Here is a 55,653-nt window from a genome sequence, read left to right on the forward strand (position 1 = left end):
AGACCAGTTTTGTAGCACGGGTGGAGAAGGGGGGGAAGCCCTGAAAGCGGTGCTGGTGAGAAGCGCTATGAAATCGAAACCTACTTGCGGATCGACGATCATGATTACCCGCCGTGATTGGGATTTTGGCTATTTGCGCAACAAAAAGGCCGGGGCAACCCCCGGCGGGCCCGGCGCCCCCGGACGGACGGCCGGGAGGGCGGCGGCAGCCGGCGGGCGCGGGCGGCCGGACGCTCCCGCCGGGCGCCGCCCGCCGCCGGGCCGGGGGCGCCGCGGGTGCCGGACGGCCGGGGTGCGGCCGGTGCCGGGCTCGCGGCGAGGGGCCGGTGCGATGTGCCGGACCCCCCTGAACCCGCCGCGGCTATTCGCCGCCGCATTGCGACCGGACTCGGCGGCCGCCCTCGCCGGCTCGGAGAAACCAAAGGCGAAGCCGGTGGGCGAGTACGGTGACGCATTGCCGCGCGGTGCGCCGCGCGGCGGCGGTGATCTTCCCCCCACCCGGGGCGCCGGCTTCGCCGGCGACCGCCCGTCCGGCCGCCGCCGGGGCGCCGAGGCCCTGTCCCGGCCGGGCCCCGGGCCGTCGGGCGCCGGGTGCCGGCCCGGCGCCCCGTCGGCGGCGGGGCCGGTCGCCGAATTTCCCGGACCGGTCCGGGAATGGTTTTCCGGCCGGGACCATCGTCCTTTCACGAATATGCCGAAGGCCCTCGGGCCAAGGGTCCGAGGGCCTATTCCGGCGGGCGTCCGGTGACGCTCGGTTTATGCCTTGGTCACGTCCTCGACCTCGTCGTCGTCCTCGCGTCCGGGTGTTTTCATGTTGAATTTCACGATGATGAACCGGAAGAGCGCGTAGTACACGACGGCGAAGCAGAGCCCGATCGGGATGATCAGCCAGGGCTTGGTGGCCAGGCTCCAGTTGATCGCGTAGTCGATCAGGCCGGCCGAGAAGCTGAACCCGTCGTGCACCCCGAGCGCCCAGGTGATCGCCATCGAGGCGCCGGTCAGCAGCGCGTGCACCGCGTACAGCGCGGGCGCGACATAGGCGAAGGAGTACTCGATCGGTTCGGTGACGCCGGTCACGAAGGACGTCAGGCCGACCGAGAGCATCAGCCCGTAGATCTCCTTGCGGCGGTGCGGCTTGGCCGCGTGCGCCATCGCCAGCGCCGCCGCCGGCAGGGCGAACATCATGATCGGGAAGAAACCGGAGGTGAACTGGCCCGCCGTCGGGTCACCGGCCAGGAAGCGCGGGATGTCGCCGTGCACGACCATGCCGTCGGGCTTGGTGAAGTCGCCGAACTGGAACCAGACGAAGGTGTTCAGCAACTGGTGCATGCCGATCAGCAGCAGTACGCGGTTGGCCACGCCGAAGATGCCGGCGCCGCCCGCGTCCAGGTCGGCCAGCCACTGGCTCACGTCGTTGAAGGCGCGGCCGATCGGCGGCCAGGCCCAGACCGCCAGCACCGCCAGCAGCATGCCGACCACGGCGGTGATCATCGGGACGAGCCGGCGGCCGTTGAAGAAGCCGAGCCAGTCGACCAGCCGGGTGCGGTGGTAGCGCACCCAGAGCCACGCCGACAGCAGGCCGATCAGGATGCCGCCCAGGACGCCCGGGTTCTGGTAGGTCGCGGCGGCCGACTTGGCCGAGGTGAAGTCCACGCACTGGTTGCCGACCAGGACGGTCGGCAGCTTGCAGTCCTCCGGGAAGGCGTGCAGCACGGCGTAGAAGACCAGGAAGCCCACCACGGCCGCCAGCGCCGTGGAGCCGTCCGCCTTCTTGGCCATGCCGATCGCGACCCCGATGCAGAACAGCAGCGGCAGGCCGAGCGAGGAGTCCAGCAGAGCGCCGCCGGCCGCCGCGAACACCTTGGCGACGTCGTCCCAGCCGAGGCCGTCCTTCCCGAACACGTCGGGCTGTCCGAGCCGGTTGAGGATGCCCGCCGCCGGCAGCACGGCGACCGGCAGCTGGAGCGAGCGGCCCATCTTCTGGAGTCCGCCGTAGAAGGTGTGCCACCACGTGGTCCGCGGGGCTGTGGCGCCTGCCGAACTCATCCTTCGCCCTCCGAGAGCAGTTGCCGAGCGCTGGCCCCCTGGGGGACCCTCGGACGGGGCTCAGGAACACCCGGGGCGCTTCCTGCGTTCATCGGAGTACACATATATTGGTGTAGACCACTTTGGGAGGCAGGCCGCGCGCACCGGGGCAGAGGCCCCGCTGATCGTCATCCTCGGACGAAGATCCAGACCGTGCGCGCCGGAATGGGCCAAAAGTGGACTAACGTGGCAGATCGGTCCAACTCGGGTGATGCTGGTCGCGCTGCGGCGCAGCGCGACGGCAGCTGAACCCGCGTCAGCACCGACAGCGACGACCCCGGCCGGCGGCCGGGGCACCCCGCACAGCGCAGGACGGCACCCGGCAGAGCAGCCGACGGGCCGAGACAGAGGGAGAAATCAGATGGCCAGCAAGGCTGAGAAGATCGTCGCCGGTCTGGGCGGCATCGACAACATCGAAGAGGTCGAAGGCTGCATCACCCGCCTGCGTACCGAGGTGAAGGACGCCTCCCTCGTCGACGAGGCCGCGCTGAAGGCCGCCGGCGCCCACGGCGTCGTCAAGATGGGCACCGCGATCCAGGTCGTCATCGGCACCGACGCCGACCCGATCGCCGCCGACATCGAGGACATGATGTGAGCTGAGCCCACCAGGCTCGGCACCACCAGGCTCGGCACCACCCGGCCCGCCGCCCCCCGTGGGCGGCGGGCCGGCGCCGTCCGGCGCACCGGGCACAACCGTTCGGGCACCCCGCCACGGGCCCGCCGGGCACCGCCGACGACCCGTCCGACCCTGCCGGAACCATCCGACCGGACCGACTACGCTCGGTGCCTATGTCACGCATCGACGGCCGCACCCCCGACCAGCTCCGCCCCATCACCATCGAGCGGGGCTGGAGCAAGCACGCCGAAGGCTCCGTCCTCATCTCCTACGGCGACACCAAGGTGCTGTGCACCGCCAGCGTCACCGAAGGCGTCCCGCGCTGGCGCAAGGGCAGCGGCGAGGGCTGGGTCACCGCCGAGTACTCCATGCTCCCGCGCGCCACCAACACCCGCGGCGACCGCGAGGCCGTCAAGGGCCGCATCGGCGGACGCACCCACGAGATCAGCCGCCTCATCGGCCGCTCGCTGCGCGCCGTCATCGACCACCGCGCCCTCGCCGAGAACACCATCGTCCTCGACTGCGACGTCCTCCAGGCCGACGGCGGCACCCGCACCGCCGCCATCACCGGCGCCTACGTCGCCCTCGCGGACGCCGTCTCCTGGGCCCGCGAGAAGAAGATCCTCCGCGCCAAGGGCCAGCCCCTCACCGGCGGCGTCAGCGCCGTCAGCGTCGGCATCATCGACGGCGTCCCGACGCTCGACCTCCGCTACGAGGAGGACGTCCGCGCCGAGACCGACATGAACATCGTCTGCACCTCCGACGGCCGCTTCGTCGAGGTCCAGGGCACCGCCGAGGGCGCCCCCTTCGACCGCGCCCTGCTCGACCAGCTCCTGGACCTCGGCACCCTCGGCTGCGCCGAGCTGGACGAGATCCAGCGCAAGGCCCTGGAGGGCTGAGCCCGCCACCGGTGCCCGAAGGGGCTCCGGCGCGTGGCCGAACCGCGACACCAGCGCTGTACAGGCCGGGCCCGGAGCCCTTACGGTTCCCGCAGCACCCCGTTGTGGGAACCGCGCACCCCCGGGGGCGCGTCATTCCGTTCCGGAACCCGCGCACCCAGGAGGACCGGATGCCCCAGAGCATCGCCCGCCCCGCCACCCTCGCCGTGGCCGGCCTGATCGCCATCCTCCCGCTCAGCGCCGTCAGTTGCTCGGCCGCCCAGAAGGCGCTCGACTGCGGCAACACGGCGGTCCGCATCACCGGGGACATCAGCGACGTCACCACCGCCTTCAACAACGCCAGCAACGACTCGGCCGCCGCCGGCCAGGCCCTGCAGAAGCTCAAGAACGACCTCGACGACCTCGGCAAGAACTCCAAGAACACCGACGTCGCCAAGGCCATCACCGACCTCAACACCCAGGTCGGCAAGGTCCAGCAGGCCATCAACGACAAGCAGGCCCCCGACCTGAAGCCGCTCGGCGACGCCGCCGGCAACCTCACCCAGGTCTGCACCGGCTGACGTCCGGTTAGGGTGGGTTCATGTCCACCCGTCTGATTCTCGCCACCCGCAACCGGAACAAGGTCGCCGAGCTCCGCGCCATCCTCGGCGAGGCCGGCCTCGACGTCGAACTGGTCGGCGCCGATGCCTACCCGGAGATCCCGGACGTCCGCGAGACCGGCGTCACCTTCGCCGAGAACTCGCTGCTCAAGGCACACGCCCTCGCGCAGGCCACCGGCCTGCCCGCGGTCGCCGACGACTCCGGCCTCTGCGTCGACGTCCTCGGCGGCGCCCCCGGCATCTTCTCCGCCCGCTGGGCCGGCAAGCACGGCGACGACCGCGCCAACCTGGACCTGCTGCTGGCCCAGCTCGGCGACATCGCCCCGGAGCACCGCGGCGCCCACTTCTTCTGCGCCGCCGCCCTGGCCCTGCCGGACGGCACCGAGCGCGTCGTCGAGGGCCGCCTCCTCGGCACCCTGCGGACGGCCCCGGCCGGCGAGGGCGGCTTCGGCTACGACCCGATCCTGGAGCCCCTGGGCGAGACCCGCACCTGCGCCGAACTGACGGCGGCGGAGAAGAACGCCATCAGCCACCGCGGCAAGGCCTTCCGCGCCCTGGCCCCGGTCCTGAAGGACCTGCTGGGCTGAGAAGCCGCGGGAACGACGACGGCCCTCTCGCCTTCGATTCGAAGGGGAGAGGGCCGTTTCGCTGGGTACGCCCGGTGGGACTCGAACCCACGACACTACGGACCTAAACCGTATCTCTCTAGCCAGCTGGAGTACGGGCGCATGCCAGGTCCAGCCTACCGGCTCCCCGTCCAGCAGGCCGCACCTTTTCCGGCGGTGGGTCCTCCTACGCGGCGGCAGCCTCCGGCGGCGTGTTCCGGTTCCTGTTCCGGCCGCAGTAGGTCGGCGTGATGGAGTGACAGTTGGGGCAGAGCAGGCGGAGGTTGTCCCGCCTGTTGTCGAGCCAGTCGCCGTTGATGTGGTCGACCTCCGGGGTCATGGGGTGTCCGAGCCAGGTCGGCGGGGCGCCGCACATCTCGCAGACGTCGGGGTGCCCGATGTGCACGAGCATCGCCCGCAGGCGGTCGCCCGGAACTCGCTGACTCCCCGGCGGGCGTCGGACGAGCAGGTCCGCGGGCGTGCGTCGCGGTCCGGTCCTCCGGCCCTTGTTGTGGGCCCGACCGGTGAAGTGGGAGGTGTCGAGGCGGTGGAACGCGATGCTCTCCCGCAGCAGCGTCCGGGAGCTGCCGCAGTCGACCATCCCCAGGGCGAGGATCACGCCGCGGAGGCTGCGGTGTTCTGCCACGGCGTGTTCCAGCGCGCCCTTGGCGACGGCCCCGACCCTGTCGCGGCCGTCGCCCCTGAAGGTGAAGTGGGTGGTGTCGATGCCGAATTCGACCAAGCGCCGCTTCAGGTACGAGTAGAGGCTGTCGTACGGAGTGACGCCGAGGTGGGCCATCATCGCGTTGATGCTGTCGCTGTGGGCCGCGGCTTCGGCCAGGATTTCGCGCGGGTAGCGGCGGCGCCCGTAGTCGGGGCGGCCCTCGTTGAAGTGCGTGGTGTCGATCCCGTAGTGCCGCAGCCGCTTGCTGAGGTAGCTGTGGGTGCCGCCCGCCATCGGCACGCCGAGCCTGCGCATCATGTCGTTCACGCTGGTCGACTCGGCGGCGAGTGAGGCCAGCAGCTCACGGGTGTACTTGACCGGCATGGTCGTCCCCCTTCGGGCCTGTGTGCGCCCGTCCCCCGTGGGGGCGAACGAGTGGGGGGCGGGGTGGTTACGGGGTCACCACCAGTACGTCGGGTAGGTGCGGCGGGTGAGGCGGGCGGCGGCGAGGCCGGTGGCGGTGAGCAGCAGGGTGGCGAGGAGCAGGAGGGGGAGGAAGCGGGTCGGGTCGGGGGCGGTGAGGGTGACGATGACGGCGGTGGCGGCCGCGGGGGAGTGGGGGGTGCGGGCGAGGGTCATGGCGCCGAGGGCGAGGCCGCCGGCGAGGGCGGCGGACCAGTAGGCGGGGGTGGTGGCGGCGAGGACGGCGTAGCCGGTGAGGGCGGAGACGAGTTGGCCGCCGATGACGCTGCGGGGTTGGGCGAGGGGGAGGGCGGGGGCGCCGGCGATGAGGGCCATGGAGGCGGCGAGCGGGGGGATGAGGAGGGGTTGGCGGGTGAGGGTGCCGAGGGCGGCGAGGGTGAGCAGGGCGGTGACGGCGGTGGCGGTGGAGGTGAGGACGGCGGTGGGGGCGGGTCGGGCGGGGGCTTGGCTGGAAAGGGTCATGGCGAAGGCATTTCCTAACGCTTGAGACGGCAGGCAAGCGTTAGTCTGCAGGGCTTGGCTAACCGGTGGCAAGTGGCGTTACCGTTAGGCATGGGCATGGTGGAGCGTGGCGCGGTGGACGAGATGCCGGTCGGCGGTGAGCATCTCGCGCTGGATCTGGTGAACAGCACCTTCGTGCGGGGTGGTCTGCGCGGGCACCTGGTGGACGTTCTGGTGGAGCCGTCGGACCTGGCGGTCTGGGTGGACCGGCACGCCGTCGAGCTGGATCTGGCGAGCGTCCCGGCCGGGTCGCCGGGGCCGGCGGAGCTGGCGGCGTTCCTGGAGCTGCGCGGGGCCCTGCGGGCGGTGCTGACGGCGGTGGTGGCGGGTGAGCCGGCGGGGGCGGCGGAGGTGGCGGTGGTGAACGCGGCGGTGCGGGCGGCGCCGGGGTGGGTGGAGCTGGGGCCGGGGGCGGCCGCCCGGGGGGTGCACCGGACGGCAGCGGGGGAGCGTGGGGCGGTGCTGCTGGGGCGGGTGGCGCAGGCGGCGGTGGAGTTGCTGACGGGGGATCGGCGGGAGCTGGTGCGGGCCTGTCCGGCGCCGGGCTGCATCCTGTTCTTCCTGCAGCGGCACGCGCGTCGGGCGTGGTGTTCGACGGCCTGTGGGACGCGGGTCCGGGTGGCCCGGCACAGTCGTCGGCATGCGGACGGCTGACCGACGGGTATCGGCCGTTCGACCGGTGTTGTTGGGGATTTGATTACCAATTGGTACAGACCTATTGACCTTTGTGGTTCAGACCACATAGCTTCAGCGCCAATCTGCATTCCCCCACGTGCGTGCTCCCCCACAGGCATGCGCCGACACTCTCTCCCGGAGGACCGAGTGTTGATCCGAAGCACGGCCGAGCGGCGTCCCACCGCTGCCCGGCATTCCAAGAACCCGGCCGCCCGGGCGGGCATGGCCTCGCTGGCGGCCGCCGGCCTGGCCGGCCTGCTGATGGCGACGCTGGGTGCGGCGCCCTCGCAGGCGTCCGCCACCGTCGACAACGCGGCCTGTCGGCCGGACGGCATGTACCAGACGCCCGGGGTGGACGTCCCGTACTGCAGCGTCTACGACACCGAGGGCCGCGAGAAGATGGGCGCGGACCACCAGCGCCGCGTCATCGGCTACTTCACCGGCTGGCGTACCGGCAAGGACGGGACCCCGCCCTACCTGGTGAGCGACATCCCCTGGGACAAGGTCACCCACCTGAACTACGCGTTCGGGCACGTCGGCAGCGACAACAAGATCTCGGTCGGCACCGACAACGACAAGAACGAGGCGACCGGGATCTCCTTCCCGGGCGTGCCCGGCGCCGAGCTGGACCCGTCGCTGCCCTACAAGGGCCACTTCAACCTGCTGACGAAGTTCAAGAAGCAGCACCCGAACGTCAAGACCATGATCTCGGTGGGCGGCTGGACCGAGACCGGCGGGTACTTCGGCGACGACGGCAAGCGCGTCAACTCCGGCGGCTTCTACTCGTTGACGGTCAACCCGGACGGCAGCGTCAACCAGGCGGGCATCGACGCCTTCGCCAACTCCTCGGTCGACTTCATCAAGAAGTACGGCTTCAACGGCGTCGACGTCGACTACGAGTACCCGACCTCGATGAAGGACGCGGGCAACCCGCTGGACTGGCAGCTCGCCAACGGCAAGCGGGCCTCGCTGGCCAAGGGCTACGCGGCGCTGATGAAGACGCTGCGCGAGAAGCTGGACCGGGCCGGCGCCGCCGACGGCAAGCACTACCTGCTCTCGGTCGCGGCCCCGTCGTCCGGTTACCTGCTGCGCGGCATGGAGACCTTCCAGATCGCGCAGTACCTGGACTACGTCAACATCATGTCGTACGACCTGCACGGCGCCTGGAACAAGTACGTCGGCCCGAACGCCTCGCTGTTCGACGACGGCAAGGACGGCGAGCTGGCGGCGGCCAACGTGTACGGCACCGGCCAGTACGGCGGCATCGGCTACCTGAACGCCGACTGGTCGTACCACTACTTCCGCGGCTCGATGCCGGGCGGCCGGATCAACGTCGGCCTGCCGTACTACACCCGCGGGTTCAAGAACGTCACCGGCGGGACCAACGGCCTCTGGGGCACCGCGTCCGCGACCACCTGCCCGGTGGGCGCCGGGCTGACCTCGTGCGGTGACGGCGCGGTCGGCATCGACAACATCTGGAACGACAAGGACGACGCTGGCAAGGAGTCCCCGGCGGGCTCGAACCCGATGTGGCACGCGAAGAACCTGGAGAAGGGCATCGTGCCCGACTACCTCTCCAAGTACGGCGTGACCGACACCGCCCTGCAGGGCACCTACACCCGCAACTACAGCTCCACCCTGGTGGCGCCGTGGCTGTGGAACGACACCAAGAAGGTGTTCCTCTCCACCGAGGACGAGCAGTCGGTGGCCGCCAAGGCGGACTACATCGTCAACCAGGGCGCCGGCGGCGCGATGATCTGGGAGCTCGCGGGCGACTACAGGTGGGACGCGGCGGCCAACGGAGGCAAGGGCCAGTACGTGCCCGGCTCGACGCTGACCTCGCTGATGTACGACAAGTTCAAGGCGGCCTCGCCGTACAACGCGACCCGCTCGACGATCGCGCTGCCGCAGCAGACCCTGCCGGTCGACGTGTCGTTCACCAACTTCGCGCTGGGCGACTCGAACTACCCGATCAACCCGAAGATCCACATCGTCAACAACTCGACGCTGACCCTGCCGGGCGGGACCGAGTTCCAGTTCGACTACAGCAACTCGGCCCCGGGCAACGCCAAGGACCAGTCCGGGTTCGGGCTGACCGTCATCAAGCAGGACAACCCCGGTCCGGGCAACGTGGGCGGCCTCAAGGGCACCTACAACCGCGTCTCGGTGAAGCTGCCGGGCTGGCAGTCGCTGGCGCCGGGCGCTTCGGTGGACCTGGACTTCGTCTACTACCTGCCGGTCTCGACGCCGTCGAACTGGACGGTCAACGTCGCCGGCACGCTGTACGGCCTGAAGGGCGACCTGACCCGCGGCAGCACGGGCGGCGGCACCGCGACGCCGACCGCGACGCCGACGGTCACCCCGACCGTGACGCCCACGGTCACGCCGACCGTGACGCCCACCGTGACCCCGACGGTCACGCCCACGGTGACGCCGACCGTCACGCCGACCGTGACGCCCACGGTGACCCCGACCGCGACCCCGACCTCGGGTGCCTGCACGGGCGCGCCGGGCTGGGACGCGGGCACCACCTACGCGTCCACCACCAAGGTGTCCTGGAAGGGGCACTACTACCAGAACAAGTGGTGGACCAAGGGCGACGACCCCAGTGCCAGTGGCTCGTGGGGTGTCTGGAGCGACCTCGGGGCCTGCTGATCGGTCGATCCGATGAGCGTGGCTCGCTGAGGTGAGAGACGCGGTGGCGGTGCACCCGGTCGGGGGGTGCGCCGCCACCGCTTCGTTTCCGCCCCCGAGGGGGCGGCCGTCAGGCCGCCTCGACCTTGAGGTCGCGCAGCAGCTTGGCGACGTGGCCGGTGGCCTTGACGTTGTACAGGGCGTGCTCGACCTTGCCGTGCTCGTCGACGATCACGGTCGAGCGGATCACACCGGTGACGGTCTTGCCGTACAGCTTCTTCTCGCCGAACGCGCCGTAGGCCTCCAGCACCTCCTTCTCCGGGTCGGAGAGCAGGGTGACCTTGAGGTCCTCGGCCTCGCGGAACTTGCCCAGCTTCTCCGGCTTGTCCGGCGAGATGCCGATGACGTCGTACCCGGCGCCCGCGAAGACCTCCAGGTTGTCGGTGAAGTCGCAGGCCTGCTTCGTGCAGCCGGGGGTGAGCGCGGCGGGGTAGAAGTAGACGATCACCTTCCGGCCGAGGTGGCCGGCGAGGGACACCTGGTTGCCGTCGGCGTCGGACAGGCTGAAGGCGGGTGCGGTGTCGCCGGGCTGGAGACGCTCACTCACGGGGGACTCTCCTGGTGCGTGGACGGGTGGTCGTACCACGGTCAACTTACCTCCGATGGTGGGTGGGGCCGCGCGGGCCGGGGCGGCAGCTGACAAACTGGGTCAGTCGCACAGGACAACATCAGTGAATTGGGGTGGCCCGAGTGGGCGAGGCGAGCACGAAGGACAAGTCGGCGCGGACGACGGCTCAGATCGAGGCGGACATCACCCGCACCCGCACCCAGCTGGCCGCGACCCTGGACGAGCTCGCCATGCGCGTCCACCCGAGCACCATCACGGCCCAGGTCAAGGCGAAGGCCGTGGCCTCCGTGGAGGAGAAGGCCGGCCGGGTGTACGTGGCGGCCAGCGGGCTGGTCGAGCAGGCCAGGGCGCAGTTCGTGGACGAGAAGGGGCAGCCGCGCAAGGAGCGGATCGTGCCCGCCGCGCTGGTCGGCGTGGGCCTGGTGCTGCTGGTCGCCTCGGCCCGCAAGCGCCGCAAGGGCTGAGGGGCGGGGTCCTGCCGGGCCGGGTGCCACCGCACCCGGCCCGCCGGATGCCGGTCCGGGGTCACGCGGGGCGCCGCGGAGCGGTACCTTCGGGGTCGTGAGTACGAACGACGAACCGACCCAGCGGACCACCTCCCCCGAGCAGGACCCGCCGCGCCACGACCGGCTGGGCGAGAAGCTGCCGATCAAGATGCTGCACGACCGCGTCCTGGTGAAGACCGAGGGCAGTGAGGGCGAGCGCCGCTCGACCGGCGGCATCCTCATCCCGGCCACCGCGGAGCTCAGCAAGCGGTGCACCTGGGCCGAGGCCGTCGCGGTGGGCCAGAGCGTCCGCTCGGTGGAGCCCGGTGACCGCGTGCTGTACGACCCGGAGGACAAGCTGGAGGTCGAGGTCCGCGGCGCCACCTACGTGCTGCTGCGCGAGCGTGACCTGCACGCGGTGGCCGCGATGCGCTTCGGCGACGCGGAGGGCTCGACCGGGCTGTACCTCTGAGGACCCGGGCCGGGCACCCCGTGAGGGCTTTCCGGGCGGGTCGGCGCGCCGAGGGCGCGGCGGCCCGCAACGCCGTGTCCGGGCGGTTGTCGGGGGCCGGCAGTAGGGTCCGGGCATGAGCAGCGGTGTGCCTTCGGGCGGAGTGCCTTCGATCGGTGACGACCAGCGCCGGGCCCGGGTCGGGCGGCGGCACCTGCTGGCGCGGGCCGAGCGGGCGGCGCGGGTGGAGGAGGTGGCGGACGCGGTCGTCGGGCTGCACGCCACGGACGCGGCGACGGTCTACCTGTCGGCCTGCGCGCGGCTGGCGGAGCCCTCGGCGGCGGAGGTCGAGCGGGCGCTGTACGAGGACGTCTCGCTGGTGAAGCTGCTGTCGATGCGGCGCACCCTCTTCGCGGTGACGGAGGAGTTCGCCCCGTACGTCAGCTCCGCGGCGGCGCGGGCGATCGCGGTCAAGGAGCGGGCCACGCTGGTGAAGCACCTGCGGGAGTTCGCCGAGGGGTGGGACGAGCCGCGGCTGGCCGCGACGGAGCGGGCCGTGCTGGCGGCGCTGGCCGTGCGGGGCGAGGCGACGACGTCCGAACTCGCCGAGGACGTGCCGGCGTTGCGCGAGACGATGCTGATGGCGCAGGGCAAGCCGTACGAGGCCCGGCAGAGCGTGGGCAGCCGGCTGCTGCGGCTGCTGGCCTCGGACGGGCACGTGCGGCGCTCCCGGCCGCGCGGTTCGTGGCTGAGCAGCAGCTATCCGTGGGCGCCGGTGCCGCAGTGGCCGGACGTGCCGGTGGGGGAGGCGAAGGCCGAGGTGGTCCGGCGCTGGCTGGCGGCGTACGGTCCGGCGACGGTCGAGGACGTGAAGTGGTGGACGGGCTGGACGCTGGGGGACACCCGCAGGGCGCTGGGGGACGTCGGCGCGGTGGAGGTGGTGCTGGCCGGCGCGGTGGCGGGCCTGGTGCTGCCGGGGGACGACGGGCCGGTGGCGGAGCCGGAGCCGTGGGCGGCGCTGCTGCCGGCGCTGGATCCGACGGTGATGGGCTGGCGCGGGCGGGAGTGGTACCTGCGGCCTGAGGACGTGCCGGCGCTGTTCGACCGGGCGGGCAACGCCGGGCCGACGCTCTGGTGGTGCGGCCGGGTGGTCGGCGGCTGGGCGCAGCGCCCGGACGGTGAGCTGGTGTGGCGGTTCCTGGCGGATGCCGGGGCCGAGGCGCGGGCGGCGGTCGAGGTGGAGGCGGCGCGGTTGGCGGGCTGGTTGGGCCAGGTGCGGGTGACGCCGCGGTTCCGGACGCCGCTGGAGCGGGAGCTGGTGTCCTGAGGTCCTGAGAGGTCCTGAGGTCCTGGGGGCGCCGATAGAGGGCTCTGGGCTCCGGGCGCTACGGGGCCTGTCCGGCGGGGTGTCCGTCGGCCGGTGCGGGGGGCTGGGCGGTGGCCGGGCGGGTCGGCGGGGTGCTGGTGTCGCCGGCCGGGGGCGGGGTGCTCGGGGGCGCGGTCGGGGTGTGCGTCGGCCGCGGCGGCGCGGTGGGTCGGTTGGTGGGCGCGGGCGGCTGTTCCGGGGTGCCGGTCGGGGCGGGGGCCTCGGGGCTGGGCGCCGGCACCGTCTCGGTGGGCCGGCTGCTGGGGCTGGGCGGGGCGGGGGCGGACGGCGTCGGGGTGTGCGTCGGCGTGGTGGTGGCGGTGGCCGTGGCGCTGGGCGACGGCGACGGGGTGGGTGAGCCGCTGCCGGTCGGCCCGCCGGTCTGGGTGGTGCCGCGGCCGGTCTGGAGGTCGAAGCGCTGGACGTCGGTGCCGTCGAGGGCGTCGGCCATGTAGGCCGTCCAGATCCGGGTGGGGAAGGCGCCGCCGTTGATCCGTTCGTAGCCGGCGGTGCCGGACAGCGGCTCCTTGGCGTGGGTCTTCGGGTTCTCCCGGAACAGGCCGACGGTGGTGGCGAGTTCGGGGGTGAAGCCGGCGAACCAGGCGGAGAGGTTGGAGTCGGTGGTGCCGGTCTTGCCGGCGGCGGGGCGGCCGAGGTCGAGGGCGGCGGCGCCGGTGCCGCGGGTGCTGACGACGTCGCGCAGGACGTCGGTGACGGCGTCGGCGGCGCCCCGGTCGAGGGCGCTGGTGGGGACGTGTTCAGGCATCTTGGGGACGTCGATGGCGCCGCCGGAGTTGACGCGTTCGAGTTTGCCGACCGACCAGGGGGCGTACGTCTGGCCGTGGTTGGCGAGGCCGGCGTAGGCGCCGGCCAGGTTGAGGGCGCTGGGGGTGGCGGTGCCGAGCGTCATCGAGGTGTTGGCCGGGTCCATGCCGGGGACGTTGTCGGGGATGCCGAGCCGGACGGCCGTGTCGCGGACGTGGGCGAGTCCGGCGTCGACGCCCTCCTGGGCGTACACCGAGTTGACGGACTTCACCATGGCGTAGCGCAGGGTGATGCTGCCGTAGTCGATGCCGTCCTCGTTGGGCGGGGCGTACGGGGTGGGGCCGCCGGTGACGGGGCGTTCGCTGGTGCCGTCGTAGCGGGTCTCGGTGGTGATCGGGCGGCCGTCGCCGCTGCTGCGGCCGGAGGTGAGGCCGGCGGCGAGGTCGAAGGCCTTGAAGGTGGAGCCGATCTGGTTGTCCTGGCGCAGGACGTCGTTGTAGGGCTGCTTGGCGTAGTCGGGGCCGCCGTAGACGGCGACGACCCGGCCGGTGGTGGGTTCGACGGAGGCGCCGGCGACCCGGACGTCGGTGTCGGTGGCGGGCCGGGCCACGGGGTCGAGTTCGGCGGTGAGTTCCTGCTGGACGGCCTGGACGAAGGCGTCCTGGCGGGGCTTGTCGAAGGTGGTGGTGATGCGCCAGCCGCCGGACTTGAGGGTGGCGGCGTCGATGATGCCGGCGGAGACGAGGTAGTCGTCGGCGACGCCGACCAGGTAGCCGGACTGGCCCTTGAGCCCGGTGGCGGGCTGGGGGTCGATCGGGTCGGGGAAGGTGGTGGCGGCGCGGTCGGCCGGGCTGAGGAAGCCGAGTTGGACCATGCCGTCGAGGGTGTAGTTCCAGCGGGCGACGGCCTTCTCGCGGTTGGCGGGGGTGGCGGTCTTGACGTCGTAGGCGCTGGGGGCCTGGAGCAGCGCGGCGAGGTAGGCGCCCTGGGGGAGGGTGAGGCGGGAGACGTCGGTGCCGTAGTAGGCGTGGGCGGCGCTCTGGATGCCGTAGGCGCCCCGGCCGAAGTAGCTGCTGTTGAGGTACCCGGTGAGGATCTGGTCCTTGCTGCGCTGCTGGTCGACCTTGAGCGCGATGAAGAGTTCGCGGCCCTTGCGCTCGATGGTCTGGTCCTGCGTCAGGTAGTAGTTCTTGACGTACTGCTGGGTGATGGTGGAGCCGCCCTGGGTGCCGCGTCCGGTGAGGGTGTTCCAGCCGGCCCGGACCATGCCCTTCAGGTCGATGCCGCCGTTGCGGTAGAAGGTGCGGTCCTCGGCGGAGACGACGGCGTGCCGGGTGTCGAGCGGGATCTGGTCGATCGTGACGTCGGTGCGGTTCACGGCGCCGGTGCGGGCGATCTCGGTGGTGCCGTCGGCGTAGAGGTAGATGTTGTTCTGGGCGACGGCGTGGGCGTTGGCGTCGGGCACGGGGACGATGAGGTAGAGCACGGCGAAGGAGCCGACGGCGAGCAGCAGGGTCGCGGTGAGCGCGCCGAGGGTGACCCGCCAGGTGGGCAGGAGCCGGCGCCACAGCGGCTTGGCGCGGCGGGCTTCGCGGCGGGCGGCCCGTCTGGCGCTGCGCCGGGTGCTGTGGTCTGCCCTCAAGGTCATGCCGCGATTATGTGCTATTTGACCCGTGATCAGGCGTTGGAATAACCGGGTGCGCGGGAAGATCGCCGGAGGTACGGTGAAAGGTGCGAACCACATAGCGCACCCAGTTCGGGCAGCTCCGCCCGCCTGACCCGGCACTCCCCCGGGTGGGGTCGGCCGGGGCCGGTCCGCGTGCGCCGGTGTCCCCGGGGACATCTACCCGCTCCTATTTGTCGACAAGGAGATAATATGTCGAACGCTCTTCCCGCCGAGTCGCGGTTCCGACACCCTCCCGATCCCGATCCCGATCCCCGTGGTGCTCCACATCACGCGGGCGCCGCCAGCGGTCCGGGCGCCGCGGTGGCGCTCTACCTCGCCATCGCCCGCGGAGCCTTCCGCCGCTACGCCACCTACCGGGCCGCCACCCTGGCCGGGGCCTTCACCAACACCGTCTTCGGCTTCATCCTCGCCTACACCTTCGTCGCCCTCTGGCAGGCCCGGCCCGGCCTCGGCGGCTACGACCAGAGCGCCGCCGTCACCTACATCTGGGTCAGCCAGGCGCTGCTGGTCACCGTCGCGGTCTGGGGCGGCGGCTTCCAGGACGACGTCCAGGACCGGTTCCGCAGCGGCGACATCGCCATCGACCTCTACCGCCCGGTGGACTTCCAGGGCTGGTGGCTGGCCACCGACCTCGGCCGGGCCGGCTACCACCTGCTCGCCCGCGGCACCCTGCCGATGCTGGCGGGGGCGCTGGTCTTCCGGGTCCGGCTGCCCGAACACCCGCTGACCTGGCTGTACTTCCTGCTGTCGGTGCTGCTCGCGGTGGTGGTCAGCTTCGGGCTGCGCTTCCTCGTCTCGCTCACCGGCTTCTGGCTGCACGACTCGGAGGGGGTGCGCTCGGTGATGCTGGTGGTGTCGATGTTCTTCTCCGGGATGCTGCTGCCGCTGGCCCTCTTCCCCGGCCTGCTCGGCGAGATCGCGCCGGTGCTGCCGTGGGCCGCGCTGATCCAGGTGCCGACCGACGTCTTCCTGGAGCGCTCGACCGGGGCCGCGCTGCTCGGTGCGCTCGGCTTCCAACTCGTCTGGGGCCTCGGGCTGGTCCTCCTCGGCCGGGGCGTCCAACTGCTCGCGACCCGCAAGGTGGTGGTCCAGGGTGGCTGAGCCGGCCCTCGCCCGCGCCGCGGCCCCGCCCGCCGGAGGCGACCCGCTCCCGAACGACCCGCTCTCCACCGGTCCGCTCCCGACCGAGCGGGGCCTGCTCGCCCGGACCCGCTGGGCGCTGCGCGCCTGGTGGCTCACCGCCGCGATGTGGACCAGGGCGACGATGTCCTACCGGGCGTCCTTCGTGCTGATGCTCGTCGCCAACCTGGTGATCACCTTCCTCGACTTCGTCGTGGTGATCCTGATGTTCCGGCACACGGACCGGCTCGGCGGCTGGACGCTGCCCGAGCTCGGCTTCCTCTACGGCACCTCGGGCTTCGCGCTCGGCATGGCCAACCTGCTGGTCGGCAGCGTCGACGGACTGGGCCAGCGGATCCGGGCGGGCACGCTGGACACCATGCTGATCCGGCCCGCCCCGGCGCTGGCCCAGGTCTGCGCCGAGCGCTTCTCGCTGCGCCGGATCGGCCGGCCGGTGCAGGCGGTCGGGGTGCTGGGCTGGTCGCTGGCCGCCCTGGACGTCGACTGGACCTGGGACCGGGTGCTGCTCGTCCCGTCCCTGCTGGTCTGCGGCACGGCGATCTTCGCCGCGGTGTTCGTGGGCTTCGCCACCCTCCAGTTCTGGTGGGGCGAGGCCAAGGAGATCCAGAACGCCTTCACCTACGGCGGCGCCACCGTGCTGCACTACCCGCCGACCGTCTTCGCCAAGGAGCTGGTGGCGGGCACCGTGTTCGGCGTCCCGCTGGCATTCGTCAACTGGCTGCCCGCGCTGCGGATCCTCGACCGGCCCGACCCGCTCGGCCTGCCGACCGCCTTCCAGTACGCCTCGCCGATCGCCGCCGTCCTCGCACTGGTGGCGGCCGGGCTGGCCTGGCGCGCCGGGCTGCGGGCCTACCGCGGCACCGGCAGCTGACCCGGCCCCGAACCCCCTTCGAAAGCAGGACTCCCATGGCACTGATCGAACTCGACGACGTCCGCCGGACCTTCACCGTCCGCGCCAAGGCCGGCCGGCTGAAGCGCGAGAAGCGCGAGGTCCGCGCGGTGGACGGGCTGAGCTTCACGGTGGAGGCCGGCGAATGCGTCGGCTACATCGGCCCGAACGGCGCGGGCAAGTCCACCACCATCAAGATGCTCACCGGCATCCTGGTGCCCTCCGGCGGCCGGCTGCGCGTCGCCGGCGTCGACCCGGCCCGGGAGCGCGTCGCGCTGGCCCGCCGGATCGGCGTCGTCTTCGGGCAGCGCACCACGCTCTGGTGGGACCTCCCGCTCCGGGACTCCTACGAGCTGGCCCGCCGGATCTACCGCATCCCCGAGCACCGATATCGGGCCAACCTCCGACGCTGCGTCGAACTGCTCGACCTCGGCGCCCTGCTGGACACCCCGGTGCGCCAGCTCTCGCTCGGCCAGCGGATGCGCGGGGACCTGGCGGCGGCGCTGCTGCACGACCCGCAGGTGCTCTACCTGGACGAGCCCACCATCGGGCTGGACGTGGTGAGCAAGGGCCGGGTGCGCGACTTCCTGCGCGAGGTCAACCGCGACGAGGGCACCACCGTGCTGCTCACCACCCACGACCTCACCGACATCGAGCAGCTCTGCGGCCGGGTCATGGTGATCGACCACGGCCGGGTCGTCTACGACGGCGGCCTGGAGGGGCTGCACGCGGCGGGCGACAGCGAGCGGACCCTGGTCGTCGACCTCGCCGAGGCGCGGCCGCCGATCGAGGTGCCCGGCGCCCGGGTGGTGAAGGTCGACGGGCCGCGGCAGTGGCTGGCCTTCCCGGCCCAGCAGAGCGCCGCCCCGATCGTCGCCGCGGTCGCCGACCGGTACCCGATGGTCGACCTGTCGGTCCGCGAGCCGGCCATCGAGGACGTGATCGCCCGGATGTACGCGGAGGTCGCGATCGGCTGACCGGCCCCGGCGCGGCGGGCGTGCGTCCGGTCCGGTGGCCGGGCCGGGCGCACGGCGTTCCCACGGCGGGGGCGCGTCTTTGTGGGGCGCGCCCGCCGCATGCGCCGGCAACGGGCAGACTGGCGGGGTGAGTGACGATGCCTTCAGCGGGACCGGGCCCGGGGTCCGGTTCACCGCGGCCGACGAGGAGAAGAGACGCGGCGTCCGCCGGATGAAGACCATCGCGACCGGCCTGCTGGCCTTCGCGACCCTGGTATTCGCCCTGGCCACCTGGGCGAAGGCGGCCGGTGCCGGCGCCTGGGCGGGCTACCTGGCCGCCGCCGCCGAGGCGGGCATGGTCGGCGCGCTCGCCGACTGGTTCGCGGTGACCGCGCTCTTCCGCCGTCCGTTCGGCCTGCCGATCCCGCACACCGCGATCATCCCGACCAAGAAGGACGCCTTCGGCAAGTCGCTCGGCGACTTCGTCGGCGACAACTTCCTCTCCGGCCAGGTGGTGCGCGGCCGGCTCGCCGCGCTCGGCATCGCCCGCCGGCTGGGGGAGTGGCTGGCCGCGCCCGGCAGCGCCGAGCGGGTCACCAAGGAGGCGTCTGCCGCGCTGCGCGGCGTCCTCGCGGTGCTGCGCGACGACGACGTCCAGGCGGTCGTCGGCGAGGCGGTGACCAGGCGGGCCGCCGCCACCTCGGTCGCCGAGCCGATGGGCCGGATGCTCGGCAGGGTGGTCGCCGACGGCGGCCACCACGGCGTGGTCGACCTGATCGCCGTCCGGGTGCACGACTGGCTGACCGAGAACCACGAGGAGGTGGTCCAGCGGGTCACCCAGAAGACCCCGGGCTGGACGCCGAGGTTCCTCGACCACCAGGTCGGCGAGCGGGTCTACAAGGAGCTGATGCGGTTCGTCACCGACATCCGGGACGACCCGCACCACGCCGCGCGCGGCGCCGTCGACAACTTCCTCGCCGACTTCGCCACCGAACTGCAGAGCGACCGGGAGACCATCGCCCGGGTCGAGCGGGCCAAGGCCGACCTGCTGGTCCGCCCCGAGGTGCAGGAGCTCATCGCCTCCACCTGGGCCGCCGTCCGCGCCCTGGTGCTGACCGCGGCGGAGGACGAGGACAGCGAGCTGCGCCGGCGCATCCGTGACGGCGTGCGCGACTTCGGCGCGCGCCTGGCGACCGAGCCGAAGCTCCAGGCCAAGGTGGACGGCTGGCTCCAGGACGCCGCCCAGTACCTCGTCGACACCTACCGTGCGGAGATCACCTCGCTGATCTCCGAGACCGTGGCCGGCTGGGACGCGGACGACGCGTCCCGCAAGATCGAGGCCAACGTCGGCCGTGACCTGCAGTTCATCCGGATCAACGGGACCGTGGTCGGAGCGCTGGCGGGACTGCTCATCCACACCGTGGCGGTTGCCCTCGGGGGGTGAGCCACCTGTGCTTATCCTTGCGGACACAGCTTGATACGCGCGTAGAGAAGAAGGGCACCACCGTGGTCCAGCCGGACGGAAGTCGGATCGGAAACCCCACCGCGAACCGGGGCATCGAGGCGTTCATCGCCGGGATGCCCAAGGCGGAGCTGCACGTCCACCACGTGGGCTCGGCCTCGCCGCGGGTGGTCGCCGAGCTGGCCGCGCGCCACCGCGGCCGGTCGAAGGTGCCGGTCGACCCGGCCGCCCTCGCCGAGTACTTCACCTTCACCGACTTCGCCCACTTCATCGAGGTCTACCTCAGCGTCGTCGACCTGATCCGCGACGCCGAGGACGTCCGCGCGCTGACCTACGGCGTCGCCGAGGACATGGCCCGGCAGAACATCCGGTACGCGGAGCTGACCATCACGCCGTACTCCTCGGTCAGCCGGGGCATCCCCGACGTCGCCTTCATGGAGGCCATCGAGGACGCCCGGGTGCGGGCCGAGAAGGACCTCGGCGTCGTGCTCCGCTGGTGCTTCGACATCCCCGGCGAGGCCGGTCTGGCCGCCGCCGAGGAGACCGCCCGGCTCGCCGTGGACCTCGCCCCCGAGGGCCTGGTCAGCTTCGGCCTCGGCGGCCCGGAGATCGGCGTGCCGCGCCCGCAGTTCAAGCCGTACTTCGACCGGGCGCGGGCGGTCGGTCTGCGCAGCGTCCCGCACGCGGGCGAGACCACCGGCCCCGAGACGGTCTGGGACGCCCTGCGGCTGCTCGGCGCCGAGCGCATCGGCCACGGCACCCAGGCCGTGCGGGACCCGGCCCTGATGGACCACCTCGGCGAGCACCGGATCGCCCTGGAGGTCTGCCCGACCTCGAACATCGCGACCCGCGCGGTCGAGCGGATCGAGGAGCACCCGATCCGGCAGATGGTCGACGCGGGCCTGCTGGTCACCGTCAACAGCGACGACCCGCCGATGTTCGGCACCGACCTCAACACCGAGTACGCGGTCGCGGCCCGGCTGCTGGACCTGGACGAGGCGGGCGTCGCCGCGCTGGCGCGCAACGCGGTCGAGGCGTCCTTCCTGGACCCGGCCGGCAAGGCCCGGATCGTCGGCGAGATCGACGCCCACCTGGCCGGGTGGGGCACGGTCTGACCTTCCCCTGGAGTGCCTGCGGGCCGGTGCCGTCCTGGACGGTACCGGCCCGCGGTGCGTCCGGCGGCGGGCCCCGCGCCGACGCGTGGCGCCACTCTTTCGGGTCATGGCGCCAAAAGGGCTTGGTGTGGCGCCATCGGTGTGCCATCCTTGGGTCATGGACCTCTCGCCGTACGTCGACAACCTCCGGAACGAGCTCGCGGTCGCAGCGAGCGCGGGCGGAGACGAAGCCCGTGCCCTGGCCGAGCGCCTGACTCTTCCGCTGGAGTCGGCCGTGCGGCTCACCCTTCTCAACGCCCTCTCCGCCGCGATGGGCGAGGTCACCCGTGATCTCGCGCCCGGCTCGGTGGACGTCCGGCTCCGGGGGCTGGATCCGGAGTTCGTGGTGATGGCGCCACCGTCGCCGGAGGTGTTCCACGACGCCGGTGAGCGGTCACCGGCGCCGGTGGCACCGCCGGTGGCACCGGCGGTGCCGGAGGGGGAGGACGGCAACACCGCCCGGATCAACTTCCGCCTGCCCGCCCACCTCAAGACCAGGGTCGAGGAGGCGGCCGGTCAGGAGGGCCTCTCGGCCAACGCCTGGCTGGTGCGCGCCGTCGCCGCCGCCCTGGAGCCGGGCGAGCCCGTCCGGGCCGTCGGGCGGACGGTGTCACCGACCGGGCAGGGGTTCACCGGCTGGGTCCACTAGGTTCCGCGCTTCCCACTCCTTCTCCTTCCACCCCGTCCGACCGGCGGGTTCATCCATCAGAGCCAAGAGAACGGGACAGCCATGCCTTCTTTCGACACTCCCGGCCCGATCAGCGCCACCATCGAGTTCGACATCGCGTCCGTCCGGATCGCCGCGGGCAAGCGCACGGACACCGTGGTCGAGGTCCGGCCGGCGGACCCGGCGGTCGAGGCGGACGTCAAGGCCGCGGAGCAGACCAGGATCAGTTACGCGGGCGGCGCCCTGGTGGTGAAGGGCCCGAAGAAGCGCTCGCTCTTCGGGCGGGCGGGCTCGGTCGATGTCACCGTCGAGCTGCCGGCCGGCTCGGAGGTCCACGGCAACGCGCCGATGGGGGACTTCCTCTGCGAGGGGCTGCTGGGCGACTGCCGGGTGCGGACGTCGGTCGGCCGGATCCAGGTCGAGCACGCGGACTCCGTCCACCTGCGGACGGACCACGGCGACGTCCGGCTGCGGCGGGCCGACGGGGACGCCGAGGTCAACGGCTCCGGCCGGGTCGAGATCGGCACCGTGGCGGGCACGGTGACGGTGAAGAACCTCAACGGCGAGACGGTGATCGGCGAGGCCGGCGGGGACCTCAAGGTCAACTCCTCCAACGGCCAGATCCAGGTCGGCGCGGCCCTCGGGGACGTGGACATCAAGACGGCCCAGGGCGCCATCCGGGTCGGTGAGGTGGTCCGCGGGCGGGTCGTCCTGCAGAGCGCCATCGGCGAGCTGGAGGTCGGCATCCGCGAGGGCACGGCCGCCTGGCTCGACGTCCACACCAAGCTCGGTAGCCTCCGCAACTCGCTCGGCGCCGCGGCGGGCCCCGGCGAGGCGACGGAGCGGGTCGAGATCCGGGGGCGGACGCAGCTCGGTGACATCGTGATCCGGCGCTCCTGACCACCCGGTCACGGCCCGGCGTACCCGGTAGCGAAGGAGGCGTGAGCCATGACCCTGAGGCCGGTCCCCGCCGCCCCGATCACGGCGGCGGTCTCCGTGGCCGGACTGACCAAGTCCTACGGGGGGAGAGTGGTGCTGGACGGCATCGACCTGACGGTCCCCGAGGGCACGGTGTTCGCACTCCTCGGGGCGAGGGGAGCCGGGAAGAGCACCGTCGTGCGGATCCTCTCCACGCTCGTCCCGGCCGACGGCGGGGTGGTGCGGGTGGCCGGGCACGAGCTGGTGCAGCGGGCGGGCAGGGTCCCGCAAGCGGGCAGGGCCCTGCGAGGGGGCAGGGCCCGGGGCGCGGGTGCGGGTGCGGTCCGGGGCGTGGGCGGAGTTCGGGGCGCGGGTGAGGTCCGGCGGGCGATCGGTGTCGTCGGCCAGGTCTCGGCGGTGGACAAGCTGCTCACCGCCGAGGAGAACCTGCTCCTGATGGCGGACCTCCACCACCTGGGTCGTCGGGAGGGGCGCAGGAGGGTCGCGGAGCTGCTGCGGCGCTTCGAGCTGAGCGAGGTGGCGAACGGAGCGGCCGCCGGTCTCCCGGTCGGCGTGCTGCGCACGCTGGATCTGGCGATGGCGCTGGTCGGGGAGCCTCGGGTCGTCCTGCTCGACGAGCCGACCGCCGGCCTCGACGCGGCCGGCCGGCAGGCGCTGGGGGAGTCGGTCCGGGGCCTCGCCACCGACCACGGCCTCACCGTCCTGCTCACCACGCGGCACCTGGAGGAGGCGGACCGGGTCGCCGACCGGACGGCCGTGCTCAACGGCGGCCGGATCGTGGCCGAGGGCACGGCGGCCGAGCTGAAGCGGTTCGTCCCGGGCAGTCACCTGCGGCTGAGCTTCGCCGGCCGGGCCGAACTCCGGGCGGCCGCAGCGCTCTTCGACTACGCGGCGCCGGACGAGGAGGCGCTGGCGCTGTCCATACCCGGCGACAACTCGATCGTCACGGTGAAGGCCGTGCTGGACGCCCTGGACCTCGCCGCCGTCCGCGCGGAGGCGCTGACGGTGCACGGCCCTGATCCGGAGGAGGTGCTCACCGCCCTGTTGTCGGCGGGGTGACGGGTGAGGGCGGTCGAGCAGGGCGGGGCAAGCAGGGCGGGGTGAGCAGGGTGCGCGGGCTCAGCCGAGGAACTCGACGCGGTCGATGAGGCCTTCGCGGACCCGGTAGGCCACCAGGACGCGGACCGGCTCGTCGGACAGGCCGTGGGCGACTTCGTGGTCGACCACCCAGTCGCCCTCGGTGAGCCGTCCCACGATCTCCGCCCGGCAGCGGCCCGCGGCGAACTGCTCGGTGTAGGTGTCGCGCAGTGCCTGGCGGCCCTCCAGGCGGCTGCCGTCCCGCCGCAGAACGAGGATGTCCTCGGCGTAGGTGGCGACGAAGGCGTCGATGTCGTGACCGTTGTAGGCGGTGAGCTGCTGCTCGACCACGTCCTGCGGGCTGGTCATGCGGGGTGTCCTTTCGGGTCGGATTCGGTTCGGAGCCGGGTCAGTTCTTCAGGACGAAGACGAGTCCGACGACGACCGCGATGAGGAGGGCGGCGATCATCCCGACCGCCATGGGGCCCACCCGGTCGCGGAGTTGCTTCGACGGCTGGACGCGGATGCTCGGATCCGTGCTCAGCTCCCACCAGTTGATGATGCGCTGGAAGTCCACGTGGAAGTCGGGGGAGGGGTAGATGTCGCTGTGCTGGAGCCCGGGCAGTGAGCGGCGCCGGCCGTTCGTGAGGTAGATCCGGGGCACGAGCGAGTACCCGTACTGGTTGTCGGTCTCGCGGATGTCGATCCAGCGGATCTCGTGCCAGGGATAGGTGCGGCCGCGCCCGAGGCCCCAGCAGATGGTGATGCCGGAGGCGTCGACGGTGGTCCAGGACCGGAGCACGACGAAGGTGGCGAGGCCGACCAGCACCAGGGTCCCGCCGAGCACCCAGCCGAAGCCCGCCGGGCCGAGACGGTAGGCGGCGAACACTCCCTCCACGGCCAACACCAGGCAGAGGACGCCGAGGTGAAGCCAGGACGGGCGATACCGGTCTTTCCCCCGGAAGCTCAGTTCGATCACCGTTCGCACACTACGCCCCGGGCCCGGTGGAGAGGGAGGGGGCCCGGGGCGGGCCCGGGCGTCAGACGTCGAACTCCCCGTTGCGGATGCCGGCGAGGAGGTCGCGCCATTCGTCGGTGGTGAGTTGGGCGACGGCGGAGGGCTGGAGGCTGCTGCGGACGAAGACGGTGTCGGGGGTGATGGCCACCTCAGGGCAGTTGGCAGAGTTTGCGCACGCCTCGGGGCGTATCCAGGTGAGGTCATCCATTGGTCTACATCTCCTTCTTGATCTTTGAAATCAGATCGCGAGAACGGTCGACCGACAGAGCCCTTTCGGTCATCTCCTCTATGATCGCGCGATACTTGTCCAGGTGTTCTGTTGAATGAAGGAACGTCGGCCCGTCGACGGTGTCATAGAGGACGGTGTCGAGGCGTGGCGCGCTGCCGTTCATGTAGATGATCGCTTGGCCGGATCCCTTGAATCCACCCGACTCGAAGGTGATCGCGCGAAGCGTGACATGCTGACGTTGTGAGAGCTCCAGTAGCCAGTCCAACTGCTCTCGTGCCGCTTCTCGGCCACCAAACTGCATGCGCAGTGCGGCCTCGTGCACGATCGCGAGATAGGGCGGGGCGCCCTCTGTCATGAGAGTGTCGGCGCGTCGCATGCGATGTTCGATACGAGTTTCCACCACGCGTGGACTCAGTGGTACCTGGGCATCGCGGAAGATGGCTCTGCTGAATCGCTCGGTCTGCATTGGCCCAGGAGGATGGCAGATCTGGTAGGACTGCGTTCCGCGAGCGAGGTATTCCTGCTCGGCGATATCGAGGAACCCGATCGGGACGGCTCCCCGATACTCCTCCCACCATCCCTTGGAGCGGTCGCCCGCCATAGCCGCGAGAGCTTCGACGAAGTCCTGGTCGGTCTCGCCGTATTTGTTGGCCAGCGCGATCACGCGTTCAGCGCTGACCGGATAGGTCCCTTGCTCGATGAGTGTGACCTTGCTGCGGTCCACCCCGAGAACGGTGGCGGCCTCTCCTGCCGTGCAGCCGGCGGCATCTCGCATCTTCCGTAGCTCGATGCCGACCCGCTTGCGGCGTGCTGTTGGGGTAGGTAGCATCTGCCAAGCATCTACCCCCGCAGCTGTGCCAGTCCAGCTGATCAATCGGCACATCTTCTATTGATCGGCTGGCAAATTTGCCGTCCAGTGCCCTACAGTCTGTGATGCACCGCTCACCGAACGGGTTGTCAGTAACGCCAATCCCTGGGGCAGTTGGTACCTGCTGCCCGGGCACCGAAGAGCATCCGTATGTGGTCCTTCCAGCGCCGCTGCGGACTTGCTCACGGCGACACCCTCACCGGTGTGCCCCACCTACACCGCAGGGAGATTCCCCGTGTGTAACCGCAACTCCCCTTCCCTCACCCTCGCCCGCGAGGGCCTCCGCAGCGCCATGGCGCGGAGCGGCTGGCCCCCCGAGGTCATCGCCGACGCCGAACTCGCGCTCGCCGAACTCATCGTGAACGCCTGGCGGCACGGCCGGACGTCCTCGCCGGTCGTCCTGGTGTTCATCAACGACACCACGCTGCGGGTCTCCGTGAACGACGACAGCTGCGAGCTGCCTGAGCAGCGCCACCCCTCCGACCTCGCCGAGTGCGGGCGCGGCCTCCAGCTCATCGAGGGCCTCACCCACCGGTGGGGTGCCGAGCCCTGCAAGCGCGGCAAGGCCGTCTGGTTCGAGCTGGACGCCGTCGCGTGAACGTCGTCCACCTGCCCGTTCCCCCGCGGCCTCACGAGGCCGCCACCACCACCGTCCCCTACCTCGCCGTCGAACCCTCCCCGGACGCCGCCGTCCAGCTCCGGCTGGCCGTCGACGACCCCGTCGGTGCGGATCCCGACGAGCAGCTCGTCTTCCGTCTCACCACCCGGCAGGCCGAGGACCTCATGCACGGCCTCGCCTGGCGGCTGGGCTGGCGCTGCGGCAGGCCCCTCGGCGCCATCTCGACGAGTCCGCCGTGCTCGGACTCCTGAGCCTGATCGTCCTGTCCGCCGTCGTCGGCGCGGTCTGCCAGGCGAGGAGCGACGCCCTGCGCCGCGACGCCGCCGACCGCGCCGGGGCGGTCCCGCGGCCGGTCAGCGCAGGCGCGACGAGGAGAGGATCGACGCCAGGTGGGCGACGACCATCCCCCAGGTGATCACCGCGATCGCGGCCAGCGCGATCCGGGTCGGCCCGAGGTCGCCGACCGCCGCGTCCGCCACCGCCGTGGCCAGCAGCACCAGCGAGGCCTCGATGCCGTTGGTCACCCGGTGGATCTTGAAGATGGAGGCGAACCGTCGCGCGGTGGCGATGCCCTGCGAGCGCGGCTGGGTCGACTCCTCGTCGGCGGGCGCCAGCCCGCTGCGGGCCCGGGCCACGTCGACCAGGTCGGTGGAGGCCTTCAGCAGGACGACGCCCAGCGCCGTCGCCAGGCCGACCGAGATCCACAGGTCGGACCCGCCCCGGGCGGCCCGGATGCCCGCACCGATCATCAGCGCGGCATCGGCCAGGTAGGCGCCGAGCCGGTCGACGTACACGCCCGCCGTGCTGAACTGCCGCTTCCAGCGGGCCACCTCGCCGTCGACGCAGTCGAACAGCAGGAACCCCTGGAACAGCAGGGCGGCCAGGATCGCGCCCGTCAGCCCGGGGATCACCAGGGCGGCCCCGGCGCCGACGCCGCAGACCACCATCACCCAGGTCAGGGTGTTCGGCGAGACGGACGTCCGCACCAGCCGCCGCGTCGTCCGCAGCGAGATCCGGCGCATGTAGAGGCGGCCCGCCCAGTGCTCACCGTTGCGGCTCTGCATCTTGGCCTGCGGCTGGCAGACCTCCCGCATCTCGGCCAACGTCGGGGCTGCGACCTTCACGAATTCCTCCACCTTGTCCGGCCGGACTCAGAAACGATCAAAGGCTACGGCCTGCCGTGGCCACGGTCCGGGGCGGGTCTCCGAGTGGCGCCGCCGGGCCGGCGCGGAGGCGCGAGGGCGCGGGATCAGCCCGCGAAGGTCAGTGCGGCGGCCGCGACGAACAGCACCTGGAGAGCGGTGCGGGGGCCGATCGGGGTGACGCCGGGGAGTCGGCGGCGGGCGGCCGAGACGTTCGCCGGGAACATCGCGATCATCATGAGGATCAGACCCGCGGACGCCAACCTGGTGGTCGCCGGGACGAGGACCAGGACGGCGCCGGCCAGCTCCAGCAGGCCGGTCAGCGTGATCAGCAGCTCCGGCCGGGGCAGGCCCGGCGGGACCATGGCGACGAGTCCGCTCCGCAGGCGCGGGAGGAAGTGCGCGGACGCGGTGAGCAGGAACATCGCGGCCAGTCCGACCCGCAGGGCGGGGTGCCAGCCGTCGAGCACGTCCACACCGGCCAGTCCGGCCAGGCGGGCGGCCAGGAATCCGGCGACAAGAGCGATCAGGGGTGCCATCTCGGCCTCCGAAGGTGCGGGTGGTGCCCTGCGCGCAGGGCATCTTGACACCATCAAGTTAGGTGCGGCCGCGCCATCTTGTCAATGGAAAGTTATGATCGGGGCATGTCTGCTCAGCCCTATCACCACGGTGACCTGAGGAATGCCCTGCTCGCCGCCGCCGCCGCGGCCATCGAACAGAGCGGGCCCGCCGCGCTGAGCCTGCGCGAGCTGGCCCGCCGGGCCGGCGTCTCCCACGCCGCCCCCGCCCACCACTTCGGCGACAAGGCGGGACTGCTCACCGCACTCGCCGCCCAGGGGTACGAACTCCTCGCCGACGCGGTACGCGCTGCCGGGCCGGACCTGGCCGGGGCGGGGATCGCCTACGTCCGGTTCGCCGTCGGGCACCGCGCCCACTTCACGGTCATGTTCGAGCCCGGCCTCTACCACCCGGACGACCCGCACCTGTCCGCCGCCCGGGCCCGCGCCGACGAGGCCCTCGCCGCCGCGCTCGCGGCGTCCGCCCCGCAGCACGCGCGGGAGCGCGAGCTCAAACTGGCGGCCTGGTCGATCGTCCACGGCTTCGCCCAGCTGTGGAACAGCGGGAGCCTGCCCGACCGCGCCGGGGAGGACCCGGCGACGATCGCCCGCGCGGTGATCGGCAACCTGCTGCGCGCCTGAGCCGCCCCGGCGGCGGGGGCCCCACCCGCCGCCGGACCGTGCGCCGCGCGCCGGTCAGATCAGCGCCACCGCCGGTACCGGCGCGGTCCCGCCCCGGTGCAGCCAGCCGCGTTCGGCGGCCGACCAGGCGGACGTGGTCAGCAGGTAGAGCGCGGCGGCCAGCGGCACCAGCGCCGCGAACAGCACGGTGCCGAACGAGAGGTACGGCATGACCGCCATCAGTCCGGCCTGCCCGGGCTGTCCCGGCTGCGCCGGCTGCTTCGGAGCGGCTGCCTGCGCACGGCGGGCCCGGCGGAAGTTGACGTACCCCACGGCGGCCAGCCCGGCGTACAGCGCGCCGAACACCACCCACTGCGCGGCGCTCTGCGCGCTGCCCGCGTGCAGGCCGAGCGGGACGCCGAAGAGGGTGTGGCCGAGCAGGTCGTTCGGGGTGGTGAACAGCCGGTACATCACCGAGAAGAACGGGATCTGGATCAGCATCGGCAGGCACCCGGCGAACGGCGAGGCCTTCTCCTCCCGGTACAGCTCGGCGAGCGCGGCCTGGAGCTTCTCCGGCTTGCCCTTGTGCTTGCGGTTCAGCTCAGCGACCTTCGGCGCGAGCCGGGCCCGCGACTTCTCGCCCCGCGCGGCCGCCCGCGCCAGCGGGTGCAGGGCGAGCCGGACGCAGACGGTGAACAGGACGATCGCCAGCGCGGTGGGCACCAGCTGGGCGAGGGAGGCGACGACGTCGTGGGCCAGGCCGACGGCCGGGTCGAGCACTGCGAAAACGGACATGGTGGAGCGAGCCCTCCGGGGTCTCAGCGTCTCAGGACATGAGTGATCGGCGGAGGGCGGCCGCGTGGACGGCGGTGGAGAAAGGGGTGGTTACGCGGCCGCCGGGGCCGCGCCCGGGGCCCTGGGGCGTCGCCTGCCCCGGGCGTCGGGATCGCGCTGCGGGAGGAAGGCCGTCCGGAGCGCCCGGCGCCGCAGCGTCCCGTCCCGGACGGCGGCCGGCGCCCGCGCGCCCAGCAACCGGGCCGCGGCCAGCGTGCCCGCGACGGCGCCGGCCAGCAGCACCACGGCCGCGGCGGCGGCCACCGAGGTCAGCGTCCCACCGTCGGTGAGCGCCTCCCCGGTCAGCACCCGGAGCAGGCCGAGCAGCATCGCGACGAATCCCACGGTGAGCTCCTCTCCTGCCGAGTGCCGAGTGCCGGGCACCGAGTGCCGGGCGTACCGGCTGATGAACCGACCGGTGTGCCGACGGACGCGCCGTGCTCGGCGGCACCGAGTCCGGGCGTTGTCGACGATGGTACGACGCCCGGCGCTCCCGGGGGGAGCGCGCGCTCACGGCGGGCGGCCCCGGCGCTCCCGCGCACCGTAGCCAGCGGTGCTACCCGGGGCTACCTTGGAAGGATGAAGACGATTACCCAGCGGGAGTTCCGGAACAACTCCGCCGCGGTGATGGACGCGGTGGAGGCGGGCGAGACCTTCCACATCACCAGGAACGGGGTCGAGGTCGCGGAGCTGCGGCCGGTCGCGGAGCGGCGGCGGCTCACGGCCGAGGAACTGGTGGCGCGGCACGTGAAGCTGCCGCGGGTGGACTACCAGCAGATGCGCAAGGAGGCCGAGGAGTACTTCGGCCCCGAGGAGCTGGTGGGGGACGACGGCGACGACCCCTTCGAGCGGCGGCGTGGCTGAGCGGCGCAGGGCGCCCCGGCGCCGCCCGGCCGGGGTGCTGGACACCTGCGTCTACATCGACCTGGCGCTGCTCAACCCGGCCGAGCTGCCGGCCGTGCCGGAGCTGACCGCGATCACCTTCGCCGAGCTCCAGCAGGGCGTCTCGATGGCCCGGGACGCGGTCAGCCGGGCGTCGCGGCTGGAGGTGCTGGGCGCGGCGATGGCCGACTTCGACCCGCTGCCCTTCGACGCGGCCGCCGCCGCCCGGTACGGGACGCTGGTCACGCTGACCATCGCCGCCGGGCGCCAGCCGCGTCCGCGCCGGATCGACCTGATGATCGCGGCCGTCGCCTCCGCGCACGGGCTGCCGCTGTACACGCGCAACGTGGCGGACTTCCGGGGCCTCGGCGCGGCCGTCGAGGTCATCGGGATCTGACCGGATCCGACTCGGTCCGGCAGACTCCAGCCGGGGCCGACCGGGTCCGACCGGCCGTGCCGCGCCCCCGGAAGGGGTCAGCCGAGCCGGACGGTCGTGCCGGTGGCGGCCGAGGTACGGGCGGCCTCCAGGACGGTCAGGGTGGCCACGGCGTCGAGCGGGTCGACCGGCGGCGGAGTGCCCGGGTCGGCCAGGGCGGCGGCGACGCCCGCGTAGAAGGCGGGGTAGTCGCCCAGGTCGGTCGGGACGGTGGTCGCGTCCTCGTCGGTGCCGACGGTGCCGTACCGGGAGGGCTGGTCGGCGCCCCACGGCACCCCGGCGCGGCCGGTGCCGTCCGGGCGCTGACCGGCGCGGAGGTCCTCCTCCTGCGGGTCCATGCCGAACTTCACGTATCCGGCGGTGTCGCCGAGCACTCGCAGCCGGGGCCCGACGAGCGGGGTGATGGCGCTGGTCCACAGGTGGGAGCGGGTGCCGCAGGCGTGGGTGAGGGCGAGGAAGGCGTCGTCGTCGACCACCGCGCCGTCCCGGCGGGTGTCGATCTCGGCGTAGACCGTCTCGACCGGGCCGAACAGGGTGAGCGCCTGGTCGACCAGGTGGCTGCCCAGGTCGTACAGCGTGCCGCCGCCCTCGGCCGGGTCGGCCAGCTCGCGCCAGCCGGCCTTGGGCTTGGGGCGGAACCGCTCGAACCTGGACTCGAAGCGGTGGACCCGGCCCAGCGCGCCCTCGCGGACCAGTCGGGCGGCGGTGAGGAAGTCGCCGTCCCAGCGCCGGTTCTGGAAGACGGAGAGCAGGACGCCCTGCGACCGCGCCAGCGTGCAGAGCTCCCGCGCGTCGGCGGCGGTGGCGGCCAGCGGCTTGTCGACCACGGTGGCCAGCCCGGCGCGCAGCGCGGCCCGGGCGAGCGGGACGTGGGTGCGGTTGGGCGAGGCGATCACGATCAGGTCGAGCGCGTCCCGGTCGGCCAGCAGCTGCTCCGGGGTGTCCACGGCACGGGCGCCGGGGTGGTCCGTGCGCAGCTGGGCGCGGCGGTCGGGGTTGGCGGTGACCACCGCGTCCAGCCGGAGCCCGGGGGTGCTGGCGATCACCGGGGCGTGGAAGGCGGATCCGGCCAGACCGTAGCCGATCAGGCCGACACGGAAGGGGCCGTCGTGGTCGCGGGAAGGGCGTGAGGAGGGGCTCATGCGCCTTACTCAATCACGGTGCGCCAGCACGAGGTATCCGATTGGCCCCGGTTTCGGTGCCCTCGGTGTGACGGACGGTGAGGCGGCCGGGGTGGTTCGACCGGGACGCCCGCCGGTGGGGCGGCGGGCGTCCCGGCGGTCCGGGGGCGGGTCGGTCCGGGGTGGTCGGGGTCAGCGGGCGGTCCGGGGTGGCCGGGGCCGGCGGGCGGGTCAGCGGGCGTGGGCGCCCGGGGTGCGGCGGCGCTGACGGTGGATGACGGCGACGACGGCGCCGGCCAGGAGGAAGGCCGAGCCGATCGAGGCCAGGACGCCGAGGGAGCGGTCGGAGCCGGTCTGGGCGAGCCGCTCGTGATCGGTGGCCGGCACCGGGGCGGGCGCGGCGGCCTGCGCAGGAGCCTGCGCGGGAGCCTGCGTGGCGGGACCGGGGCCGGCCACCGCGGCGGGGCCGGCCGTGGGCGGCGGCGTGGTGGCGGAGGCGGCGGGGGTGGTGGCCGCGGCCGTCGGGGCGGCGGTCGGCGTGGCCGGAGCGGTGGTGTGGTCGTGCCCGGCGGGGTGCCCGGACGACGGAGCCGGGGCGGTGCCGCCCGGAGCGGGGGCGGGCGGCGTCGCGGGTGTCGTCGTCGGTGCGGTGCCGCTGCCGTCGAAGACCACGTCCGAACAGGAGTAGAACGCCTCCGGGCTGTCCGAGCGCTGCCAGATCGCGTAGATCAGCTGGCGCCCGGTCTTCCCCGCCGGGACCTTGCCGGGCAGCACGTAGGAACCGTCCGTCAGCTGCGGGTCGGTGACCGTGAGGAACGGCTGGGGCTCCAGGTCCGCCCAGGTCAGCGGCTTGGTCGGGGAGTAGCCGGCGTTGGTGACGAAGAGCTGGAAGGTGCCCCGGTGCGGCGCGGTGGCGCGGTAGCGGAAGGTGAAGTCCGACCCGGCCGTGAGGTTGGTGGCCGGCCAGTCGGCGCGCGGCAGGTCGAGGCCCTTGTACAGGTCCGAGCCCGCGCTGCACAGCCGGCCGTCCGGGATCAGCTCGCGGTGGCGCCCGGCGGCGTCCCCGATCCGCAGGCTCATCCAGTCGTAGAGGGCGGCCGTGCCCCCGGCGGCCACGGCGGCCCGGCAGGCCGCCGACTTCGGGTGCTCGGCGCCCTCCAGGTAGCAGCCCTCGATCCGGCTGAGCGGATTCTGCATCGAGCCGTGCGCGGCGGCGGATCCGCCACCGACCCCGACGGTGAGGCCGGCGGCGGCGAGGGTGAGGACGGCGGCGGGGAGGCGGTGGCGCACGGGCATGGTGAGGGGACTCCTTCGCGGGAGCGGGGTGAGGGTGGTGCGGTTCACGCTAGCCGGGCGGCGGGGGCCTGCTGAGGGGTGCTCAGAGAGGTTAGGGGCGGCTTAAGGAGCCGTTGAGGCGGGAGATCCGCAGGACGGTACCGGAGCCCGTCCGGAGCCGGTCCCGGCCCGGGGCCCGGTGCGGGCTCCGGCGCGGTCGTCCGGACCTGGGCGTTCCGGTGGGCGGGACGTACTGCCGTCGGGCTGGTGTGCGGATTAGGCTGTGCCCCGTTGGGGCAGCCAGCAGTACCCCCGGCGGTCCGGTGTCCCGAGGTGGGTCCGGCCGGTGGGAGGCGCAACGGTGACGGCGGTGCGCCGCAGATTTGGTACGACCATCGCAAGACGTTGCAACTTCGGGAGACACGCACGTGGCAGAGCGCAAGCCCATCGAGTCCTGGCTGACCGACATGGACGGGGTCCTCATCCACGAGGGCACGCCGATCCCCGGCGCGGAGGAGTTCCTGCGCCGGCTGCGGGAGTCCGGCAAGCCCTTCCTGGTGCTCACCAACAACTCGATCTACACCCCGCGCGACCTCAGCGCGCGCCTGGCCGGCATGGGCCTGGAGGTGCCGGAGGAGTGCATCTGGACCTCCGCCCTGGCCACCGCGAAGTTCCTCAAGGGCCAGCGCCCCGGCGGCACCGCCTACGTGATCGGCGAGGCCGGCCTGACCACCGCGCTGTACCAGGCGGGCTACGTGCTGACCGACAACAACCCGGACTACGTCGTCCTCGGCGAGACCCGCACCTACAGCTTCGAGGCGCTCACCAAGGCGATCCGCCTGATCAACCAGGGTGCCCGCTTCATCTGCACCAACCCCGACGAGACCGGCCCGTCCACCGAGGGCGTGCTGCCGGCCACCGGCTCGGTCGCGGCGCTGATCACCAAGGCGACGGGCGTCGAGCCCTACTTCGTCGGCAAGCCCAACCCGCTGATGATGCGCGAGGCGCTGAACAGCGCCGGAGCCCACTCGGAGACCGCCGTGATGATCGGCGACCGGATGGACACCGACATCGTGGCGGGCATGGAGGCCGGCATGGAGACCATCCTGGTGCTCACCGGCCTCACCGCCGCCGCCGACGTGGAGCGGTTCCCGTACCGGCCGACCCGGGTCGTCCAGTCGATCGCGGACCTGGTCGACCTGGTCTAGCCTCTGCTCTGATGACGCGGGCCCCGCCCGGCCGATGGCCGGGCGGGGCCCGTCCGTTTGCGTGCGCCTGTTGCGTATGCGGAGGAGGGGGCGGGATGAGTACGGCGGGGGAGTCCATCGACGAGAAGCGGGTGACCTGGGCGGAGCTCTACTTCGACCTGGTCTTCGTCTTCGCGGTCACGCAGGTCTCCGGCCTGCTGCACCACCACCACGACTGGGGCGGCGTCGCGCGGGCGCTGGTGGTGTTCGTCCCGGTGTACTGGTGCTGGGTGGGCACCACCGTGCAGGCCAACATCCGCGACGTGGACACCCCGAGGGACCGCCTGGGGATCCTCGCCGTCGGCCTGGCCGGCCTCTTCATGGCGCTGGCCGTGCCCGGCGCCTACGAGGGCCGGGGCGTGCTGCTCGGCGCCGGCTACTGGGCGGCCCGGGTGCTGCTGCTGGTGCTGTTGATCCGCGTCCCGGGCGTCTGGCGCGGACCGTACGGGGTGGGCGTGCTGGTCAGCGGGCCGCTGCTGTTCGTGGGCGGGCTGCTCACGGAGGGGCCGCGGCTGGTGCTCTGGACGCTGGGCGCGCTCTGCGACCTGTCCGGCCCGGTGCTGTTCCGCAACCGGCTGGCCAAGGTGGCGTACCACCCGCAGCACATGCCGGAGCGGTTCGCGCTGTTCCTGCTGGTGGCGCTCGGCGAGTCGATCGTCGGGATCGGCGCCACGGCCGCCGCCGTCCGCCTCGACGCGGCCGAACTGGCCGCGGTGGCGGCGGCGTTCACCATCTCCGCCGGGCTCTGGTGGCAGTACTTCGTCTACGCGGCGGACGCCATGCGGCATGCCGTGGCCGTCGCGGACTCCCGCCGGGACGTCATCCGCCGGGTGTTCCAGTACGGCCACCTCGCGCTGGTGGCCGGGGTGATCGCGGTCGCGGTCGGCTTCGGCGAGACGGTGGCCGACCCGCGGCGGGCCCTCGGGGCGGGCTCGGTGGCGTTGCTGTACGGGGGCTGCGGGCTGTACCTGCTGACCTTCGGCTACACCCGGTGGATGATGTTCCGCGCGGTGTCGACCACCCGGATCGTGGCGGCGGCGGTGGTGTTCGCCCTGGTGCCGGTGATGGTGCGGCTGCCGGCGCTCGTCGTCCTCGTGGTGCTGGCGGCGCTGGTGGTGGCGCTGAACGTGGTCGAGCACGTCCGGGTGGCGCGGGCCGCCGCTGCCGCCGCCCCCGCGGTCGGTGACGGGCCGCCCGGTGTCGAGCCGGTGGGTGCGGGCGCCGCGGCGGAGTGAGTTGTCGGTGGAGCTGTGTAGCGTTCGGTGTGGAAGAGGGCGGGCGGCGCAAGCGGCGCGGTACGCCGGAGGTCGGGGCGGTGCGGCGGTGAGCGGCCGTCCGGTGGGAGGTTGATGTCGTGACGGACACGGTCGAGGCAGGCGTGGTCGAGGCAGCCGGGGTCGAAGCAGGCGGGGCCGAAGCAGGGGCGGTCGGCGGGCTGGAGCTGCCGGAGTCCTGGCGCGAGGTGCTGGGCGCCGAGGCGGAGCAGCCGTACTTCGCCGCGCTGGCGGCCTTCGTGGCGGCGGAGCGCGCGGAGCACCAGGTCTTCCCGCCGAGCGGGCAGGAGTTCTCGGCGCTGGAGGCCACGCCCTACGAGAAGGTCCGGGTGCTCGTCCTCGGCCAGGACCCGTACCACGACGACGGCCAGGCGCACGGCATGAGCTTCTCGGTGCTCCCGGGCACCCGGACGCCCCCGTCGCTGCGCAACATCTTCAAGGAGCTGAACGCCGACCTGGGCATCCCCGCCCCGGACAACGGCTACCTGATGCACTGGGCCGAGCAGGGCGTCCTGCTGCTCAACGCGGTGCTCACGGTGCGCGCGCACGAGGCCAACTCGCACAAGGCCAAGGGCTGGGAGAAGTTCACCGACGCGGTGATCAAGGCGGTGAGCGCGCGCGACGAGCCGGTGGTCTTCGTGCTCTGGGGCAACTACGCCAAGAAGAAGCTGCCGCTGATCGACACCACCAAGCACGTCGTGGTCCAGGGCGCCCACCCGTCGCCGCTCTCCGCCAAGCTGTTCTTCGGCAGCCGCCCCTTCTCGCAGATCAACGAGGCGCTGGCCGGCTTCGGCGTCGACCCGATCGACTGGCAGGTGCCGAACCTGAAGCAGGACTGACCGCACGGCGGGCCGGGCGTCGCGCCGGCCCGCCGTCACCGGCCGTTCACCGGCGTCGGCCGGAGGCCGGTACCCGGTGTGCGAAGCTGGGTGCCGACCTGGTCGCCGGACCGGGTCTGGGAGGGGCGGTACGTGCGCCTGGTATGGCGAGGGGCGGGGTTCCGGCTGGCCGTGGGGGCGGCGCTGCTGGGGCTGACGGCAGGGGTGGCGGGCTGCGGCGGCGGGAGTTCGGCCGACCCGCCGGGGAGTGCGGGCACAGGGTCCGCCGCGGCGCCCGCGCCCACCGGGTCCACCACGGCGAGCGGCGGCGCCGCCGGCGCCGGGCCCGTCCAGCTGCCGGGTCAGACGTTCTACGTGTCCGACCGGACGTCCGCGGCCCGGCAGTTGGCCGCGCTGCGCGGTCAGGGCCGGACGGCCGAGGCCGACACCCTCGCCGGGATCGCCTCCCAGCCCTCCTCGCAGTGGCTCGTCGACCAGGCCGCCCGGGGCAGCGTCGAGCAGTTGAGCCGTCTGGCCGCCGAGGTGGACCGCACCCCGGTCTTCGTCGCGTACAACATCCCGCACCGGGACTGCGGCCAGTACTCGGCCGGCGGCGCGGCCGACGCCGCCGCCTACCGCTCCTGGATCACCGGCGTCGCCGAGGCGATCGGCGACCGCAAGGCCTGGGTGGTGCTGGAGCCGGACGCCGTCGCGCACACCCTGGACGGCTGCGGGGTCAAGGGTGAGACCGCCGCCGAGCGGTACGGCCTGCTGGCCTTCGCCGTCCAGGAGTTGAAGAAGCGTCCGCAGGTCCGGGTCTACCTGGACGCGGGGAACCCCGGCTGGGCCCAGGACCCGTCGGCGATGGCCGGGGCGCTGGGCAAGTCCGGCGTCGCCGTGGCGGACGGCTTCGCCGTGAACGTCTCCAACTTCTACAGCACCGACCGCGACGCGGCGTACGGCGCCGAACTCTCCGCCGCGCTGGGCGGGAAGCACTTCGTCATCGACACCAGCCGCAACGGCAACGGCCCGCTGAGCAGCGAGGCCTGGTGCAACCCGCCCGGCCGCGCGCTGGGCGAGCCGCCCACCGCCGCCACCGGCCGGCCCGGGGTGGACGCGTACCTGTGGATCAAGAACCCGGGTGAGTCGGACGGCGAGTGCGGCCGCGGCGAGCCCCGGGCGGGCGAGTTCTGGCTGCCGTACGCCCTGGGGCTGGCGCGCGGGGGCGGGTAGCCGGGCGCGCCGAACGCCGGGTGTTCGGGCGCGTCGGGTGGTCGGGGCGCCCGGGGATCAGGCGGTCACCTGGATCCAGCGCGCGACCGAGGGGGTGCCGGCCCGGTCCGTCACGAACAGCATGTACCAGCCGGGCGGCAGCAGATCGGGGTTGCCGGGCAGGGTGAGGGCGACCCCGCCGGCCGAGCGCGTGCCGATGTCCAGGGCCACCGAGCGCTGCTCGACGTCGGTGGCGTGGGTGACCGAACTCGGCCGGACCAGCTTGGCGGTGGCGATGCCCGCCGGGTCCGGGGTGCCCACCGTGAGCGTGGTGCCGAGCTTCGCGCCGGCCGGGGCGTCGGTCACCCGCGGCCGCGCGCCGTGGAACAGGTACGGCGGGGTGTAGATCTCGATCCGCTGCTCGAAGGCGCCCGGTTCGGTGTCGGCCCTGTCCGCGAAGAGCGGGTCGGAGCCGAGGACCACCACCCGGCCGTCGGGCAGCAGCAGCGCCTCCGAGTGGTAGTCGCGTCCGACGGTCGGCTCGGCCGCGGCGCTGAAGGTGTTGGTGTCCGGGTGGTAGACCTGCGACTCGAGCAGGTCGCTGCGGTGCTTGCCGCGGTAGTCGCGGGAGCCGCCGGTGGTGAACACGGTGTCGTTCGGCAGGATCACGCTGTTGAGGTAGCGGGTGCCGCCGGCGGGCAGGTCCGGCCCGGGGGTGAAGGCGGGCTTCGGGGCGGAGAGGTCGGCGATGTCGGTGCGCGCGGTGGAGAGCGGTGACTCGCCGACGCCCCCGCCGCCGAGCACCATCACCTTCTGCGCCTGGGCGGGCGGCAGCAGGACGGAGGACGAGGTCTCGGTGAGCGCGGGGTCGCGCAGTCCCGGGACGGGCTGGAAGCTGTTGTCCCGCAGGTCCCAGAGCCCAGGGTCGCGGCCCTGGTCCGCCGGGCCGTAGCCCGCGTTGGAGCCGGAGTAGAAGAGCTTGCCGGAGGCGGTCAGGAAGATCGACGGGTAGGTCGGGAAGTAGCGGTCGGGCGCCTTCGACCAGGTCTTGCGGGCCGGGTCGTAGATCTCGTTGTCGTTGCCGCCGAGGATCTGCCCGGTGTCGTCCAGCCCGGAGACGGTGACCACCCGCCCGTCGCCCAGCCCGGTGAGCGTCGGGTACCAGCGGGCGTACGCCATGTCGGTGACCTGCTCGTACAGCTCGGTGTCCGGGTTGAACTCGAAGGCGGAGCGGATGCCCTGGAAGTCCTGCTTCTCCAGCGTCAGCCGGTCGGCCATGCCGTAGAGGTTGCGGGCGTCGGCGCCGTCCAGGCCCTTGATCGCGTACTGGGCGGGGGAGTCCTCGACGGACCCGGTGCCCGCCGCCACCGCCTCCACGAACACGTGCTGCTCGCCGGCCTTCACCACCGTCCGGTCGCCGGCGCCGGTCTTCGTCGCGGCCGGGACGGTCACCTCGGCGGTGGACAGGTAGGTGTGGCCGCCGGGACCGGTGAACACCGTGCCCTTGGGGAAGGTGCGGGCCGCGTCCGGGTTCTCGTTGCGCACCCGCATGGTGCCGGCTGCCTTCTTCACGGCGCCGTCCAGCGCCTCGTAGCGCAGGGTGCCGCCGGCCACCAGCAGCCGGCCGTCGGGCAGCGCGGTGTGGCCGCCGCAGAACATGTCCGCCGGGGTCGGGATCCGCCGGTAGGTGTTGGCGGCGGGATCCCAGAGCAGGCTCTTGAAGGAGCCCGCGTCGAAGCTGCGCCGGCTGTTCCCGGAGCCGGCGATGATCAGCACCTTGCCGGTGCGCAGCAGGCTGGCGTGGACGGCGTTGATCCGGAACTCGGCCGGGAGGACGACGGTCTGCCAGTGGCCGTACTCGGCCTTGTAGGCCGGGCGGTTGATCACGTACTGGTGGTACTGCTCGTGGGCGAAGCCGAGGACGGCCGGCGCGTTCATCCCGGCCACGGTCAGGGCGACCGTGCTGCCGAGGGCGAAGCGCCTGGTCCGGCCGGCGTTGCGGATCCTCACGGTGGGTGGTCCCTCCTACTGCGGCGCGACGACGGGCTGGTTCGACGGGCTGGTTCGACGGGCCGGGGCTGAGCGGCCGGGGTCAGCGGCCGGTGGCGGCGGGTGCCGTGGCCTCGGTGCTCTGCGTGCCGGGGGCGGCCCCGGCACGCTCCCCGGCCCGGGGCTGCCGCGGGACCCTCGGGGCGGCGGCGCCGGTGACCGTGAGCGTGGAGGTCGGCCGGGCCCGCCCGCGGCGGACCGCGTCGGCGGCCAGCACGAGCATCGGCAGCAGGCTCAGCAGCAGCGCCAGGCAGGCCCAGGTGCGCATGGCGAGGTGGTCGTGGCCGGTGAAGAACGAGGCCGTGACCGCCCCGCCGAACACCAGCGCCCAGAACAGGTGGACGCGGAACGTCGCCACCCGGTCGGGGCTGGCCGAGTGGCCCTTCGGCGTCACCACGAACCGGCTGCGCCGGCGGAGCAGGGCCTGGAGGAGCGAGGCCGCGTAGATCGGCCCGCACAGCGCCGACATCAGCATGCCCGCCACCCCGGAAGACCCGGCCGGCTCGTGCGGGCTGACGTTGTGCTTGCGGTTCCAGGTGTAGAGCAGCACCTGGAGGGCGGCCGCGTCGCTGTAGAGCATCATCCAGATCTCCGAGGAGACGTGGACCCCCGAGGCCCCGAAGCCCAGGTAGAGCACGCTCGACACCCCGCCGAGCAGCCAGGTCAGCGCCGCCATCGGGTAGAAGCAGACCATCAGCGTGTAGTTGAGCAGCCGGCCGGGCGACAGCCGCCAGGCGGCCCGCCAGTACTGGGTCAGGAGCGTTTCGTAGGTGCCCCGGCTCCAGCGGAGCTGCTGGGAGAAGAAGTCCGTCCAGGAGGAGGGGCCCTCGCCGACCGCCAGGACGTCCGGGGTGTAGACCGACCGCCAGCGCGCCCCGGTGGCCGGGTTGCGGCGGCGGTGGAACTCCAGCCCGGTCGCCATGTCCTCGGTGATCGAGTCGGACAGCCCGCCGATCGACCGCAGCGCGCCGATCCGCACCGCGTTGTTGGTGCCGACGAACATCGGCGCGCCGTAACGGTTGCCCGCCCGCTGGATCAGCGCGTGGAACAGGAACTGCTGGCTCTCGGAGAACCGGGTGACCGCCGAACCCGAGCTGCGGTAGTTCCCGTACACCTGCGGGCCGACCACGAACGCCACGTCCTCGTCCCGGAAGTACCCCAGCATCCGCTCGCCGAACTCGGGGAGCGGGACGTGGTCGGTGTCCACCGAGAGCCAGAAGTCGTAGGCGGCGCCGTGGGCCTGGAGCCAGCTGTTGTAGTTGCCGTGCTTGCTCCCGGCGCGGAACCGCCCCTCGGGCCGGTTCCACGGCCCGATGCCGCGCCGGCTGAAGTGCCGCACGCCCAGGTGGGCGCAGAGCGCGCGCATCGCGGGATCGTTCCCCTCGTCGAGCAGCCAGACGTCGTACGGTCCGTGGTGCCGGACGGCGAGCGCGGCGACCAGGGTGGTGCGCACCAGCTCCGGCGGCTCCTTGCCCGGTACGCAGGTGGTGAGGAACGCGACCCGGGTGCCCGGTTCGGGCGTGACCGGCACGGGGTCGCGGGCGACCAGCGTGGCGTGGGTGTTGGAGACGACGTTGACCAGGCGGAACAGCTCGACGACCGCGATGATCGTGACCATCGCCTTGTCGGCGATCAGCAGCCAGGCGTGCGTCTCGCCCGGCCGGACCGGCCAGTGGCCGGGGAGCAGCAGCCAGACCAGCAGCACCGACTCGACCGCCGGGGCGGCCAGCAGGAGCAGCGCGGCCCGGATCCGGTGCGGCTCCCGGCGCAGCAGGCTCCGGTAGCGGACGCGGTAGGGGCCGGGGGTGTCGCCGTCGCCGCCCGGGGTGGTGGCCGGACCGGCGAGCCGGCTGAAGTGGGCGTAGTCGTACGGGGCTTCGGGGACGGCCAGGGGAGCACCGGGCGCGCTCTCTTCGCGCGGGCGCCGCGAGAACTGCTTGACCAACTGTGGCTCCCCCCGTGGCCGGCGGCTCGGGCCGGCTCGATCGTGCGTGCTCCGACCGGAGGTGTGCGGTCCGATGCCCAGTGGCTGTGCCTGGGCGTCCTGGAAGGCCGCTCCCCCCGGAGCCTGGCCTTCGAAGCGGGGCGCCGCCCGGGCGACTGCGGTGTCGCCGGGCGGCTCTCGGGCGGCATCGGTGAAACGTGTACGACCGATCATCGCGCGCGGTCGTCCGGCCACTTCGAAGGCGGGGTCCCAGCGCGCCCTCCGGACTCCCTCCCGGGTGCGCGGGACCTTCTGGCTGCCCCAACTCTCCCGGAGGGTTGACGTGATCGCAACCAGTCCTGGAAACGATCATCGTGCGGGGGCGAGGATATGACGATTCCCGGCCATGCGGCCCGAGTTGGTGTGACGAGGGGATGATTCCTGCCCCGCGTACGCGGGCCGGTCGGACGGACGAGCGAAGGCCGGACCGCCGTACGGGTGGTCCGGCCTCCGCGCGGGTCCCTCGGTCAGGACGGCGGCAGCAGGGCCGTGCCGGTCGCGGCGCGGACCTCGTCGAACGAGACGCCCGGCGCCGTCTCGACCAGGCGCAGCCCGCCGGGCGTGACGTCGACGACGGCCAGGTCGGTGACGATCCGGTCGACGACACCCCGCCCGGTGGCCGGGAGCGAGAGCTCCTCGACGATCTTCGGCGAACCGTCCCGGGCGGTGTGCTCCATGACCACGATCAGCCGGCGGGCGCCGTGCACGAGATCCATCGCCCCGCCCATGCCCTTGACCATCTTGCCCGGGATCATCCAGTTGGCGAGATCGCCGGCGGCCGAGACCTGCATCGCGCCGAGCACCGAGACGTCGATCCGACCGGACCGGACCATGCCGAAGGAGAACGCCGAATCGAAGTACGAGGCGCCGGGGGTGACGGTCACGGTCTCCTTGCCCGCGTTGATCAGATCGGGGTCCTCGGTGCCCTCCAGGGGGTACGGGCCGACGCCGAGGACGCCGTTCTCCGAATGCAGCACCACCCGGACTCCCGGCGGGAGGTGACCGGGGACCAGGGTCGGCAGGCCGATCCCCAGGTTCACGTACTGGCCGTCCCGGAGCTCCCGCGCGGCCCGCGCGGCGAGCGCGTTCCGGGCCTTGGCAGCGCTCCGGGCGTCCGCGTCGGAAGCGCTCCGGGCGTCCGGGGCGTTCCGGGATTCGGGCGCCCGGCCCGGGGCGGCGACGGACCGCGGGGCGGCGGCGAAGGTCTCGGCGGTCATCGGCTCAGGCCTCCTGGAGCGCGGTGCGGACGGTGCGGCGCTCGACGCGGCGGTCGGCGGGATCGGCGAGGACCAGGCGGTCGACGTACACCCCGGGCAGGTGGACGGCGTCCGGCTCCAGTACGCCCGGTTCGACGATCCGGTCGGCCTCGACCAGCGTGGTCCGGCCGGCCGTGGCGCAGAGCGGGTTGAAGTTGCGGGCGGCGGCGTGGAACACGCAGTTGCCGTGCCGGTCCGCGACCTCGGCGCGGACCAGCGCGAAGTCGGCGGTGACGGCCTCCTCCAGCAGGTAGCGGCGCCCGCCGAACTCCCTGACCTCCTTCGGCGGCGAGGCCAGCGCCACCGAACCGTCCGCGCCGTAGCGCCAGGGCAGCCCGCCCTCCTCGACCTGGGTGCCGATCCCGGCCGGGGTGAAGAACGCGGGGATGCCCGCGCCCCCGGCGCGCAGCCGTTCGGCGAGGGTGCCCTGCGGGGTCAGCTCCACCTCCAGCTCGCCGGAGAGGTACTGCCGGGCGAACTCCTTGTTCTCCCCGACGTAGGAGGAGGTCATCCGGGCGATCCGGCCGGCCCGCAGCAGCAGGCCGAGCCCCCAGTCGTCCACCCCGCAGTTGTTGGAGACGACGTGCAGGCCGGTGGCGCGGGTGGCGGCCAGGGCGCCGATCAGGGTGCTGGGGATGCCGCAGAGGCCGAAGCCGCCGACGGCCAGCACCGCTCCGTCGGGGATGTCCCCGACCGCTTCGGCGGCGGAGTCCAGGACCTTGTCCACAGGGTCACCTCGTGAGGGGGGAGGGGGCGGAGGAACGCCCCACCACCGTCCCCGAGCGCGGGGCACGGCGACCATGTCGCCCGGCCCCACGCCGGTGCGCGCACACATGGTCGGCGCCCACACCCGGCACGCCCGCGCCCCGGGCGTCCGCGTACCGCGCCCGCGCCCCGGGTGCCCGTCCGCCGCGCCTCAGGAGTCGGTCACCCGGCGGCGCCGAGGAAGGTCCCCCACCCGCCGGCCGGTGCCTGCCCGACGTTCAGCGAACGCAGCTTGCGGATGGTGGACTGGTCCTGGACCTCCAGCCATTCGACCAGCTGCCGGAAGGAGACCAGCCGGACCTCCGGCTTGCCGGCGATGGTCTTGAGCGTCTCCTCGACGGCGTCCATGTAGATCCCGCCGTTCCACTGCTCGAAGTGGTTGCCGATGAAGAAGGGCGCACGGTTGCCGTTGTAGGCCCGGTCGAACCCGGCCAGGTAGGAGTCCCGGGCCTGGGAGCGCCAGTCGTCGTACTTCGCCGGGTCGCCCTTGGTGCTGCCGGCCGACTGGTTGGCGAGGATGTTGTAGTCCATCGAGAGCACCTGGAACGAGTGCCCGGGGAACGGGATGCTCTGCAGCGGGAAGTCCCAGACCTTGCCGTCCTGCACCTTCTGCGGCCATATCTGGAGGCCGCCGGAGGAGCTGGCGTCGTACTTCCACCCGAGGGCGGCCGCGGTCGGCAGCAGGGCCTTCTGCCCCTCCAGGCACGGGGTCCGCCCGCCGATGAGCTCCTTCTTGTAGTCGAAGGGGAGCGGGTCGACGTCGGTGAAGCCGGTGTTGGTGCGCCACTGGGTCACGAAGGAGACCGCCTGGTCGATCTCGCTCTGCCAGTCCTCGGGCGTCCACTTGTTGACGCCGTTGCCGTCCGAACGGGTCGAGCAGAAGTGCCCGTTGAAGTGGGTGCCGATCTCGTGGCCGGCCAGCCAGGCCTGGCTGATCAGCTTGATCGTGCTCTTCACCGCGCCGTCCGAGAGGTACGGGATGTCGGACGCGCCGACCGAGTGCTTCGGCGGGTGGTACAGATCGGCCTTGCCCTTGGGGAGGGTGTAGATCCCGGAGAGGAAGAAGGTCATGGCGGCCTTGTGTTCCTCGGCCAGCTTGAGGAAGCGGGGGAACTGGTTGTCGTCGGTGCCGCCGGCGCCGTCCCAGGAGAAGACCACGAACTGCGGCGGCCGCTCACCGGGCTTGAGCTTCTCCGGCTTGGGCTGGTTCGGCTGGGGGCCGGTGTCGGACGTGGAGCCGTCCCCGATCGGCGTGCCCTTGGCGCCCCCCTTGGTCGGCGTACCGGTCACCGCCGGCCCGCCGGTGCCGGTGCCGGTGCCGGTGCCGGCGCCGCCGGGGGCGGAGGAACTCGATCCTGAACCCGATCCGCTGCTGGAACACGCCGCCGCCGCCCCGAGCGCGACGGTCGCGGCGGTGGCGCTGAGCACGGTCCTGCGCGAGATGCTGGTCATGGTCTCCCCTGGGTGCCGCCGGCCGGGTCGAAAGGCGCCAGTGGGCCGCACCGGTCATATCGGGCAATTGATATGTAATACGCCGTTAGCATGTCATGTGGACGCGGAAGGCATCAAGGAAGAAGAAGCCCCGAGGTCCAACAACAGTCAACACGCCTACCCGGCAACGACCGGCTGCAACGGCCGGCCTTCTGTTGCGGTCCTGTGACGTTTTGCACGGTCTTGGGCGATCGGCTCCCGGCGGGGCGGGCGAGCGGTCCTCCGCGCGCGACCGGAACCACGAACTCCGGTACGCCGCAGGGGCGGAGGCCGGAGTGAGAGCTGGGGCGGAGGCCGCACGGGCGCGGCACCGCAGCGTCGACGACGCCGCGGTGCCGTAGGAGCCCTCGACGCGGTTCCGCGCCCACGCCGGCGCGGCGTCAGGTGACGACGAGCCGGCGGTTGCGCCGCACGATCCGGGCGATCGCGGTGCTGATCACGGTCGCGGCGGCGCAGGAGACCGCGAGGCTCAGCCAGGCGGTGTCGAACCAGTGGCTGTTGAGCCAGCCCAGCGTGACGATGTAGGCGGCCCAGACCAGGGCGGCCAGGGCCGACCAGCGCAGGAAGCGGTACGGCTCGGCGGGGGAGTGCCCGATGGCCAGGTCCAGCACGGTCCGGCCGGCCGGCACGAACCGCGCGACCACCACCATGGCGGCCGCGGCCCCGGTGGTGCGCCCGTCCAGCGCCTGCTGGACCCGGGCCACGCTGGCCGCCAGCTGCGGCCGGTGTTCGAGCCGTCGCTGCAGCGAGGGGGCGCCCCGGCGGGCCAGCCGGAGCAGCAGGAGGTCTCCCAGGAAGGAGGCGATCGCCACCCCGAATCCCAGTACCACCGGAGCGCCGTCTATCTGGGCCGTCTTGAGCACGGCCAGGATGACCAGCGTCCCGCTGGGGATGAAGGGGAGAAAGGCGTCGCCGAGTACGGCGCAGAGAGCCAGGGCGCAGATCCATGAGGATCCGATCACCGTCGCGATGTCCAAGTCAGGTACTCCCTCCAGGCTGCCCGGGGGAGCAGATGGCTGCAGGGGACAACGCTAGCGCCTCGACTTTTCATGCCATGAAGCACCCCGGCTGTGCTCGGCCTCACACGACGCGAGCCCCTGGAGCGGGGTGCCGTTCCAGGGGCTCGCGGGGATCGACCGGTGCTGGTCCAGCCCGACGACCTTGCAGGTGGGAGTGGATCCCGTTGGGTGATCCGCTCTGCGTCCTAGCCTGCCGGACGCCGCCCGCCCGTCGCGAGCCCTGCGGCTGGCGACTTCCCGCGCTGGCGTGAAGTCGCCACACGTGTTCGCGCGCTGGCTCTGAGTCAGCCGAACGGTCGGTAGGCGGGTGGTCGCACGGTGGAGCCGGGGAGCGGGAACACCCGGCCCGGCGGCGTGGTTGACCCCCCTTGGCAGTGGCGGGGCCGCGGACGAGGTGCGCGGCCGTCCCAGACGCCACACGGACACCGGCAGGACGGCCAGGAGGGCGGACGGCATGACCACCGACGACCAGCAGGATCGCGGGCCCGGACCGCGGAGCCACGCGGCGATCCGGGGCACCGCGCGGGGCTCGGCGCCCGCGCCGCTCTCCATCCTGGACCTGGCCACCGTGGGCGCCGGCTACACCCCGGCCGAGGCGCTGGCCTCGACCACGGCCCTGGCCCGCAGCGCCGAGGAGTGGGGCTACCACCGGTTCTGGGTCGCCGAGCACCACGGCATGCCGGGCGTCGCCAGCTCGACGCCCGCCGTCCTGCTCGCCCACCTCGGGGCCCACACCACGACGCTGCGGCTCGGGTCCGGGGGCGTGATGCTGCCCAACCACGCGCCGCTGGGGATCGCGGAGCAGTTCGGCCTCCTGGAGGCACTGCACCCCGGCCGGATCGACCTCGGGCTCGGCCGCGCCCCCGGCACCGACCCCGCGACCGCCCGGGCGCTGCGGCGCGGCCTCGCCGAGGGGGCCGACGACTTCCCCCAGCAGCTCTCCGAGCTGACCCACTTCCTCGACGGCGACTTCCCGGACGGCCACCCCTACGCCCGGCTCGCGGCCGTTCCCCGGAGTGCGGGCCGGCCGCCGATCTGGCTGCTCGGCTCCTCCGGCTTCAGCGCCCAGCTGGCCGGCCGGCTCGGTCTGCCGTTCGCCTTCGCCCACCACTTCAGCAGCACCAACACCATCCCGGCCCTCGACCTCTACCGGTCGTCGTTCCGCCCCTCGGTCGTGCTCGCCGAGCCGTACGCGCTGATCGGGGTGAACGCGGTCGCGGCCGACGACCGGGAGGCCGCCCGCAGGCTCGCGCGCTCCTCGGCGCTCGGCATGCTGCGCCTGCGCCGGGGGAACCCGGGCCCGATCCCCACCCCCGAGGAGGCGGAGAGCTACCCGTACAGCCCGGTGGAGGCCGACTTCGTGGACGACTGGCTGGGCAACGTCGTCCTCGGCTCGCCCGGCGAGGTCGCCGACGGGCTGGAGTCGCTGCGCAAGCGGACGGGGGTGGACGAGCTGATGGTCACCTCGCACATCCACGGCCACGAGGCCAGGCACCGCTCGTACGGGCTGATCGCCCGGGCCTACGGGCTCACCGGCGAGGCGGCCGCCGGCGCCTGAGCCCACCGGCGGGTCCGGTTCCCGGCCCGGCCGCGCCCCCGACCGGAGGCGCGGCCGGGCCGTCGTCACGGCGTGGCCGGCCGAGGGCGGCGCTCGCGGAGTATCGCGGCGACGTGCTCCGCCTCACCGGGCTTGGCGAAGTACCAGCCCTGCGCGGTGTCGCAGCCGGTGAGCCGCAGCCGTTCGGCCTGCGCCGCGCTCTCGATCCCCTCGGCGGTCACGGTCAGCCCGAGCGTGTGGGCCAACTGCACCATGGCGCCGACGATCTGCTCGTCGGCGTCGCTCCGGCGCGAGCCGGCCCCGGGGAGGCCGGTGCGGCCGGCCGGGTCCGGGTCGCGGAAGCCCTCGATGAAGGTGCCGTCCAGTTTCAGGACGTGCACCGGCAGCCGGGAGAGGTAGGCGAGGTTGGAGTAGCCGGTGCCGAAGTCGTCGATGGCGATCCGGACGCCCATGTCGGCGAGGGCCTGCAGGGACTGCAGCGGCCGCCCGCCGGGGCCGAGCAACGCGCTCTCGGTGATCTCCAGTTGCAGGAGCCGGGCCGGCAGGCCGGAGCTCTCCAGGGCCCGGGCCACGTCGGCGACCACGTCGGAGTCCCAGATCTGACGGGCGGCCAGGTTGACGCTCACGAAGGTCTCGTTGTCCGGGAACTCCGTGAGCCAGCGCCGGGCTTGACGGCAGGACTCCTCCAGCACCCAGGTGCCCAGCGGCACGATCGCGCCGGACTCCTCGGCGAGCGGGATGAAGCGGTCGGGCGAGAGCGTCCCGTAGCGCGGGTGGCGCCAGCGGACCAGGGCCTCGGCACCGTGCACGGCGCCGTCGGCGAGGCCGACGAGCGGCTGGTACTCGACGGTGAACTCGCCGCGCTCCAGGGCCGGACGGAGCGCGGTGGCGAGCAGCTGACGGGTCAGCTGGTGGGCGCCCCGGTCCGGGTCGTAGAGGGTCCAGCGGGCCCGGCCGTCGGCCTTCGACCAGTACAGCGTGGAGTCGGCGTCCTTGACCAGGTCGGCGGGCGTGGTCTCGTGCACCGACCGCTCGACGACGCCGACGCTGGCGGTGACCGCCAGCCGGTGCCCGGCCACGTCGAAGGGGCGTTCCAGCGCTTCGAGGAGCCGGGCGGCCAGTTCGGTGAGCTGCTCGCTGCCCCGGCTGTCGGCCACCAGGACGGCGAACTCGTCACCGCCCATCCGGGCGACCAGGTGGGAGCTGTGGTCGGAGACGCCGTGCCGGAGCCGGGCGGCGACCGCGATCAGCAACTGGTCGCCGATGTGGTGGCCGAGGGTCTCGTTGATCGCGGCGAAGCCGTCGAGGTCCAGGTAGCAGACCCCGACCCGACGGCCGTCCGGCCGGTCCGCCGCCGTCTCCGCGGTCTCCGGCGCGGTGATCCCGGCCGTGAGGCAGGCCGCGTCGAGCCGGTCGAAGAAGAAGGTCCGGTTGGGGAGCCGGGTCAGCGGGTCGTGCAGCGCCTGGTACTCCAGGCGGTCGCCGAGCCGGCGCTGTTCGGTGATGTCCTCGACCATGGCGAGCGTGTACTGCGGGTTGCCGGCGCCGTCCCGGATCAGGGAGATGGTCACCTTGCTCCACACCGTGCGGCCCTCGCGGTGCTTGAGCTGCTTCTCCACCCGGACGCGTTCGCGGTCACCGCGGACCAGCTCGGGGAAGAGCCGGTCGGGCATGCCCTCCGGGTCGATGATGTCGTGGATGTGGGTGTGGACCAGGTCGACGACCCCGCAGCCGACCAGGGTGGCGAAGGCCGGGTTGACCTCGATGATCCGGTCGTCGGGGTCGAGCAGGGCCATGCCGATCCCGGCGTCGCAGAAGGCGGCCCGGAACCGGGACTCGCTGGCGCTCAGCGCGGCCAGCAGGCGGTCGGTGCTCCCGGGCGTGGGAGCGGGGGCGGGATCGGCCGGGTCGGCGGGCCGGTGCGTTCCGTCGGCGAGCGGGGCCGAGCAGGTGGGACAGCGGGCGGCGTCCGGCGCATCGTCGGTGCCCGGCCGCCGTCCTGATCCCGCGTCGGGCGCGCCGTCCGACGCGGCACCGGGTGCCCGGTCGGTGCCCTGGGCCGGGCGGAGGTTCGGAAAGATGAGGTGGCGGTGCTGGTGCGGTTGTTCGTGCCGCACGCTTGGGTGTGCGTCGGCCCCCTCGTTCTGGCCCGGCACGGCATGCTCCCGTCCGCTGCTGACGCTTGACGCTGGTCAGGCCGGTCACCTGGAACTGCGGCGGCCGGCTCCCGCGCCCTGTCGAGGTCCTCACGGTCCGGTGCGCAACGCTCGCTGTGGAGCGTTCGCGTGGGGGATCCGCGTGAAGAACAGGGCGCTGCGGCCGATCATAGGACGCGGCGGCAACACGCGGTGACCGCCGCCAGGGTGATTTGCCTGCTTTCGCGGCATCTGAGGTGGTACATGCAGACGCCCCCGGTACACATCACATGATGTGCGCCAGGGGCGTGTGCTCCACAAGTGCGCCCCGGGCGCTTGTCGAGCGCTGGGAGCGCGCCGCCGGGGAGCCGCGGGCGGCGGTGCGTCAGGCCAGCGTGGCCGTCAGGGTGATGGTCGTCCCGGTCAGGGCCTGGCTCACCGGGCAGTTCGCCTTGGCGTCCTCGGCGGCCTTCACGAAGCCCGCCTCGTCGAGGCCGGGCACCGTGCCGACGACGGTCAGGTGGATGCCGGTGATGCCGGTGCCGGGCTGGAAGGTGACGTCCGCCTTGGTCTCCAGCTTGGTGGGCGGGTTGCCCGCGCCGGTGAGGCCGTGCGAAAGGGCCATCGAGAAGCACGCGGAGTGCGCGCCCGCGATGAGCTCCTCCGGGCTGGTCTTGCCGTTCGGCGTCTCGGCGCGCGCCGGCCAGGAAACCGGGAACTCGCCGATGCCGGACGAGTCGAAGGTCACCAGACCCTTGCCGTCGAGCAGGCTGCCGTCCCATTCGGTGTGCGCGGTGCGAGTGGTTGCCACGATCGGTACCTCCATTACTGGGGGACTGCCGTCCCGTCACTTCCGGTCATGCCGCGCACCAGCCTACGGGCAGGCCGGGGGGGCGATCACGGGTAACGCTCCAGGGCGCCGCGCCCGACGGCGGCCGGTCCGCCCGCCGGCCGGCAACGGCCCTGGCCGGGCGGCCGATCCGCGATCCGGTCACCGGTCCGGCCGGCGTCCGGATCGTGGACGGCTGAGCCAAATGGTGCGGATGCGCGGCGAGCGCCCTGTTAGATTTGCCCGGGCCCGAGCCCCGGCCGACGGACGGTCGGGTGCCCACCCCCAGAGAGCCGCGGAGCCGCCCCGATGACGGATCACCCCACGACCCCCGAGACCGGACCGTCCGACGGGATCGACGACGCCGTCCGGGCTGAGCTGACCAGCCTGCGCGAGAGCATCGACAACATCGACGCCGCGGTGGTCCACATGTTGGCGGAGCGGTTCAAGGCGACCCAGCGGGTCGGCCGGCTCAAGGCCGAGCACAAGCTGCCCCCGGCCGATCCGGCGCGGGAGCGCGACCAGATCCGCCGCCTGCGGGAGCTGGCGGCCGGCGCCCACCTGGACCCGGTGTTCGCGGAGAAGTTCCTCACCTTCATCATCGCCGAGGTCATCCGCCACCACGAGGCCATCGCCCGCGCCTGACCGCATCGGCCCGCGCTTCCTCGCGTTCCTTCGTGTCCCTCCGCTCCTCCCCGCGTTCCGGCGCCCGCGCCGGGCCGCGTCCCGGAGGCCGGCCGGCCCCCGGCGGGACGGGTCCGCGATGTCGGGCACGGGTAAAAGCGCGATTTCGCGTGGCTTCCCGGGTGGCGTAGCGTGCAGGTTCCCCCAGCCGGAGAGGTGGAGCAGCGACGATGGCGGTGAACCTGCCCGAAACGCACGGCGATGCCGGGAGCGCTCAGGCCCCGGCCGTCGGCCCCGGACGCGGCGCCGACGGTGCTCCCGGTGGCCGGGCGGAAGCCCGCCGGGCGCGGTCGCGCAAGGCGTCGAGGGGCGGCAAGGGGCCCAGGAGCCCGAAGGCCCGCCGGTCCGGGCGCCGTCCGCGGCCCTGGTGGATCGAGATCCCGGTGATGGCCGCGGTCGGGCTGCTGGTCGCGCTGCTGATCAAGACCTGCCTGTTCCAGGTGTTCATGATCCCGTCCGGGTCCATGGAGAACACCCTGCGGATCGGCGACCGGGTCGGCGTGAACAAGCTCGCTCCGCTCACCGGCTGGGAGCCGGAGCCCGGCCAGCCGGTGGTGTTCAAGGACCCGGGCGACTGGCTGCCGCCCCAGCCGACCGACGGGAACCCGGTCACCCGGGCCGTGGGCTCGGTGCTGGGCTTCGTCGGCCTGGTGCCGCCGAAGGACGACAACTACCTGGTCAAGCGGGTCATCGCGACCGGCGGCCAGACCGTGCAGTGCTCCGGCACCACGCTGACGGTCGACGGGGCGAAGGTGGACGAGCCCTACCTCCACCCCGGCGACGACTCCTGCGCGGGGCTGGACTTCGGTCCGGTGACCGTGCCCCAGGGGTACGTCTGGGTGGAGGGCGACCACCGGAGCGACTCCGCCGACTCGCGCTACCACCAGCGGGGCCCGGGCGGCGGCGCCGTACCGGTGGACAACGTGGTCGGGCCGGTGGCGGCCGTCGTGTGGCCGCTCAGCCACCTCGACTGGTTCGGCTCGGTCGGCCGCTGACCACGGCGGTTCCCCGCTCCCCGTCGTCCGGGGCCCCGGCGGTCCGCGCCGGGCGCTCGCCGAGCGCGGTCGCCCCCGTCAGGTCGTCCGTCGGTGCCGCGACCTCCACCGGTGCCGCGGCGGGGGACGGCTTGCTCGCCTGGGCCGCGAACGCGCCCGCCAGCACCAGCAGGCCGCCGGCCGTCTGAGGCAGGCCCAGGTGCTCCCCGAGCAGGATCCAGGCCAGCACGGTGGCGACGACCGCCTCCAGGTTGGCCACCACCCCGGCGACCGGCGGCGACAGGTGCCGGACGGAGACCACCCCGGTCAGGTAGGCGAGCACGGTCGCGACCAGGACCATCCAGGCGGCCGGGAGCAGTGCGGGCAGCGAGTGCCCGTTCATCACGACCTGCCCGCCGAGCAGCCCCCAGTCGGCCTCCCAGGGGCGGGTGAGGACGGTGAGCACGACCGCGCCGATCAGCAGCCCGAAGGCACTGACGGCGATCGGGTCGACCGGGCGGTCGCCCCGGCTGCCGGCGTCGGCCAGCACGAAGTAGCCGACCTGGCAGCAGGCCGCCCCGAGGGCGAAGAGCACGCCCAGCGCGTCGAAGCCCAGGCCGTTCCAGACCTCCACCACGCAGGCCAGACCGGCCACGGCCACCCCGGCGCCGACGGCGGCGCCCCGGCTGATCGGCTTGCGCTGGACGAACTTCACGTAGCCGATGAGCAGCGGCGGTCCGAGGTACTCGATCAACAGGGCGACGCCGACCGGGATCCGGGAGATCGCCGCGAAGTAGCAGGCCTGGACGCCGGCGACGGCGAGCAGCCCGAAGCCGATCAGCAGGCCGGGCCGGCGGAGCACGGCGGCCCGGTGGCGGTAGGCCAGCGGGAGCAGGACCACGGCGGCGCCGGTCACCCGGAGCCAGACCACGTGCAGCGGTGAGAGTCCCGCCTCGATCAGCGGCTTGGCGGCGGTGCCGGAGCCGCCGAAGGCGAACGCGGAGACCAGGGCGAGGGAGAGGCCGAGAGTTCTGCCCGGAGCGTGGCCGGTCAGGGGCTTTGAGCTGTGCACCGAGGCATTGTGACAGTCATACCGCCGATTCGGTAAGGCGCCATTTCGTCATTTGGTCCTGCACTGAACTGTGCGCAGTGGCGGGGTCCGCCACGGTGGCCGCCCTGCCCGCGGGAACGCGGAACGGGCCCGGAGCGGAGCCACCCGGCTCCGCTCCGGGCCCGTCGGAGGGCGCCGCCCGCGGCCGGCTACTGCCCGGTGCCCGCGCCGGCCCCCGCCGGCGACCCCGCGCCCGTGCCCGAACCGGACCCCGTGCCCGTCCCCGTGCCGCCCGAAGGCTGGGGCGCGGTGGTCGGCCCGGTGGTCGGGGCCGTGGTGGGCCCCGTGGTCGGCTGCGGCGACCGGGTGGGCCGGCCGGTCGGCTGGGAGGTCGGCTGCTGGGTCGGCTGCTGGGTCGGTGCGGTGGTGGTGCCACCGGACCGCGAGCCGTCCTGGTCCGTACCGGCGGAGCCGCCCGGGCCGCCCGGCGTGCCGGTCGGGCCGGAGCCGTTGCCCGCGCCGCCGGTCGTCCCGCCGGTCGCGCCGCTCCCGGGCGTGGCCGGCGGCGAGGCCGACCCGGACGGCGACGGCGAGCTGTCGGCGGGGCCGGCCGTGCCGCTGCCGCCCGACCAGTCCTTGCCCGAGGGCTCGGCGAAGTCGGCGACCGGCTGCCCCTTGAGCGCGGCCTTCATGTAGCTCGTCCAGATCTGCGCGGGGTACTGGCCGCCCGCCGCCCCGTCGATCCCGCCGGTACCGCTGAGGCTGACCTGGGCGCCGCTGCCCGGGTCCTGGCCGAACAGCGCCACCGAGGTCACCAGCTCGGGGGTGTACCCGACGAACCAGACCGACTTCTGGTCGTCCGTCGTCCCGGTCTTGCCGGCGACCGGGCGGCCCAGCGACTTCGCCCGCCAGCCGGTGCCGCCCGGGTCGCCGACGACGCCCTCCAGCATCGAGGTCACCTGGCGGGCGGTCTCCTCGCCGACCGCCTGGGTGGTCTTGTGGGCCGGCAGCGCGAGCGCCTCGCCCTCGCGGTCCACCGACTGCACCAGCCAGGGGGTGATCTGCTTGCCGCCGTTGTCCAGCGTGGCGTACACGCCGGCCATGTCGAGCACGCTCGGGGTGGCGGCGCCGAGCGGGATGGACGGCACCGGGTCGAGCCCGGGGGTGTTGCTGGGCAGGCCGAGCGCGACGGCGGTGTCGCGGACCTTCTGCAGGCCGGTGTCCTGGGCGAGCTGGGCGAACACCGAGTTCACCGACCAGTCGGTGGCCTGCTGCAGGGTGACCTGGCCGTAGCTCTTGTCGCCCTCGTTCGGCGGCGCGTACGGGGTGCCCTTGCCGCCGCGGACCTTGCGCCCGCTGGTGCCGTCGTAGACGGTGCGCGGGGTGACGGTCTGGCCGGACTGGGTCTTGGCGCCGTTCTCCAGGGCCGCCGCCAGGGCGATCGCCTTGAAGGTGGACCCGGCCTGGTAGTCCCGGCGGGTGGCGTTGTCCACGTAGTGCTTGGTGTAGTCGACGCCGCCGTAGAGGGCGACCACGGCACCGGTCCTCGGGTCGACGGAGACGGCGCCGGCCTGGGCGTTCGCGTCCTTCTTCCGCTTGTCCGGGTCGAGGGTGTCGTGCAGCTGCGCCTGGACCGAGTCCTGGAGGGCCTGCTGGCGCGCCGGGTCGACGCTCAGCTTGATGGTGTAGCCGCCCTTGGCCAGCTCGGACTCGGTGATGACGTTGTTGGCGGTGAGGTACTCGGTCGCCGCGTTGACCAGGTAGCCGGCCTGACCGGAGAGGCCGAGCTGGGCCTGCGGGCCCTTGACGTCGGGGAAGGCGGTGGCGGCCCGCTCCTCGGCGGAGAGCCAGCCCTCCTTCACCATGCCGTCCAGGACGTAGTTCCAGCGGTTGACCGCGTTCTGCTTGCCGGCCGGGGTGGCGGTGGCCACGTCGTAGGCGCTCGGGGCGTTCAGCAGGGCGGCCAGGTAGGCGCCCTGCGCCGGGTCGAGCGCGGCGGCGTCGACACCGAAGTACTGCTGGGCGGCGGCCTGGATCCCGTAGGCGCCGCGCCCGTAGTACGAGGTGTTGAGGTAGCCGGACAGGACGGCGTCCTTGGTCTCGGTGGCGTCCACCTTGATCGCTATGAAGAGTTCCTTCACCTTCCGGGTGACGGACTGCTTCTGGTTCAGGTAGGTGTTCTTCACGTACTGCTGGGTGATCGTCGAGCCGCCCTGGGTGCCCTCGCCCTTGGCCGTGTTGACGGCGGCGCGGACCAGACCGGACACGTTGACGGCGC

General features: G+C 73.0%; 54 protein-coding genes and 1 tRNA gene (1 of these 55 running past the window's edge). 29 read left to right on the top strand and 26 right to left on the bottom strand.

Features of this window, described 5'->3' with window-relative positions; genetic code table 11:
* Window positions 1–756: 756 nt before the first annotated feature.
* Entirely contained in the window at window positions 757–2,046 is a 1,290-nt protein-coding gene (locus ACZ34W_RS21725) for a PTS transporter subunit EIIC (RefSeq protein WP_352293185.1), read from the bottom strand.
* A 400-nt stretch (window positions 2,047–2,446) separates the two neighbouring features.
* Between ACZ34W_RS21725 and ACZ34W_RS21730 the strand changes: the two genes are divergently transcribed.
* From ACZ34W_RS21730 to rdgB, 4 genes are all read left to right on the top strand, one after another.
* A complete protein-coding gene (locus ACZ34W_RS21730) occupies window positions 2,447–2,680 on the top strand; it encodes a PTS sugar transporter subunit IIB (protein ID WP_030060521.1) in 234 nt (77 codons plus the stop codon).
* A gap of 194 nt (window positions 2,681–2,874) precedes the next feature.
* Window positions 2,875–3,600, top strand: a complete 726-nt coding sequence (gene rph, locus ACZ34W_RS21735; RefSeq protein WP_465606282.1) for a ribonuclease PH — start codon at window positions 2,875–2,877, stop codon at window positions 3,598–3,600.
* Window positions 3,601–3,770: 170 nt separating this feature from the next.
* A complete protein-coding gene (locus ACZ34W_RS21740) occupies window positions 3,771–4,160 on the top strand; it encodes a hypothetical protein (RefSeq protein WP_329487824.1) in 390 nt (129 codons plus the stop codon).
* 20 nt (window positions 4,161–4,180) lie between these two features.
* On the top strand, window positions 4,181–4,786 hold the full coding sequence (gene rdgB / locus ACZ34W_RS21745; protein WP_465606284.1) for an RdgB/HAM1 family non-canonical purine NTP pyrophosphatase: 606 nt from the start codon (window positions 4,181–4,183) through the stop codon (window positions 4,784–4,786).
* Window positions 4,787–4,852: 66 nt separating this feature from the next.
* Here rdgB and ACZ34W_RS21750 read toward each other — a convergent pair.
* The 3 genes from ACZ34W_RS21750 to ACZ34W_RS21760 form a co-directional block, all read right to left on the bottom strand.
* Window positions 4,853–4,927 (bottom strand) — tRNA-Leu (locus ACZ34W_RS21750).
* A gap of 64 nt (window positions 4,928–4,991) precedes the next feature.
* Window positions 4,992–5,852 (bottom strand): HNH endonuclease, encoded by an 861-nt coding sequence (locus ACZ34W_RS21755; protein WP_465606286.1) that lies wholly within the window; start codon window positions 5,850–5,852, stop codon window positions 4,992–4,994.
* A gap of 75 nt (window positions 5,853–5,927) precedes the next feature.
* Window positions 5,928–6,413 (bottom strand): HPP family protein, encoded by a 486-nt coding sequence (locus ACZ34W_RS21760; protein ID WP_465606288.1) that lies wholly within the window; start codon window positions 6,411–6,413, stop codon window positions 5,928–5,930.
* Window positions 6,414–6,485: 72 nt separating this feature from the next.
* On the opposite strand from ACZ34W_RS21760, the gene ACZ34W_RS21765 reads away from it, so the two are divergent.
* Both ACZ34W_RS21765 and ACZ34W_RS21770 read left to right on the top strand, forming a co-directional pair.
* Window positions 6,486–7,106, top strand: a complete 621-nt coding sequence (locus ACZ34W_RS21765; RefSeq protein ID WP_329487820.1) for a CGNR zinc finger domain-containing protein — start codon at window positions 6,486–6,488, stop codon at window positions 7,104–7,106.
* A 243-nt stretch (window positions 7,107–7,349) separates the two neighbouring features.
* A complete protein-coding gene (locus ACZ34W_RS21770) occupies window positions 7,350–9,782 on the top strand; it encodes a chitinase C-terminal domain-containing protein (RefSeq protein ID WP_465606405.1) in 2,433 nt (810 codons plus the stop codon).
* Window positions 9,783–9,891: 109 nt separating this feature from the next.
* Here the strand turns inward: ACZ34W_RS21770 and bcp are convergent, their stop codons facing one another.
* Window positions 9,892–10,368, bottom strand: coding sequence for a thioredoxin-dependent thiol peroxidase (bcp, locus tag ACZ34W_RS21775; RefSeq protein WP_465606290.1), 477 nt, complete (start codon window positions 10,366–10,368; stop codon window positions 9,892–9,894).
* A 143-nt stretch (window positions 10,369–10,511) separates the two neighbouring features.
* Between bcp and ACZ34W_RS21780 the strand changes: the two genes are divergently transcribed.
* From ACZ34W_RS21780 to ACZ34W_RS21790, 3 genes are all read left to right on the top strand, one after another.
* Window positions 10,512–10,853 (top strand): DUF3618 domain-containing protein, encoded by a 342-nt coding sequence (locus tag ACZ34W_RS21780; RefSeq protein WP_329487818.1) that lies wholly within the window; start codon window positions 10,512–10,514, stop codon window positions 10,851–10,853.
* Between the two features lie 190 nt (window positions 10,854–11,043).
* Entirely contained in the window at window positions 11,044–11,346 is a 303-nt protein-coding gene (locus ACZ34W_RS21785; RefSeq protein WP_057237824.1) for a GroES family chaperonin, read from the top strand.
* Window positions 11,347–11,461: 115 nt separating this feature from the next.
* The gene (locus ACZ34W_RS21790; protein WP_465606292.1) at window positions 11,462–12,652 is read left to right on the top strand and encodes a winged helix DNA-binding domain-containing protein; all 1,191 of its coding nucleotides are present in this window, start codon (window positions 11,462–11,464) and stop codon (window positions 12,650–12,652) included.
* Between the two features lie 58 nt (window positions 12,653–12,710).
* Here the strand turns inward: ACZ34W_RS21790 and ACZ34W_RS21795 are convergent, their stop codons facing one another.
* Window positions 12,711–15,104 (bottom strand): transglycosylase domain-containing protein, encoded by a 2,394-nt coding sequence (locus ACZ34W_RS21795; protein ID WP_465606294.1) that lies wholly within the window; start codon window positions 15,102–15,104, stop codon window positions 12,711–12,713.
* A 339-nt stretch (window positions 15,105–15,443) separates the two neighbouring features.
* Between ACZ34W_RS21795 and ACZ34W_RS21800 the strand changes: the two genes are divergently transcribed.
* The 8 genes from ACZ34W_RS21800 (at window position 15,444) to ACZ34W_RS21835 (ending at window position 23,409) form a co-directional block, all read left to right on the top strand.
* Entirely contained in the window at window positions 15,444–16,244 is an 801-nt protein-coding gene (locus tag ACZ34W_RS21800) for an ABC transporter permease (RefSeq protein WP_329487815.1), read from the top strand.
* The gene (locus tag ACZ34W_RS21805) at window positions 16,237–17,154 is read left to right on the top strand and encodes an ABC transporter permease (protein WP_442906795.1); all 918 of its coding nucleotides are present in this window, start codon (window positions 16,237–16,239) and stop codon (window positions 17,152–17,154) included. The genes ACZ34W_RS21800 and ACZ34W_RS21805 overlap by 8 nt, the downstream gene beginning before the upstream one ends.
* 35 nt (window positions 17,155–17,189) lie before the next feature.
* A complete protein-coding gene (locus ACZ34W_RS21810) occupies window positions 17,190–18,149 on the top strand; it encodes an ABC transporter ATP-binding protein (RefSeq protein ID WP_329487814.1) in 960 nt (319 codons plus the stop codon).
* A 127-nt stretch (window positions 18,150–18,276) separates the two neighbouring features.
* Window positions 18,277–19,572, top strand: coding sequence for a DUF445 domain-containing protein (locus tag ACZ34W_RS21815; protein ID WP_329487813.1), 1,296 nt, complete (start codon window positions 18,277–18,279; stop codon window positions 19,570–19,572).
* A gap of 62 nt (window positions 19,573–19,634) precedes the next feature.
* On the top strand, window positions 19,635–20,705 hold the full coding sequence (locus ACZ34W_RS21820) for an adenosine deaminase (RefSeq protein ID WP_329487812.1): 1,071 nt from the start codon (window positions 19,635–19,637) through the stop codon (window positions 20,703–20,705).
* Window positions 20,706–20,862: 157 nt separating this feature from the next.
* Window positions 20,863–21,393 (top strand): hypothetical protein, encoded by a 531-nt coding sequence (locus tag ACZ34W_RS21825; RefSeq protein WP_465606298.1) that lies wholly within the window; start codon window positions 20,863–20,865, stop codon window positions 21,391–21,393.
* An 81-nt stretch (window positions 21,394–21,474) separates the two neighbouring features.
* Window positions 21,475–22,311, top strand: a complete 837-nt coding sequence (locus ACZ34W_RS21830) for a DUF4097 family beta strand repeat-containing protein (protein ID WP_465606300.1) — start codon at window positions 21,475–21,477, stop codon at window positions 22,309–22,311.
* A 48-nt stretch (window positions 22,312–22,359) separates the two neighbouring features.
* Window positions 22,360–23,409, top strand: coding sequence for an ABC transporter ATP-binding protein (locus ACZ34W_RS21835; RefSeq protein ID WP_465606302.1), 1,050 nt, complete (start codon window positions 22,360–22,362; stop codon window positions 23,407–23,409).
* Between the two features lie 60 nt (window positions 23,410–23,469).
* Here ACZ34W_RS21835 and ACZ34W_RS21840 read toward each other — a convergent pair whose 3' ends face one another.
* The 4 genes from ACZ34W_RS21840 to ACZ34W_RS21855 all read right to left on the bottom strand — a co-directional run bounded on the left by ACZ34W_RS21840 (window position 23,470) and on the right by ACZ34W_RS21855 (window position 25,557).
* Entirely contained in the window at window positions 23,470–23,796 is a 327-nt protein-coding gene (locus ACZ34W_RS21840; RefSeq protein WP_465606304.1) for a nuclear transport factor 2 family protein, read from the bottom strand.
* 40 nt (window positions 23,797–23,836) lie between these two features.
* Window positions 23,837–24,406 (bottom strand): hypothetical protein, encoded by a 570-nt coding sequence (locus tag ACZ34W_RS21845; protein ID WP_465606306.1) that lies wholly within the window; start codon window positions 24,404–24,406, stop codon window positions 23,837–23,839.
* Window positions 24,407–24,467: 61 nt separating this feature from the next.
* Complete coding sequence (locus ACZ34W_RS21850) at window positions 24,468–24,653, bottom strand: DUF397 domain-containing protein (RefSeq protein WP_359804982.1); 186 nt, start codon at window positions 24,651–24,653, stop codon at window positions 24,468–24,470.
* A 4-nt stretch (window positions 24,654–24,657) separates the two neighbouring features.
* Window positions 24,658–25,557, bottom strand: a complete 900-nt coding sequence (locus ACZ34W_RS21855) for a helix-turn-helix domain-containing protein (RefSeq protein WP_465606309.1) — start codon at window positions 25,555–25,557, stop codon at window positions 24,658–24,660.
* A gap of 220 nt (window positions 25,558–25,777) precedes the next feature.
* Here ACZ34W_RS21855 and ACZ34W_RS21860 point away from each other — a divergent pair, with 220 nt between their 5' ends.
* The gene (locus ACZ34W_RS21860) at window positions 25,778–26,140 is read left to right on the top strand and encodes an ATP-binding protein (protein ID WP_465606311.1); all 363 of its coding nucleotides are present in this window, start codon (window positions 25,778–25,780) and stop codon (window positions 26,138–26,140) included.
* Window positions 26,137–26,412 (top strand): hypothetical protein, encoded by a 276-nt coding sequence (locus ACZ34W_RS21865; RefSeq protein WP_329487803.1) that lies wholly within the window; start codon window positions 26,137–26,139, stop codon window positions 26,410–26,412. Before ACZ34W_RS21860 ends, ACZ34W_RS21865 begins: the two co-directional genes overlap by 4 nt.
* Before the next feature lie 102 nt (window positions 26,413–26,514).
* On the opposite strand, the gene ACZ34W_RS21870 is transcribed toward ACZ34W_RS21865, so the two are convergent.
* Both ACZ34W_RS21870 and ACZ34W_RS21875 read right to left on the bottom strand, forming a co-directional pair.
* A complete protein-coding gene (locus ACZ34W_RS21870; protein ID WP_329492110.1) occupies window positions 26,515–27,255 on the bottom strand; it encodes a CDP-alcohol phosphatidyltransferase family protein in 741 nt (246 codons plus the stop codon).
* A 155-nt stretch (window positions 27,256–27,410) separates the two neighbouring features.
* Complete coding sequence (locus tag ACZ34W_RS21875) at window positions 27,411–27,842, bottom strand: DoxX family protein (protein ID WP_352293144.1); 432 nt, start codon at window positions 27,840–27,842, stop codon at window positions 27,411–27,413.
* 105 nt (window positions 27,843–27,947) lie between these two features.
* On the opposite strand from ACZ34W_RS21875, the gene ACZ34W_RS21880 reads away from it, so the two are divergent.
* On the top strand, window positions 27,948–28,502 hold the full coding sequence (locus ACZ34W_RS21880) for a TetR/AcrR family transcriptional regulator (protein WP_329487801.1): 555 nt from the start codon (window positions 27,948–27,950) through the stop codon (window positions 28,500–28,502).
* Window positions 28,503–28,556: 54 nt separating this feature from the next.
* Here the strand turns inward: ACZ34W_RS21880 and ACZ34W_RS21885 are convergent, their stop codons facing one another.
* Window positions 28,557–29,276: a YidC/Oxa1 family membrane protein insertase gene (locus ACZ34W_RS21885; protein ID WP_329487800.1), complete on the bottom strand. Its 720-nt coding sequence runs from the start codon at window positions 29,274–29,276 to the stop codon at window positions 28,557–28,559.
* A gap of 90 nt (window positions 29,277–29,366) precedes the next feature.
* Entirely contained in the window at window positions 29,367–29,660 is a 294-nt protein-coding gene (locus tag ACZ34W_RS21890; RefSeq protein ID WP_329487799.1) for a DUF6412 domain-containing protein, read from the bottom strand.
* A gap of 234 nt (window positions 29,661–29,894) precedes the next feature.
* On the opposite strand from ACZ34W_RS21890, the gene ACZ34W_RS21895 reads away from it, so the two are divergent.
* Entirely contained in the window at window positions 29,895–30,179 is a 285-nt protein-coding gene (locus tag ACZ34W_RS21895; protein ID WP_329487798.1) for a type II toxin-antitoxin system Phd/YefM family antitoxin, read from the top strand.
* Window positions 30,172–30,594, top strand: coding sequence for a type II toxin-antitoxin system VapC family toxin (locus ACZ34W_RS21900; RefSeq protein ID WP_329487797.1), 423 nt, complete (start codon window positions 30,172–30,174; stop codon window positions 30,592–30,594). Before ACZ34W_RS21895 ends, ACZ34W_RS21900 begins: the two co-directional genes overlap by 8 nt.
* A 77-nt stretch (window positions 30,595–30,671) precedes the next feature.
* Here the strand turns inward: ACZ34W_RS21900 and ACZ34W_RS21905 are convergent, their stop codons facing one another.
* Window positions 30,672–31,775, bottom strand: a complete 1,104-nt coding sequence (locus ACZ34W_RS21905) for a Gfo/Idh/MocA family protein (protein ID WP_465606315.1) — start codon at window positions 31,773–31,775, stop codon at window positions 30,672–30,674.
* A gap of 210 nt (window positions 31,776–31,985) precedes the next feature.
* On the bottom strand, window positions 31,986–33,050 hold the full coding sequence (locus tag ACZ34W_RS21910; RefSeq protein ID WP_465606317.1) for a lytic polysaccharide monooxygenase auxiliary activity family 9 protein: 1,065 nt from the start codon (window positions 33,048–33,050) through the stop codon (window positions 31,986–31,988).
* Window positions 33,051–33,457: 407 nt separating this feature from the next.
* On the opposite strand from ACZ34W_RS21910, the gene ACZ34W_RS21915 reads away from it, so the two are divergent.
* The 4 genes from ACZ34W_RS21915 to ACZ34W_RS21930 all read left to right on the top strand — a co-directional run bounded on the left by ACZ34W_RS21915 (window position 33,458) and on the right by ACZ34W_RS21930 (window position 37,601).
* Window positions 33,458–34,237, top strand: coding sequence for an HAD-IIA family hydrolase (locus ACZ34W_RS21915; RefSeq protein ID WP_329487794.1), 780 nt, complete (start codon window positions 33,458–33,460; stop codon window positions 34,235–34,237).
* A gap of 95 nt (window positions 34,238–34,332) precedes the next feature.
* Window positions 34,333–35,511, top strand: coding sequence for a low temperature requirement protein A (locus ACZ34W_RS21920; protein ID WP_465606320.1), 1,179 nt, complete (start codon window positions 34,333–34,335; stop codon window positions 35,509–35,511).
* Between the two features lie 200 nt (window positions 35,512–35,711).
* Window positions 35,712–36,389, top strand: coding sequence for a uracil-DNA glycosylase (locus ACZ34W_RS21925; RefSeq protein WP_329492109.1), 678 nt, complete (start codon window positions 35,712–35,714; stop codon window positions 36,387–36,389).
* A 132-nt stretch (window positions 36,390–36,521) separates the two neighbouring features.
* On the top strand, window positions 36,522–37,601 hold the full coding sequence (locus tag ACZ34W_RS21930) for a glycoside hydrolase family 6 protein (RefSeq protein WP_465606322.1): 1,080 nt from the start codon (window positions 36,522–36,524) through the stop codon (window positions 37,599–37,601).
* A gap of 57 nt (window positions 37,602–37,658) precedes the next feature.
* Here ACZ34W_RS21930 and glxA read toward each other — a convergent pair whose 3' ends face one another.
* The 6 genes from glxA to ACZ34W_RS21960 all read right to left on the bottom strand — a co-directional run bounded on the left by glxA (window position 37,659) and on the right by ACZ34W_RS21960 (window position 46,102).
* On the bottom strand, window positions 37,659–39,590 hold the full coding sequence (glxA, locus tag ACZ34W_RS21935; protein ID WP_465606324.1) for a radical copper oxidase GlxA: 1,932 nt from the start codon (window positions 39,588–39,590) through the stop codon (window positions 37,659–37,661).
* A gap of 82 nt (window positions 39,591–39,672) precedes the next feature.
* Window positions 39,673–41,520 (bottom strand): glycosyltransferase family 2 protein, encoded by a 1,848-nt coding sequence (locus tag ACZ34W_RS21940; protein WP_465606409.1) that lies wholly within the window; start codon window positions 41,518–41,520, stop codon window positions 39,673–39,675.
* A gap of 560 nt (window positions 41,521–42,080) precedes the next feature.
* Complete coding sequence (locus ACZ34W_RS21945) at window positions 42,081–42,830, bottom strand: 3-oxoacid CoA-transferase subunit B (protein WP_465606326.1); 750 nt, start codon at window positions 42,828–42,830, stop codon at window positions 42,081–42,083.
* Window positions 42,831–42,834: 4 nt separating this feature from the next.
* Window positions 42,835–43,596, bottom strand: a complete 762-nt coding sequence (locus ACZ34W_RS21950; RefSeq protein ID WP_465606328.1) for a CoA transferase subunit A — start codon at window positions 43,594–43,596, stop codon at window positions 42,835–42,837.
* 200 nt (window positions 43,597–43,796) lie between these two features.
* Window positions 43,797–45,086 (bottom strand): polysaccharide deacetylase family protein, encoded by a 1,290-nt coding sequence (locus ACZ34W_RS21955; protein WP_465606330.1) that lies wholly within the window; start codon window positions 45,084–45,086, stop codon window positions 43,797–43,799.
* 419 nt (window positions 45,087–45,505) lie between these two features.
* Entirely contained in the window at window positions 45,506–46,102 is a 597-nt protein-coding gene (locus ACZ34W_RS21960; protein ID WP_329487788.1) for a DedA family protein, read from the bottom strand.
* 496 nt (window positions 46,103–46,598) lie between these two features.
* Here ACZ34W_RS21960 and ACZ34W_RS21965 point away from each other — a divergent pair, with 496 nt between their 5' ends.
* The gene (locus tag ACZ34W_RS21965; protein WP_465606333.1) at window positions 46,599–47,702 is read left to right on the top strand and encodes an LLM class flavin-dependent oxidoreductase; all 1,104 of its coding nucleotides are present in this window, start codon (window positions 46,599–46,601) and stop codon (window positions 47,700–47,702) included.
* A gap of 65 nt (window positions 47,703–47,767) precedes the next feature.
* Here ACZ34W_RS21965 and ACZ34W_RS21970 read toward each other — a convergent pair whose 3' ends face one another.
* A complete protein-coding gene (locus ACZ34W_RS21970; RefSeq protein WP_465606335.1) occupies window positions 47,768–49,819 on the bottom strand; it encodes a putative bifunctional diguanylate cyclase/phosphodiesterase in 2,052 nt (683 codons plus the stop codon).
* A gap of 403 nt (window positions 49,820–50,222) precedes the next feature.
* Window positions 50,223–50,648: an OsmC family peroxiredoxin gene (locus tag ACZ34W_RS21975; protein WP_465606337.1), complete on the bottom strand. Its 426-nt coding sequence runs from the start codon at window positions 50,646–50,648 to the stop codon at window positions 50,223–50,225.
* A gap of 327 nt (window positions 50,649–50,975) precedes the next feature.
* Here ACZ34W_RS21975 and ACZ34W_RS21980 point away from each other — a divergent pair, with 327 nt between their 5' ends.
* Window positions 50,976–51,311, top strand: a complete 336-nt coding sequence (locus ACZ34W_RS21980; RefSeq protein ID WP_329487784.1) for a chorismate mutase — start codon at window positions 50,976–50,978, stop codon at window positions 51,309–51,311.
* Between the two features lie 425 nt (window positions 51,312–51,736).
* Entirely contained in the window at window positions 51,737–52,345 is a 609-nt protein-coding gene (gene lepB / locus ACZ34W_RS21985) for a signal peptidase I (RefSeq protein WP_465606339.1), read from the top strand.
* Here lepB and ACZ34W_RS21990 read toward each other — a convergent pair.
* Both ACZ34W_RS21990 and ACZ34W_RS21995 read right to left on the bottom strand, forming a co-directional pair.
* Window positions 52,308–53,396, bottom strand: coding sequence for an EamA family transporter (locus tag ACZ34W_RS21990; protein WP_329487782.1), 1,089 nt, complete (start codon window positions 53,394–53,396; stop codon window positions 52,308–52,310). The two genes, lepB and ACZ34W_RS21990, sit on opposite strands and share 38 nt — an antisense overlap.
* A 188-nt stretch (window positions 53,397–53,584) precedes the next feature.
* Window positions 53,585–55,653, bottom strand: the 3' portion of a protein-coding gene (locus ACZ34W_RS21995; RefSeq protein ID WP_465606342.1) for a transglycosylase domain-containing protein. Its footprint extends 349 nt past the window's final position; only the last 2,069 of its 2,418 coding nucleotides appear in the window; its start codon lies off the right edge, out of view — the gene reads right to left on this strand; the stop codon is at window positions 53,585–53,587.

It is taken from the genome of Kitasatospora sp. NPDC022856 (genome assembly GCF_055561235.1).

Coding starts and splice junctions, on each gene's coding strand:
- ACZ34W_RS21725 (WP_352293185.1), bottom strand. CDS start 2,046: ATGAGTTCGGCAGGCGCCACAGCCCCGCGGACCACGTGGTGGCACACC.
- ACZ34W_RS21730 (WP_030060521.1), top strand. CDS start 2,447: ATGGCCAGCAAGGCTGAGAAGATCGTCGCCGGTCTGGGCGGCATCGAC.
- rph (WP_465606282.1), top strand. CDS start 2,875: ATGTCACGCATCGACGGCCGCACCCCCGACCAGCTCCGCCCCATCACC.
- ACZ34W_RS21740 (WP_329487824.1), top strand. CDS start 3,771: ATGCCCCAGAGCATCGCCCGCCCCGCCACCCTCGCCGTGGCCGGCCTG.
- rdgB (WP_465606284.1), top strand. CDS start 4,181: ATGTCCACCCGTCTGATTCTCGCCACCCGCAACCGGAACAAGGTCGCC.
- ACZ34W_RS21755 (WP_465606286.1), bottom strand. CDS start 5,852: ATGCCGGTCAAGTACACCCGTGAGCTGCTGGCCTCACTCGCCGCCGAG.
- ACZ34W_RS21760 (WP_465606288.1), bottom strand. CDS start 6,413: ATGACCCTTTCCAGCCAAGCCCCCGCCCGACCCGCCCCCACCGCCGTC.
- ACZ34W_RS21770 (WP_465606405.1), top strand. CDS start 7,350: ATGGCCTCGCTGGCGGCCGCCGGCCTGGCCGGCCTGCTGATGGCGACG.
- ACZ34W_RS21785 (WP_057237824.1), top strand. CDS start 11,044: ATGCTGCACGACCGCGTCCTGGTGAAGACCGAGGGCAGTGAGGGCGAG.
- ACZ34W_RS21790 (WP_465606292.1), top strand. CDS start 11,462: ATGAGCAGCGGTGTGCCTTCGGGCGGAGTGCCTTCGATCGGTGACGAC.
- ACZ34W_RS21795 (WP_465606294.1), bottom strand. CDS start 15,104: ATGACCTTGAGGGCAGACCACAGCACCCGGCGCAGCGCCAGACGGGCC.
- ACZ34W_RS21810 (WP_329487814.1), top strand. CDS start 17,190: ATGGCACTGATCGAACTCGACGACGTCCGCCGGACCTTCACCGTCCGC.
- ACZ34W_RS21825 (WP_465606298.1), top strand. CDS start 20,863: ATGGACCTCTCGCCGTACGTCGACAACCTCCGGAACGAGCTCGCGGTC.
- ACZ34W_RS21830 (WP_465606300.1), top strand. CDS start 21,475: ATGCCTTCTTTCGACACTCCCGGCCCGATCAGCGCCACCATCGAGTTC.
- ACZ34W_RS21835 (WP_465606302.1), top strand. CDS start 22,360: ATGACCCTGAGGCCGGTCCCCGCCGCCCCGATCACGGCGGCGGTCTCC.
- ACZ34W_RS21840 (WP_465606304.1), bottom strand. CDS start 23,796: ATGACCAGCCCGCAGGACGTGGTCGAGCAGCAGCTCACCGCCTACAAC.
- ACZ34W_RS21850 (WP_359804982.1), bottom strand. CDS start 24,653: ATGGATGACCTCACCTGGATACGCCCCGAGGCGTGCGCAAACTCTGCC.
- ACZ34W_RS21855 (WP_465606309.1), bottom strand. CDS start 25,557: ATGTGCCGATTGATCAGCTGGACTGGCACAGCTGCGGGGGTAGATGCT.
- ACZ34W_RS21870 (WP_329492110.1), bottom strand. CDS start 27,255: ATGCGGGAGGTCTGCCAGCCGCAGGCCAAGATGCAGAGCCGCAACGGT.
- ACZ34W_RS21875 (WP_352293144.1), bottom strand. CDS start 27,842: ATGGCACCCCTGATCGCTCTTGTCGCCGGATTCCTGGCCGCCCGCCTG.
- ACZ34W_RS21880 (WP_329487801.1), top strand. CDS start 27,948: ATGTCTGCTCAGCCCTATCACCACGGTGACCTGAGGAATGCCCTGCTC.
- ACZ34W_RS21885 (WP_329487800.1), bottom strand. CDS start 29,276: ATGTCCGTTTTCGCAGTGCTCGACCCGGCCGTCGGCCTGGCCCACGAC.
- ACZ34W_RS21895 (WP_329487798.1), top strand. CDS start 29,895: ATGAAGACGATTACCCAGCGGGAGTTCCGGAACAACTCCGCCGCGGTG.
- ACZ34W_RS21905 (WP_465606315.1), bottom strand. CDS start 31,775: ATGAGCCCCTCCTCACGCCCTTCCCGCGACCACGACGGCCCCTTCCGT.
- ACZ34W_RS21910 (WP_465606317.1), bottom strand. CDS start 33,050: ATGCCCGTGCGCCACCGCCTCCCCGCCGCCGTCCTCACCCTCGCCGCC.
- ACZ34W_RS21920 (WP_465606320.1), top strand. CDS start 34,333: ATGAGTACGGCGGGGGAGTCCATCGACGAGAAGCGGGTGACCTGGGCG.
- ACZ34W_RS21945 (WP_465606326.1), bottom strand. CDS start 42,830: ATGACCGCCGAGACCTTCGCCGCCGCCCCGCGGTCCGTCGCCGCCCCG.
- ACZ34W_RS21955 (WP_465606330.1), bottom strand. CDS start 45,086: ATGACCAGCATCTCGCGCAGGACCGTGCTCAGCGCCACCGCCGCGACC.
- ACZ34W_RS21965 (WP_465606333.1), top strand. CDS start 46,599: ATGACCACCGACGACCAGCAGGATCGCGGGCCCGGACCGCGGAGCCAC.
- ACZ34W_RS21980 (WP_329487784.1), top strand. CDS start 50,976: ATGACGGATCACCCCACGACCCCCGAGACCGGACCGTCCGACGGGATC.
- lepB (WP_465606339.1), top strand. CDS start 51,737: ATGGCCGCGGTCGGGCTGCTGGTCGCGCTGCTGATCAAGACCTGCCTG.